The sequence below is a fragment of the Liquorilactobacillus mali KCTC 3596 = DSM 20444 genome (assembly GCF_000260415.1).
GTDB lineage: Bacteria > Bacillota > Bacilli > Lactobacillales > Lactobacillaceae > Liquorilactobacillus > Liquorilactobacillus mali.
In genome coordinates this window covers 1-51,062 of the sequence record NZ_BACP01000064.1, presented here as the reverse complement: position 1 = coordinate 51,062, position 51,062 = coordinate 1, and the positions used below count along the sequence as shown (strand labels likewise).

50 protein-coding genes, 1 other RNA gene, 1 pseudogene and 1 other annotated feature are annotated in these 51,062 nt (G+C 35.9%); of the genes and pseudogenes, 6 read left to right on the top strand and 46 right to left on the bottom strand.

What is annotated here, in order from left to right; genetic code table 11:
• Positions 1–27: 27 nt before the first annotated feature.
• Together GSM_RS12215 and GSM_RS12210 are read right to left on the bottom strand one after the other, a co-directional pair.
• Positions 28–489: a hypothetical protein gene (locus GSM_RS12215; RefSeq protein WP_003687602.1), complete on the bottom strand. Its 462-nt coding sequence runs from the start codon at positions 487–489 to the stop codon at positions 28–30.
• Positions 490–508: 19 nt separating this feature from the next.
• Positions 509–910, bottom strand: coding sequence for a DUF948 domain-containing protein (locus GSM_RS12210; protein WP_003687603.1), 402 nt, complete (start codon positions 908–910; stop codon positions 509–511).
• Between the two features lie 129 nt (positions 911–1,039).
• Here GSM_RS12210 and GSM_RS12205 point away from each other — a divergent pair, with 129 nt between their 5' ends.
• Positions 1,040–1,954 (top strand): mechanosensitive ion channel family protein, encoded by a 915-nt coding sequence (locus GSM_RS12205; RefSeq protein ID WP_003687605.1) that lies wholly within the window; start codon positions 1,040–1,042, stop codon positions 1,952–1,954.
• A 184-nt stretch (positions 1,955–2,138) separates the two neighbouring features.
• Here GSM_RS12205 and GSM_RS12200 read toward each other — a convergent pair whose 3' ends face one another.
• The 3 genes from GSM_RS12200 to cbpB form a co-directional block, all read right to left on the bottom strand.
• Positions 2,139–3,305, bottom strand: coding sequence for an N-acetyldiaminopimelate deacetylase (locus GSM_RS12200; protein WP_003687608.1), 1,167 nt, complete (start codon positions 3,303–3,305; stop codon positions 2,139–2,141).
• 173 nt (positions 3,306–3,478) lie between these two features.
• Complete coding sequence (dapD, locus tag GSM_RS12195) at positions 3,479–4,189, bottom strand: 2,3,4,5-tetrahydropyridine-2,6-dicarboxylate N-acetyltransferase (protein WP_003687610.1); 711 nt, start codon at positions 4,187–4,189, stop codon at positions 3,479–3,481.
• Positions 4,190–4,216: 27 nt separating this feature from the next.
• The gene (gene cbpB, locus GSM_RS12190; protein ID WP_003687612.1) at positions 4,217–4,702 is read right to left on the bottom strand and encodes a cyclic-di-AMP-binding protein CbpB; all 486 of its coding nucleotides are present in this window, start codon (positions 4,700–4,702) and stop codon (positions 4,217–4,219) included.
• 148 nt (positions 4,703–4,850) lie between these two features.
• Between cbpB and GSM_RS12185 the strand changes: the two genes are divergently transcribed.
• Positions 4,851–5,585: an MIP/aquaporin family protein gene (locus GSM_RS12185; protein WP_003687615.1), complete on the top strand. Its 735-nt coding sequence runs from the start codon at positions 4,851–4,853 to the stop codon at positions 5,583–5,585.
• Between the two features lie 195 nt (positions 5,586–5,780).
• On the opposite strand, the gene GSM_RS12180 is transcribed toward GSM_RS12185, so the two are convergent.
• From GSM_RS12180 to GSM_RS12105, 16 genes and pseudogenes are all read right to left on the bottom strand, one after another.
• Positions 5,781–6,755 carry a Gfo/Idh/MocA family protein gene (locus GSM_RS12180; protein WP_003687617.1) on the bottom strand — a complete coding sequence of 325 codons (975 nt, stop codon included), beginning with the start codon at positions 6,753–6,755 and terminating at the stop codon, positions 5,781–5,783.
• Positions 6,756–6,834: 79 nt separating this feature from the next.
• Positions 6,835–7,911, bottom strand: coding sequence for a histidinol-phosphate transaminase (gene hisC / locus GSM_RS12175; RefSeq protein WP_003687620.1), 1,077 nt, complete (start codon positions 7,909–7,911; stop codon positions 6,835–6,837).
• A 10-nt stretch (positions 7,912–7,921) separates the two neighbouring features.
• On the bottom strand, positions 7,922–8,242 hold the full coding sequence (hisE, locus tag GSM_RS12170) for a phosphoribosyl-ATP diphosphatase (protein ID WP_003687621.1): 321 nt from the start codon (positions 8,240–8,242) through the stop codon (positions 7,922–7,924).
• Between the two features lies 1 nt (position 8,243).
• A complete protein-coding gene (gene hisI / locus GSM_RS12165) occupies positions 8,244–8,567 on the bottom strand; it encodes a phosphoribosyl-AMP cyclohydrolase (protein WP_003687623.1) in 324 nt (107 codons plus the stop codon).
• A complete protein-coding gene (gene hisF, locus GSM_RS12160; RefSeq protein ID WP_003687625.1) occupies positions 8,564–9,322 on the bottom strand; it encodes an imidazole glycerol phosphate synthase subunit HisF in 759 nt (252 codons plus the stop codon). Before hisF ends, hisI begins: the two co-directional genes overlap by 4 nt.
• A pseudogene (hisA, locus tag GSM_RS14350) lies at positions 9,312–10,035 on the bottom strand (1-(5-phosphoribosyl)-5-[(5-phosphoribosylamino)methylideneamino]imidazole-4-carboxamide isomerase). Before hisA ends, hisF begins: the two are co-directional and overlap by 11 nt.
• Entirely contained in the window at positions 10,035–10,646 is a 612-nt protein-coding gene (hisH, locus tag GSM_RS12150; protein WP_003687629.1) for an imidazole glycerol phosphate synthase subunit HisH, read from the bottom strand. The pseudogene hisA and the gene hisH overlap by 1 nt, the downstream one beginning before the upstream one ends.
• On the bottom strand, positions 10,647–11,231 hold the full coding sequence (hisB, locus tag GSM_RS12145) for an imidazoleglycerol-phosphate dehydratase HisB (RefSeq protein ID WP_003687631.1): 585 nt from the start codon (positions 11,229–11,231) through the stop codon (positions 10,647–10,649).
• A 1-nt stretch (position 11,232) separates the two neighbouring features.
• Positions 11,233–12,519, bottom strand: coding sequence for a histidinol dehydrogenase (hisD, locus tag GSM_RS12140; RefSeq protein ID WP_003687632.1), 1,287 nt, complete (start codon positions 12,517–12,519; stop codon positions 11,233–11,235).
• An 11-nt stretch (positions 12,520–12,530) separates the two neighbouring features.
• The gene (hisG, locus tag GSM_RS12135) at positions 12,531–13,181 is read right to left on the bottom strand and encodes an ATP phosphoribosyltransferase (protein WP_029327448.1); all 651 of its coding nucleotides are present in this window, start codon (positions 13,179–13,181) and stop codon (positions 12,531–12,533) included.
• A complete protein-coding gene (locus GSM_RS12130; protein ID WP_003687636.1) occupies positions 13,147–14,316 on the bottom strand; it encodes an ATP phosphoribosyltransferase regulatory subunit in 1,170 nt (389 codons plus the stop codon). Before GSM_RS12130 ends, hisG begins: the two co-directional genes overlap by 35 nt.
• Before the next feature lie 51 nt (positions 14,317–14,367).
• Positions 14,368–14,604 (bottom strand) — a binding site (T-box leader).
• Positions 14,605–14,655: 51 nt separating this feature from the next.
• Positions 14,656–15,501: a histidinol-phosphatase HisJ gene (gene hisJ, locus GSM_RS12125; protein ID WP_003687638.1), complete on the bottom strand. Its 846-nt coding sequence runs from the start codon at positions 15,499–15,501 to the stop codon at positions 14,656–14,658.
• Positions 15,502–15,516: 15 nt separating this feature from the next.
• Positions 15,517–16,449, bottom strand: a complete 933-nt coding sequence (locus GSM_RS12120) for an alpha/beta hydrolase (RefSeq protein ID WP_003687640.1) — start codon at positions 16,447–16,449, stop codon at positions 15,517–15,519.
• 155 nt (positions 16,450–16,604) lie between these two features.
• Positions 16,605–17,954, bottom strand: a complete 1,350-nt coding sequence (locus GSM_RS12115) for a glucose-6-phosphate isomerase (protein WP_003687643.1) — start codon at positions 17,952–17,954, stop codon at positions 16,605–16,607.
• Between the two features lie 250 nt (positions 17,955–18,204).
• Positions 18,205–19,062 carry a GRP family sugar transporter gene (locus GSM_RS12110; RefSeq protein WP_003687644.1) on the bottom strand — a complete coding sequence of 286 codons (858 nt, stop codon included), beginning with the start codon at positions 19,060–19,062 and terminating at the stop codon, positions 18,205–18,207.
• 87 nt (positions 19,063–19,149) lie between these two features.
• Positions 19,150–20,337, bottom strand: coding sequence for a class I SAM-dependent methyltransferase (locus tag GSM_RS12105; protein WP_003687646.1), 1,188 nt, complete (start codon positions 20,335–20,337; stop codon positions 19,150–19,152).
• Positions 20,338–20,551: 214 nt separating this feature from the next.
• Here GSM_RS12105 and GSM_RS12100 point away from each other — a divergent pair, with 214 nt between their 5' ends.
• The gene (locus GSM_RS12100) at positions 20,552–22,720 is read left to right on the top strand and encodes an LTA synthase family protein (protein WP_003687648.1); all 2,169 of its coding nucleotides are present in this window, start codon (positions 20,552–20,554) and stop codon (positions 22,718–22,720) included.
• Between the two features lie 266 nt (positions 22,721–22,986).
• Here the strand turns inward: GSM_RS12100 and GSM_RS12095 are convergent, their stop codons facing one another.
• From GSM_RS12095 to trhA, 9 genes are all read right to left on the bottom strand, one after another.
• Entirely contained in the window at positions 22,987–24,438 is a 1,452-nt protein-coding gene (locus tag GSM_RS12095; RefSeq protein ID WP_003687650.1) for an ATP-binding protein, read from the bottom strand.
• Positions 24,438–25,163, bottom strand: a complete 726-nt coding sequence (locus GSM_RS12090; protein ID WP_003687652.1) for a response regulator transcription factor — start codon at positions 25,161–25,163, stop codon at positions 24,438–24,440. The genes GSM_RS12095 and GSM_RS12090 overlap by 1 nt, the downstream gene beginning before the upstream one ends.
• A 182-nt stretch (positions 25,164–25,345) precedes the next feature.
• Positions 25,346–25,713: a transfer-messenger RNA gene (gene ssrA, locus GSM_RS14785) on the bottom strand.
• A 42-nt stretch (positions 25,714–25,755) separates the two neighbouring features.
• Positions 25,756–27,096: a L,D-transpeptidase gene (locus GSM_RS12085; protein WP_235720383.1), complete on the bottom strand. Its 1,341-nt coding sequence runs from the start codon at positions 27,094–27,096 to the stop codon at positions 25,756–25,758.
• Between the two features lie 129 nt (positions 27,097–27,225).
• Entirely contained in the window at positions 27,226–27,711 is a 486-nt protein-coding gene (locus GSM_RS12080; RefSeq protein ID WP_003687658.1) for a universal stress protein, read from the bottom strand.
• Positions 27,712–27,730: 19 nt separating this feature from the next.
• Entirely contained in the window at positions 27,731–27,913 is a 183-nt protein-coding gene (locus GSM_RS12075) for a hypothetical protein (protein ID WP_003687660.1), read from the bottom strand.
• Entirely contained in the window at positions 27,897–28,583 is a 687-nt protein-coding gene (locus tag GSM_RS12070; protein ID WP_390173852.1) for an NAD(P)H-dependent oxidoreductase, read from the bottom strand. Before GSM_RS12070 ends, GSM_RS12075 begins: the two co-directional genes overlap by 17 nt.
• Before the next feature lie 5 nt (positions 28,584–28,588).
• On the bottom strand, positions 28,589–29,287 hold the full coding sequence (locus GSM_RS12065; RefSeq protein WP_003687664.1) for a ribonuclease H family protein: 699 nt from the start codon (positions 29,285–29,287) through the stop codon (positions 28,589–28,591).
• A gap of 64 nt (positions 29,288–29,351) precedes the next feature.
• Positions 29,352–29,984, bottom strand: a complete 633-nt coding sequence (gene trhA / locus GSM_RS12060; RefSeq protein ID WP_003687666.1) for a PAQR family membrane homeostasis protein TrhA — start codon at positions 29,982–29,984, stop codon at positions 29,352–29,354.
• Between the two features lie 148 nt (positions 29,985–30,132).
• Here trhA and GSM_RS12055 point away from each other — a divergent pair, with 148 nt between their 5' ends.
• Positions 30,133–30,654 carry a DUF1836 domain-containing protein gene (locus tag GSM_RS12055; RefSeq protein ID WP_003687667.1) on the top strand — a complete coding sequence of 174 codons (522 nt, stop codon included), beginning with the start codon at positions 30,133–30,135 and terminating at the stop codon, positions 30,652–30,654.
• A gap of 142 nt (positions 30,655–30,796) precedes the next feature.
• Here GSM_RS12055 and GSM_RS12050 read toward each other — a convergent pair whose 3' ends face one another.
• The 13 genes from GSM_RS12050 to cdaA form a co-directional block, all read right to left on the bottom strand.
• Positions 30,797–31,660 carry a class II fructose-bisphosphate aldolase gene (locus GSM_RS12050; protein ID WP_003687669.1) on the bottom strand — a complete coding sequence of 288 codons (864 nt, stop codon included), beginning with the start codon at positions 31,658–31,660 and terminating at the stop codon, positions 30,797–30,799.
• Positions 31,661–31,951: 291 nt separating this feature from the next.
• Positions 31,952–34,075 carry a ferrous iron transport protein B gene (feoB, locus tag GSM_RS12040; RefSeq protein WP_010078362.1) on the bottom strand — a complete coding sequence of 708 codons (2,124 nt, stop codon included), beginning with the start codon at positions 34,073–34,075 and terminating at the stop codon, positions 31,952–31,954.
• Positions 34,072–34,548, bottom strand: coding sequence for a FeoA family protein (locus GSM_RS12035; protein ID WP_010078361.1), 477 nt, complete (start codon positions 34,546–34,548; stop codon positions 34,072–34,074). The genes feoB and GSM_RS12035 overlap by 4 nt, the downstream gene beginning before the upstream one ends.
• A 199-nt stretch (positions 34,549–34,747) precedes the next feature.
• A complete protein-coding gene (phoU, locus tag GSM_RS12030; protein ID WP_010078360.1) occupies positions 34,748–35,422 on the bottom strand; it encodes a phosphate signaling complex protein PhoU in 675 nt (224 codons plus the stop codon).
• A 16-nt stretch (positions 35,423–35,438) separates the two neighbouring features.
• Positions 35,439–36,194: a phosphate ABC transporter ATP-binding protein PstB gene (gene pstB, locus GSM_RS12025; protein ID WP_010078359.1), complete on the bottom strand. Its 756-nt coding sequence runs from the start codon at positions 36,192–36,194 to the stop codon at positions 35,439–35,441.
• Between the two features lie 11 nt (positions 36,195–36,205).
• Entirely contained in the window at positions 36,206–37,015 is an 810-nt protein-coding gene (gene pstB / locus GSM_RS12020) for a phosphate ABC transporter ATP-binding protein PstB (protein WP_010078358.1), read from the bottom strand.
• A 12-nt stretch (positions 37,016–37,027) separates the two neighbouring features.
• On the bottom strand, positions 37,028–37,915 hold the full coding sequence (gene pstA / locus GSM_RS12015) for a phosphate ABC transporter permease PstA (RefSeq protein ID WP_010078357.1): 888 nt from the start codon (positions 37,913–37,915) through the stop codon (positions 37,028–37,030).
• A 1-nt stretch (position 37,916) separates the two neighbouring features.
• Positions 37,917–38,834, bottom strand: coding sequence for a phosphate ABC transporter permease subunit PstC (pstC, locus tag GSM_RS12010; RefSeq protein WP_010078356.1), 918 nt, complete (start codon positions 38,832–38,834; stop codon positions 37,917–37,919).
• Positions 38,835–38,967: 133 nt separating this feature from the next.
• The gene (locus GSM_RS12005; protein ID WP_010078355.1) at positions 38,968–39,864 is read right to left on the bottom strand and encodes a phosphate ABC transporter substrate-binding protein; all 897 of its coding nucleotides are present in this window, start codon (positions 39,862–39,864) and stop codon (positions 38,968–38,970) included.
• 126 nt (positions 39,865–39,990) lie between these two features.
• The gene (locus GSM_RS12000; protein WP_010078354.1) at positions 39,991–40,299 is read right to left on the bottom strand and encodes a hypothetical protein; all 309 of its coding nucleotides are present in this window, start codon (positions 40,297–40,299) and stop codon (positions 39,991–39,993) included.
• Positions 40,300–41,219: 920 nt separating this feature from the next.
• Positions 41,220–42,569 (bottom strand): phosphoglucosamine mutase, encoded by a 1,350-nt coding sequence (gene glmM / locus GSM_RS11990; RefSeq protein WP_010078352.1) that lies wholly within the window; start codon positions 42,567–42,569, stop codon positions 41,220–41,222.
• Between the two features lie 38 nt (positions 42,570–42,607).
• Entirely contained in the window at positions 42,608–43,711 is a 1,104-nt protein-coding gene (locus tag GSM_RS11985; RefSeq protein ID WP_010078351.1) for a CdaR family protein, read from the bottom strand.
• Positions 43,708–44,550, bottom strand: a complete 843-nt coding sequence (cdaA, locus tag GSM_RS11980; RefSeq protein WP_010078350.1) for a diadenylate cyclase CdaA — start codon at positions 44,548–44,550, stop codon at positions 43,708–43,710. The genes GSM_RS11985 and cdaA overlap by 4 nt, the downstream gene beginning before the upstream one ends.
• Before the next feature lie 162 nt (positions 44,551–44,712).
• Between cdaA and GSM_RS11975 the strand changes: the two genes are divergently transcribed.
• Positions 44,713–45,405 carry a DUF1361 domain-containing protein gene (locus GSM_RS11975; RefSeq protein WP_010078349.1) on the top strand — a complete coding sequence of 231 codons (693 nt, stop codon included), beginning with the start codon at positions 44,713–44,715 and terminating at the stop codon, positions 45,403–45,405.
• Between the two features lie 286 nt (positions 45,406–45,691).
• On the opposite strand, the gene GSM_RS11970 is transcribed toward GSM_RS11975, so the two are convergent.
• Together GSM_RS11970 and murB are read right to left on the bottom strand one after the other, a co-directional pair.
• The gene (locus GSM_RS11970) at positions 45,692–47,809 is read right to left on the bottom strand and encodes a cation:proton antiporter (RefSeq protein WP_010078348.1); all 2,118 of its coding nucleotides are present in this window, start codon (positions 47,807–47,809) and stop codon (positions 45,692–45,694) included.
• Between the two features lie 88 nt (positions 47,810–47,897).
• Positions 47,898–48,803, bottom strand: a complete 906-nt coding sequence (gene murB / locus GSM_RS11965) for a UDP-N-acetylmuramate dehydrogenase (RefSeq protein ID WP_010078347.1) — start codon at positions 48,801–48,803, stop codon at positions 47,898–47,900.
• 255 nt (positions 48,804–49,058) lie between these two features.
• On the opposite strand from murB, the gene GSM_RS11960 reads away from it, so the two are divergent.
• Entirely contained in the window at positions 49,059–49,589 is a 531-nt protein-coding gene (locus GSM_RS11960; protein WP_010078346.1) for a 3'-5' exonuclease, read from the top strand.
• 113 nt (positions 49,590–49,702) lie between these two features.
• On the opposite strand, the gene GSM_RS11955 is transcribed toward GSM_RS11960, so the two are convergent.
• Positions 49,703–51,010 carry an ammonium transporter gene (locus tag GSM_RS11955; RefSeq protein ID WP_010078345.1) on the bottom strand — a complete coding sequence of 436 codons (1,308 nt, stop codon included), beginning with the start codon at positions 51,008–51,010 and terminating at the stop codon, positions 49,703–49,705.
• Positions 51,011–51,062: the final 52 nt, after the last annotated feature.

The window sequence follows — 51,062 nt, the reverse complement described above, 5'->3', positions numbered from 1 at the left end:
TTTTGAGATGGCTTTTTTGTTTATTTTTTAGTCTTCTTTAGGGTAAAAGACCTCAGTCGGATGATCTTTTTCAAACTCTGCAGCATCTTTTGCCTCACCAAACGCTGATCTACCATCAATCACGATGTCATCTTCAACAACATCATCATTCTCATTATTCTTTTCCTTATTAAACTGACTCTTTAATTCCGAAGTTGCCTCTTTTAAGGAGGAAAGAGCCTGCTCCACATTGTCATTGTTTTTAAGACTTTCGGCTGTATCAACAACCTTTTGTTTCAATTCATTCAATGTGTCTTGAAGATCATACCCTTCATTTACATAATCACGCGCATGATTATAGTAACGTACTGCATTTTCACGTCCCTCATCAGTCAACTGTGCAACTTTTTCCTTTATTTGTTCCTGATGATCAGATAATACTTTTTTAGTTATAAAATATGCTGCCGTCCCAACTGCTAAAGTTGTAAAAACTGATAATTTTCTTCCCATTACTCTATCCTCCAGACAACTATTTATTCTTTTTTCTTAGATTGTACAATTTTCTTGCTACACCAAGTACAACTGAAGTTTTTCCAACACTCTTTGTCGATGATGATACTTTCGTAGCCAGTCCTCGACTTGCATTGTTCAAATCAGAGACACTTTCACTCAAATCTGCAACTGCTTGAAAAAGTGGATCAATCGTTTTTGACTTGTCTTCAATATCTGTAAGCAGTGTATTCGATTTCGCCAAAATTGCCTCTGCTTCTCTTGAAAGACCATTTATATCTGTACGCATCGATTTTACACTTTCGTTTACTTCATTCATGATTTTCCCGACTTTTGCCAGAACAATGCATAAAAAAACGACAAGCAATAAGAATGCAACTGCTGCAATCAATCCCGCAAGCTGCCCCAATGTTAATTCCATAGTTGTGCCTCCTCATTTCCTACTTGTTTATAGGATAGCATTGCAGCCAAAAAACTGCAATTAAAAGAAAATTTAACGCTATTTTTGCTAATTTTTGTTATTATAGAAATATTAAAGGAGAACGATTATATGCAATTATTTTATTTGAAGGGTTCTGATTCGCTTACTAGTAGTGTCTCAACCCAGGTTTCTAAACAAACCAATATTTTTACGCGTTTCCTTGTCAAAATTGATTGGGACAAAATTTTTAGTAATATGGTTGCCATTACACTTTCACTTATTCTTTTATCCATTTTTTTCCTTATCGTACACTGGTTTGGTAAAAAAATTATTATCCATAGTTTTAAAAGGGCTAAAATAAATGATCATCTTTCAACAAACCGGATAAGCACAATCTATACTTTATCTTTGAATATCTTTCACTACTGTATTCTTTTCTTTTACTTTTATGCTATTTTGTCCGTGATTGGCATCCCCGTTGGAACGCTAATTGCTGGAGCCGGAATCTTCAGTGTAGCCTTAGGACTTGGTGCACAGGGATTTGTTAAAGATATTGTGACTGGCTTTTTCATTCTTCTAGAACAACAATTTGATGTTGGTGATGAGGTAAAAATTGATACAGTTAGTGGTACAATTCACGCAGTTGGGCTTAGAACAACTCAAATCATTGATTATGACGGCACTTTACACTTCATTCCAAATAGAAATATCACAATTGTCAGCAATTTATCGCGCAATGATATGCGGGCTCTGATCGATATTTACTTTGATCCATCATCTGATATCCAAAAAATGACCACCATAATAAAAGATATAAACCAAAAACTTACACCAAAATATAAAGAAATCACACAAGGACCAACAATTCTTGGTACCGTTGATAATGGTAATGGTATTCTATCTTTTCGTGTGGTAATTTATACGAAAAATGGTGCGCAATATACAGTGCAAAGAGCCTTTTTAACTGAATATCTCGAAACTTTAACTCAAAAGGGATTTAAAATAAACAATTCTCCCGTTAATCTGGCTGCTGTATCTAAATAACAAGTGATCAGCTGACTAATTAGAGTAGTAAACTGAGTCATAAAGATGAGCAACTTGAGATTAGACGAAGGGTTTTGACTCATGTAATATGTTTATACAGCATAAAAAAAGGGTTGGTTCAAAATTCTTGAACCAGCCTTTTTTATCCTTTGCATTATACAAATAAATACAACTCAATAGCTAATCACAGAGAGTCGTTCTCTCTATTTTTGCTGATATCTTTCATTCTGGTTTTCAAATAACCCGTCATCGCATTCACACCTTTTATAATTGCTCCTTCTTTTGGTGCAAGGTATTCTGAATGTAATGAATATGGGCTATCTACTCCTAACCAAAACATTGTCCCAGGTATTTTCGACAACAAGAAACCAAAGTCCTCCCCAGTCATTGCAGGTTTTGTTTCTTCAAACACAACATCTTTAGTATTGGACATATAATTAATAAACTCTTTCGTTGTTTCATAGTTGTTTTCAACTGGGTAATATCCGCCTTGATGCAAGTCAAGGTCAACTTCACATTCAAATGCTTCCGCAACAGACTCAGCAATTTTCCTAACTCTTTTTTGAATTAATAGATTCATTTCTTGCGTTAATGCCCTGATTGTCCCATCTATTTGGGCCTTCCCAGCAATCACATTACCGGTTGTTCCTGCACTAAAATGTCCCAGTGTTACAACACCCGATTGAATTGGATCAACATTTCGGCTCACAATTGACTGAATCTGAGTTACAAAATAAGATCCGGCCACCACCATATCGTTTGCATTGTGAGGAAAAGCAGCGTGACCGCTTTTTCCAGTAAAAGTTGCATGAATCTCACATGTTCCAGCAAATAAAGTTCCTTGCCGACAACCGATTACTCCTGTCTTTAAACCAGGATTATCATGGAATGCATAAATCTCATCTGGCATCCAATGATCAAGTGCCCCACTCTCATACAGTTGCTTACCACCACTAGCATTCTCTTCAGCAGGTTGAAAGATAAATGTCATATTTACACCAGGCTGTTTTTCTGCAAAAAAACTCAATATTCCAAGGGCAACAGTCATATGTATATCATGTCCGCAAGCATGCATTCGCCCCTCATTTTTTGAAGAAAACGGTAAGCCTGTTTCCTCAGTTACGGGCAAACCGTCAATATCAGTCCGATAACCAATTGTATAAGTTTCATCAATTCCCTTTAAATGCACTATAGTTGCTGTTTTCCAGGTTTTAAAATCTAGCCATTTACTATTCATGCTTTTAATAATTGAAATTAATTTTTTTTGCGTTTCGAATTCTTCCATTCCAATTTCAGGAATTTGGTGTAATTCGCGTCTTATCCCTATTAATTCTCTCTCAGTTAAAATCATTAAACTCATTCCTTTTAGTCAATAATTATATGCCATAATTCATCATAAACAAATAAAAAAATACGTAATATATACCAAAATTATGAGACCAATATTCCACAAAACCATCCATATAACCAAACGAAGAGGCTTGAGTCAATGCCCCAGCCTCTTCTTCAACTACTTGGTTTATTCTAAATATTACGTAAGTCTTCTACTAAATCAGTTTTACCCTCTTTAATTTCTGAGACATTTTTAACCTTTTTGGCTGGCATTCCAACTACAACAGTCCCCGGTTCTACATCATGTGTTACCACGGCACCAGCACCAACTACAGCACCTTTACCGACACGTACACCTTCCAAAACAACTGCATTAGCACCAATGAGCACATCATCCTCAATAGTAACTGGTTGAGCCGAAGCAGGTTCAACTACCCCAGCCAATACTGTGCCTGCACCAATATGACAATTTTTGCCAACCCATGCACGTCCACCAAGAACTGCACCCATATCAATCATTGAGCCTGCACCAATCTCAGCACCAATATTTATAACAGCACCCATCATGATAACAGCATTATCACCAATTTCTACTTGATCGCGAATAATCGCACCTGGTTCGATTCGTGCATTAAAGACCTTTTTATCAATCATTGGTACCCCAGTATTTCTTCCATCGTTTTCCACATGGTACTGGCTAATTTTTGCCTTATTATTATCTAAAAATATTGAAGCATCTTTCCAATCACCAAAAAGAACACCCGTCTTATCTTCAAAATACGTCTCAAGTGTTGCAGGAACTTCAATTTTGTCTAATGTTCCCTTTAAATATACTTTTACAGGTGTTTTTTTCTTTGAATTTGCAATTGTTTTAATAATTTCTTCAGTGTTAAGTTTTGGCACATTGATTCCTCCCTTATTGTAAAAAAACTAATCTTGTATCGTGCTTGATTCTTTCTCTCTGATAGCATAATACTTATCAAAATCATGCGTCATATAGTTGACGGCCTTTAAAACCTCACGTCTCGTCACAATCCCAGTAAAGACACCATCATCATTTATAACAATTAGAAACGGATGGTTTATTAACAAATGCAAAATTTCTTCCACATCATATGGCAACTTGATAGTTGGAAAGTCTTTTTGCATTACTTCAGACACTTTCTTCTTACTCAAACGAGTTGGATCAATCCCGTTTAATCCAAGCATTGTCTCTGTTAGCATGGGTAACGTCAGTATTCCCTTAAAATGCTGCTCTTTATCAAGAACAGGAATCGATGAATATTTGACTTTAGTCAAGACAAGAAATGCGTGATCCAAATGGTTATCTTCTTGTACATTTGCAACTATTTCTGCTGGAATCAAAAAACCATCTTGTTTAGAGATTAGCATCTGTTCCATTTGCTTAGTAATCACGACAAATAACCTCCTCTATCCAATACCTCCATTCTAAATTATTTTGGGCAAAAAACCAACAAGAATTCTTTAAAATAAAGTAAAAAGTAATATTTACTTATATTTTTTTTATGCTACTATTAGAAAGTATTATTTGAAGGAGGTAGTCATGGAATATTCTTTAGCAATTCGGCTTTGTGCCGAATTTTTTGGAACTGCTATCATGGTAATTCTTGGTAACGGTTCAGTAGCTACTGTTGATCTTGAAAAGACCAAAGGTAGCCATGGGGGTTGGATTGTGATTGCTGTCGGATACGGCTTTGCAGTTATGATCCCCGCTTTAATGTTTGGTACTATTTCAGGTAACCATATCAATCCAGCTTTTACAATTGGACTCGCACTTTCTGGACTTTTTCCCTGGAGTGATGTTTTACCATATATTTCAGTTCAACTTTTAGGAGCAATTATTGGACAATTTGTCGTTTATTTATGTTTCAAGCCCCATTATGATTTGACCAAGAACACCACTCTTGTGCTTGGTACTTTCTCTACTTCGGATGCAACATCAAGCAGGCTCAATGGTTTTATAAATGAGTTTTTTGGTACCTTTATTCTTGTTTTTGGAGCACTTGGTATCACTAATTCACCAAGTTTTAGTCATGGTAACCAAATGTCTGGCTTTATTGGAATAGGACTTTTAGTTATGGTTATCGTTGCTTCATTCGGTGGTCCTACGGGTCCTGCATTAAATCCTGCTCGTGATCTTGGACCAAGAATTTTACATCAACTTCTCCCACTCAAGTACAAGGGTACATCTAATTGGAAATACAGTTGGGTTCCAGTTGTTGCTCCAATTCTTGCAGGAATTTTTGCTGTCGCTTTATATAAAATAATTTTTTTATAAACTTTTCATAATTCAAATTAAATTAATCAAATAATACATATAAAAAGGACTGGATCTTAAATTTATCTTTGACCCAGTCCTTTTTTACTTCACATAAACATATTCACATATTCCATAATTCAGAATTCTCCGCCTAATTTCAAATCACTCACAGCGAAGAAATTTGTACTGTTCTGATTTTATATAAACCTGCTGTTAATTTAATGGATCACCATACCATTTTTGATACATTGATTCGATTATGGTCATAGTATGCATAGTCAGTTCAGGTGTTACAATAGAGCTTTTCAATTCATTATTTAACAGAGACTCGTTTATATGATTAATTTCATATACAATCTCACTTTGTTGGCCATCGGTTGTAAACTTCTTTGCTTCACTGCCATCCGTTTTCAAGTACGCTGACTTGGACTCCCAATAATTTGGAATTTCCAACTTTCCCTTTGTTCCATATACCACTATCTTAGTTTCCAGACCAAAATCAGTTGCGATAATAATATTGGCTAAAATATCGCCAGCTTTTAAAGTCAAATTACATCTGGTATCTGCTTCGCCAACTTGATTGAACTCAAATCCGTTCCATTCCGTAACATCTTTCCCAGTCAAATACTGAATAAGCCCTATTGGAGTCGTTCCACCATTTATGAAAGCACCACCTCCAGCAGATAACTTTGTAAACCATTCTTTTTTATCAGTAGTATCATAATTTTCTTGAATATCTATGAAGTTTACGTCACCTATTGCACCTTCATCAATTAACTGCTTCGCCTTCTCGATAATTGGCAAGAAAACTGCACTTTGGGACTCCATGATAAACAAATTCTTCTGCTGGGCCAGTAAAAAGAGCTCACGAGCACCGACTTTGTGTCTCGTAAATGGTTTTTCCAATAAAACATTTTTTCCTGCTCCTAATGCAGCTTTAGCACTCTCATAGTGATCTTCATTTTTTATAGCTAGGTAAACAATATCAATTGAATCATCATTGAACAATGATTCCAATTTGTTATAAGTATTTTGTATCCCCAGCTTTTGGGCTAACTGCTGTGCTTTTTCATAATCATGCCCAAAATTTGCAACTGCTTCACCTTTTGAACTTTCTTTCAATGCCTCAACAAATTTGACTGCTAATCGATTAGTACCGACGATTCCATAACGGATTTTTTCTGCCATTATACTCACCTCATCATTGATAATAACTGCTTTTTATCCATTGTATCAGAGTTGATGGCAGTTTCGTAATTATATTGGACTATATTTCTTTATTTTTCAAAATTATGCTGCGTAGATTGTCTCCATCTTTTTCTGAACCAATTGTCACGCGCAACCAATTCTTTAATAGACCACGCCTAATTTGATATCCATTCTTCAATAATTCATCCGCTAATTTATTAGCATCAGGATAATTGAAAAAGATAAAATTTGCCTGACTAACATAATACTTAATCTTATTTTCTTTAAAGAAATTCTCCCAGTTATCCCTCTCGATTTGCGTCTTTTCAACAGAATTATTGACGAAATCCTGATCTGACAATGCTGCTATTGCTGCAACCTGTGCAAGTGAATTCAGATTATATGGTAACCTCACTGCTTGCATATAGTTTGCTAATTTCTCATCCATTACTGCGTAACCAACACGATAATTTGCCAATCCGTATGCTTTGGAAAAGGTTCTTAACAACATCACATTTTTGTAATTCTCCAATTCTGACAAAAAACTGGCATTCTTGGTTTTCGTAACATAATGAATATATGCCTCGTCTAACAAAATCAAAATGTTATCTGGAACACTATCAAAGAAAGTCTTCAATGTATCAACATCCTCATACGTTCCAGTCGGATTATTAGGATTACATATCCAGATAACCTTTGTTTTATCTGTAATCTGCTTCAAAAAGCCTTCAAAATCATAGTGCCCATTTTCAGGTAAACATGGGACCTCAATAACTTTTGCACCTTCGATTTGAGCATGCAGTGCATATTCTGAAAATGTCGGCTTACTAAGTATTACCTCATCCCCAGCCTCAAGGAAGATACGTGAAATCATCGTAATAATTTCGTCAAGACCGACCCCAAAAACCAGTTTTTCTGGAACTACACCTATGAAATCTGCGATTTTGTTCCTTAAGTCATTTGCATACCCATCTGGATAACGGTTTTCTTCTCCAAAATTCCAGTTTAGAATTGCTTCTTTTACTTTCGGAGAAGTTCCAAATGGGTTCTCGTTTGCAGATAGTCTAACTAACTTATCTAATCCCAATCGTTTTTTTACACTCTCGATAGGCTCTTCAGGTATATAATTCTCAATCTTCTTTATTTGCGATTTCATTAGTATCTCCTTATAGGTCTTGAATTTTACGACGATCCTTAGTCTTACTCATCAAACCTTCTCTTTTAGCAAGCTCCACCTTTATCTCATCAAATCCCACTCCTTGTTCTACAAGAAGGACCATCAAATGATAAAGCAAATCTGCAGTTTCGTATACTAGTTCACTCTTATCAGGGTTTTTCGAAGCAACGATTACCTCTGTTGATTCTTCACCAACCTTTTTTAGAATTTTATCCAGCCCTTTGGTGAATAAATAATCTGTGTAAGATCCTTCCTTAGGATTTTCTTTTCTTTTCAATACTAATTGGTATAATTCTTCTAGATTTTGCATTTTACTTTTCTCCTTTGAAATTAATTTTTTCGAAAAAGCAGGTTCGTTTTCCAGTATGACAGGCTGGTCCAGCTGGCTGTACACGTATTAAAAGCGTATCTTGATCACAGTCTAGCAAAATACTTTTCACAACTTGTGTATTGCCACTTGTCTCCCCTTTGTGCCACAATTCTTGCCTCGAACGTGACCAAAACCAGGTTTCACCAGTCGCAATCATTTTTTCATAACTTTCTTCATTCATCCATGCGACCATTAAAACATCGCTTGTTTTATCATCAACAATTACACTTGTTATTAAGCCCTTTGCAAAATTAGGTCTGCTCATCTAACATTCACCCCTTGATTTTTCAGTATCTTCTTGAGATTGGGGATTGTAATCTCACCATAATGAAAAACTGACGCTGCCAGCGCCCCATCCACTGTACTCTCCCGAAAAACATTGGTAAAATCTGTACTTGTCCCGGCTCCACCAGATGCGATAATCGGTACATCGACCAGTGCAGACAGTTTTTGGTACAATTCAATGTCAAAACCCGATTTGGTTCCATCTTTATCCATACTTGTAACAAGCAACTCGCCTGCACCAAGCTTGACAACTTTCTGAGCCCACCCCAGCGCATCAATTCCAGTGGCTGTTTTACCGCCATGAGTGTAAACTTCGTAATAATCCTTTTCCACATTTCGTTTAACGTCAATTGCCACCACGATACATTGATTGCCGAATTTTTTTGCTCCATCCGTTATTAGTTTAGGTGTTGCTACTGCAGCAGAATTCAACGAAATCTTATCTGCCCCCGCTCGCAACAATGCTTGCATGTCTTCAACAGACTTAATGCCGCCGCCAACCGTTAATGGCATAAACACTTGACTGGAAACACGCTCAACTACTTCTTTCATTGTCCTTCTTTCTTGATTTGTAGCTGTAATATCAAGAAAGACTAATTCATCTGCACCTTGTTTTTCATACTCTGCCGCAATTGTCGCAGGATCACCAACATCAACAAGATTTACAAAGTTAATTCCCTTTTTTACTCTCCCATTATCAACATCTAGGCACGGAATAATTCTCTTAGCCAGCATTATCGTTCACCTCAGCAATCTCCTGTAATGTCAATCTGCCTTCAAACAATGACTTGCCGACCACCATATCTTTCAAACCAGCTGCTACTAGTATTTTTACATCTTCAATATCACGAATTCCGCCAGATGCAATAATGTTGCAGCCATTAAACCTTTTTTAAGTTTTTTAATAGCTCAACATTAGGTCCGTTCATCGTACCATCCCTTTGAACATCGGTTACTATAAAGTTTCTGGCTCCTACCTGTTCCATCTTAGCAATTAAAGTCTCCATCTTTGTATCTGATGTGTCCAACCATCCGTTTACCGCTACTAGCTCGTTAGTTCCATCCACACCTATTACAATTTTATCTGCACCGAATTCTTTTAAGGATTCAACTACGAATTCAGGATTGAATAACGCGGCAGACCCAATAATTACACGGTTAATTCCAAGGTCAAGATAGTGTTTTACACGGTTCAAATCCCTAATACCGCCACCAATTTCGATTAGTCCAGTGAAGAGCTTCCTAATATCCTTGATAACCGTTTCGTTTTGTGGTGTTCCCTTCAAAGCGCCATCTAAATCAACTAGATGCAAGCACTTAATCCCAGCTTCTTGATATTTCTGAGCTTGTAGTGCAGGTGTCTCTTCTATTAATGTTTCTTCTGCGAAGTTACCTTTGTATAAACGGACACTCTTACCTGATTTCAAATCAATTGCTGGAAAAATCATTATTTAACCACCTTCTCTGAAAATGTTTTTAGAATATTTAATCCTACCTTACCGCTTTTTTCAGGATGAAATTGTGTTCCAAAAACATTCTTGCTTTGAACCATCGCGGGTATTTCCACCCCATAATCAACTGTTGAAATTAAATATTTCTTGTCGCAGACTGCGTAATATGAATGTACAAAATATGTATATTCATTAGCAATAAATTCAAAATCAGTTTCATCTTTCTTAAGATGGTTCTCATTCCAGCCCATTTGAGGAACCTTCAATCCACTCTTTTCCGGAATAGCACTAATTTCGCCTGGGATTAGGCCTAACCCCTTATGGTTCCCATATTCGCTTGATTTTTCAAAAAGCATCTGCATTCCGAGACAAATTCCTAACAAGGGTATTTTATTGATCAAAACTGCTTCTTTAATAACGCCAATTAAATTTTTTTTCTCTAAAGTTTCCATTGCGGGTCCGAATGCACCCACCCCAGGTAGTATTAATCCAGAGCTTCTCATAATTTTCTCCGGATTATCTGTTAACTGAACCTCAATTCCAAGATATTTAAATGCCTTAATTACATTGAATGTGTTTCCTGCATCATAGTCGATTATTGAGAGCACTTAAATCACTCCTTTCGTTGAGTTCACACCTTCAATCTCTGGATTAATTGTTACTGCTTTTCTCATTGCCCGGCCAAATGCTTTGAATAAACTTTCAATCTTATGGTGCGTATTTCTCCCGTACAGAATTTCAGCGTGTAAGTTCATCTCAGTACTAAATGCAACCGCCTGAAAGAAATCTTCCACAATTTCAGTTTCGAAGTCACCTAAGCGTGGATTCTCTAATTCTGCCTTAAAAACAAGATATGAACGTCCACTCAAATCAACGCAAACCCGACCAAGTGTTTCATCCATTGGCACGAAAGCTGTTCCATATCTTTCAATTTGCTTTTTTTCTCCCAAAGCTTCCTTAAAACACATTCCTAAAACAATCCCAGTATCCTCAACTGTATGATGTGGATCAACATTTAAATCGCCATCCGCTATCACTTCTAGACCAAAACGTCCATGCTTTGCAAAGAGCGTCAGCATATGATCAAAGAAACCTACTCCCGTATTGATTTTGATTCCTGTTTGCTTATCTAAGTTCAACTTGATTTTTATTTTTGTTTCAGCAGTATTCCTTGTAACTTCGGCTTCTCTCATATTAATTCTCCTTTTGATTGAATCTTTCTTCAATAGCGCGGGCATGTGCCTCGAGTCCTTCAACACGGGCAAGCGTTGTAATAGCTTTTAAATCGTCTACCAGTGACTCTTTTGAAAAATTGATAAATGATGTTTTCTTAACAAAGTCATAAACACCTAATGGAGATGAAAACTTAGCTGTACCACCAGTTGGTAATACATGGTTTGGTCCAGCAACATAATCTCCGAGTGGTTCACTTGCATACCTGCCCAAAAAGACCGAGCCTGCATTCCTGATTAAACTCAAATATTTCATTGCATCTTCAAGCTGTACTTCCAAGTGCTCTGGAGCAACAACATTCATCAATTCAAACATTTCCGGAATAGATTTCATTACGGCGATAAATCCGCGTTCGTTAATTGACCTTGTTGCTATATCCCTACGAGGAAGCGTTGCTAATTGTTTTGTTACTTGATCGCTAACTACTTGTGCTAACTGTTCATCATCCGTTATTAAAATTGCGCGGGCGCGTACATCGTGTTCTGCTTGAGAAAGTAGGTCAGCAGCCAATTCGTTAGGCTTGGCATCCTTATCAGCCAATATACCAATCTCTGAAGGGCCTGCAACCATGTCAATTGCAACCTTACCGAAAACCTGTTTTTTTGCAGTTGCAACATAAATATTTCCTGGTCCAACAATCTTGTTGACAGCGGGTACTGTTTCTGTTCCATATGCCAAAGCTGCAATTGCCTGTGCTCCACCAATTTGGTAAACAGCGTCAACACCAGCAACTTTTGCGGCTGCCAAAACAGTTTGACTGATTCCATCTTTTTGTGGTGGTGTCACCATGATAACTTCACCTACACCGGCAATTTTTGCAGGCAATGTCGTCATCAAAATTGTTGAAGGATATGCGGCTGTACCGCCTGGTACATAGATACCAACTCGTTCTAGCGGTGTAACTTTCTGCCCCCTAATAATCCCGGGAGTATTAGTATCAATAAACCCTTGTTCTTTTTCAAGTTCGTGGTAACTGATAATGTTCTTCTTTGCCAACAATAGTGATTCCTTAATCTCACTGGGCAGGTTATCATAAGCCTCATCAATTTTTGCTGTAGATACCTTGAAGTTGTCTAGTGAAATACCATCGAACTTTTGCTCATAATCTTTGAGTGCTTCATCACCATTTTTTCTGACATTTTCAACAATTGCAGTAACACGTCGTTCAATTTCTAAATCGGTCGTCTGCTCAGTTAATCTTGCAACTATCTTCTTCATTTCAATTAAAGATTCACGATATATTTTCATTTTTTCCGCCCCTATTTTATTAATTCTTTATTTTTAATAACTTTTTCCAACTTATCTACTAATGAATATATTTCACGCGCTTTTTGTTTTAACGACATTCGATTAGCAACAAATCTTGTTGACACTTTGTCCAAATAATCGTAAACAAAAAGATTATTCTCTCTTAATGTCGTCCCCGTTTCTGTGATATCAACAATTGCGTCAGCTAATCCTATCAATGGTGCCAATTCTACTGAACCTTCAATCTTGATCACCTCAACATCTTGTCCTAACGATTCAAAATACTTTTGCGTAATCAGTGGATATTTTGTTCCGATTACTCTGCGTCCCTCCTTGTTAATCTCAAAGTCTGTAGTTGAGGCAAGTACAAATTGGCACTTTCCAATTCCTAAATCCAGTAATTCGTACTGTTCATTACGATGTTCTGTCAAGATGTCGCTCCCAACGATCCCAATATCTACAACTCCGGAATTTAAATACGTTGTAACATCTGGACCCTTGGCTAAAATGAACTGATACTCTCCATCGGAAGTATTAATTATTAATTTTCTTTTCTTGTTTTTGAGCGGCTCGCAATCAACTCCGGCAGCCGTAAGCAATTCGATCACTGGTTCCTCAATTCTTCCCTTAGTCAAAGCAATCTTCAGTGACATTTCGTAAATTACCCCCTTTATCAATCATATATAATTTAGTATTTTGGTTTCGTGCAGCAATAAATGCTTTTTTTAAGTCGTCTTCCATTGATAATTCAAATTTGTGTTCATTAAGAATCTTATTTACTAGACCAAGTTGATTAGGTTGATAGTATAATAAATCTTTTCTTTCTTTTTGTACTGAAATAGTAGAAAAATCCGCAAGTATTTCCAAATCGATTCCCATTCCTACAGCAGGTTCAGCCTGTTCTTGAAAATTCTCCAATAACTGATCATATCTGCCGCCACTAAAGACATATTCAGAAATACTTTCCATAAAACCTTTGAAAGTAATCCCAGTATAATAATTTTGTGGAGGGGCAACACTCAAATCTAGCAAGACCTTCTGATTCGGCAGCTGTTCCAACCAAGAAGTAACCTGAGTCAATTCATTGATGATCTGCTGTGCTTTTTCTGGTAATACATATTCTTTTATTTTACGTAAAACCCAAGAAATATTTCCGAATAAGCGCGGCCACTTTTCTAAGAATTCATACTCTTCTCTGTCTTTAAAAACGGATATATAAGCAAGATATTTAGGCATATTCTTTCTGAATAACTCCGTCTTAATCTGCTTTTTTAAGAGTTCATCTTGTGTTAGTTCATCTAGAATACTGTTAGCAAATTGTGCATGTCCTAATTCTATTTGGACCTTTCCTTGGAGAAATTCTGTACTGATTTGATTGATCAAGAGCATACATTCAAGTTCTGCTCGAATTGAAGGATACCCTACAATTTCAATTCCTGCCTGTGTCATCTGATTATATTTGCCAGATAAAGCCTTCGATATCTTAAAACGTTCACCAACATAATAAAATCTTTGTGGGAGTTTCACATTATTAGTAGCCAAAAAACGTGCCAATGGTAATGTTAAATCGGGGCGCAATATTAAGCTGTCATCATTACTATCAAGTAATTGATATGTACCCATCTGTTTAAGGTCAAAATCTGCAAAAACTTCTTTGTGTTCCAGCAAGGGCGTACTTACTTTCATGAAATTATTCTCAAGAAGCTTCTTCTCAATCTCAGTTTTAATGTGATACTTCTTTGATTCACGTTTCCCAAATCCATCTCTTGTACCTAGTGGTAAATTGACTTTATGCATCCGTTAATGCCTCCTTAAAAATAAAAAAGTCCTCTTAGTCTAAAATTAGACTAAGAGGACGATTACCGCGGTTCCACCTCAATTTGTCAGCACCTCACAGCACCAACCTCATGTTGAATACAAATTCAACAGCTTTAACGAGCTTATCCGAGTAAATTTACTAGCCAAAAGTGGCGTTCGATCCATTGATTCATAGGTGTGTTTCACCAATCACTTCGGTCTCCTTTCCAGCACCGGAGACTCTCTTCACGAGTGGTAATTGACTACTCTCCTAATCAAAATCATTCTTTATTAGAAATATATTAGTTTCATTAATTTTAGATAAGCATACACTCGAACCTACTTTCTGTCAAGTATTTCTATAAAATCTGTCAGATGATATCCATGCCCGACCTCAGCGATTGAATGAGCATCAGACCCAAATATAAGAGGAATCTTCTTTTCGCAAGCCATCTGCATAATCTGACTCCCTGGATATACCTCATTGCAATATGGTTTATACAATCCAGCTGTATTAAAGTCCAGCTCTCGCATTTGGATTTTAATATTATTTAAAATGCTGGTAATCAGTTCAAGATTATTAGCATCAAATTTTGCTGGTAATTCAAAATAATCTTGATACTTTTTAATCAGGTTCATATGGCCTATTCTTTGTGGCGCATATTTTCCTAAGTTTGCTGAAACTGCCTGCTGAATAAGCTCAAGATATCTATGATACAGATTTTGCGGATCTGCTAAAAAATTTGAAAACCCATCAGCAAACTCTACCGTATCGTAATCGACACACCAAAAACCATTATCTGCGCCTTTCATAAAATGAACCGATAAAATATTTTCTTGTGTTTGTGCTCCATACTCATCCAAAAATTGCTTGATTTCTTTCTCGAATCCGGGCAGATAATCAACTTCAAATCCAACCTTAATATTGATAACATCACCATATTTTTTTTGTAAGTTCGCACATAATTTAAAATAATCATCTAGTTGAGACCACTTAAGCGATGCTGTTTCTAATCCCTCGATGTTTCCTCTAAATTCTGACGCAAATCTTTTTGGCAGTGGTGCATGTTCAGTAATACAGTATTCTGAAAAGCCAAGTTCAATCGCCTTTTCAATCATTTCAGCAGTAGAATCACCCGAGCCATGCGGACAAAGCTCTGTATGTGTGTGCCCATCTTTTTTCATAGAATTTCACCTCATCTAAATAAAATATTTGTCCAAAAAATCTTCAATATGCTTTTTATACTCAGCAGGATTAATCCAATAACTTTCAGCGTGACTTGCACCCCTTACGATCCACAATTCTTTTGCGGCATTTGTTGCCCGATAATTTTCCAGTGCCATATAACTTGGAACATAGTCATCTTTTTCACCGTGGATAAAAAAGATTGGCAAGTGATTTTTCTTTAATTGTTCAATCGATGAAATATCATCTAGATAATACCCTAAACGTCTGTGGTTAATTGTACTGACTAGTGGATAAAATGGATATTTTGGTAAATGAAATTGCTGCTTCAATAAATAAGTTAGCTCTTCATGAATGCTGGAGTATCCACAATCTGCTATGATACATTCAACCTGGGGAGGTAGATCTTCTCCACTCAGCATCTCAACCGTCGCAGCACCCATACTGACCCCAAACAAAACGATTTTTGCCTTTGCTCCAATTCGGTCAATTACCTTATTGATCCATCTCAGATAATCCAATCTATCAAGCCATCCAAAACTAATATACTTACCCGCACTTTCACCATGGCCTCGGTCATCGGGCAACAAGATATTGTATCCCATATCATAAAACATCTTTGCGTAACTTGCCATTGTCTCGCCATTGCCCTTGTATCCATGCGAAATGATTACGACGTTTGGTGAACTGCTCTTAGCTTTTATAAAGTATGCAGACATACTTTCTTTTTCATTATCAATTGAGAAAGTCCAATGTTCCTTAGTAGTTTTCTTAAACCATTCCACATATTTCCAGTAACTGTCAGCATACTTTTGTTTATCAGCAGCCGCCTCTGGAACATAGTCAACTCTTTTAAACGCAAATTTAAACAAATATTCGCTTACCAAAACTGCTCCCGCAATACCTGTCCCTAAAACTGCACTCACAAATAAATTTTTCTTTCTCATCTCTTTACCTCCAACACTTCACTACTTACAAAAACAATTATTATCTTTATTAAAAAAAAGTACAAGTTAAACTTTTGTGTTGTTACAACAACACAAAGTCAACTTGTACTAGATTAATTCAAACTCTATCCTTAGCATATCTCTTTAAAACCTATTTACTTCAAACGATCATTCAATTCTTTGCTTAAATCTTCATATCCTGGTCTATTCAATAATGCGAACATATTCTTCTTGTATGCTTCAACACCTGGTTGGTTGAATGGGTTAATCCCATTTAAGTAACCGGAAATTGCAACAGCTATTTCAAAGAAGTAGATTGTGTATCCAAGCGTATATGCACTGCGATCTGGAATATTCACAATCATATTAGGTACATCCCCATCTGTATGTGCCAAAACAACACCTTGGAATGCCTTTGTGTTGACATAATCCATTGATTTTCCTTCAAGATATCTCAAACCATCTAGGTTTTCTTTTTCCTTTGGTATCTCTACATCATGGTTTGGCTTGGCAACTTTTATGACTGTCTCCATTAAATTACGACGACCTTCTTGAATGTATTGTCCTAATGAATGCAGGTCTGTCGAGAAGTTAGCTGATGAAGGATAAATTCCCTTTTGATCCTTTCCCTCAGACTCACCCATCAATTGTTTCCACCATTCTGAAAAATACTGGAGTGATGGCTCATAGTTTTCCAAAATTTCTGTAGTATAGCCCTTACGATAAAGAATATTGCGCAATGTAGCGTACTGATATGCTTCATTTTTTGTCAAATCAGCATCTTGATAAGCAACACGAGCATCTGCTGCTCCTTGCATGATTGCATCTACATCTGCACCCGATGCAGCAATTGGTAATAATCCAACTGGTGTCAACACGGAGAAACGGCCGCCAACATCATCAGGGATGACAAAAGTCTCGTATCCCTCGGCATCTGCTTCAGTCTTCAAAGCCCCGCGTGCACGGTCAGTTGTCGCATAGATACGTTCCTTAGCAGCTTCTTTACCATATTTTTTAATCAATTTTTCCTTGAAAACACGAAAGGCGATAGAAGGTTCAGTTGTCGTTCCAGATTTAGAAATAACATTAACTGAAAAGTCACGGTCACCAACTAATTCAAGTAAATCATGTACATATGTTGAACTAATTGAATTACCTGCAAAAAAGATTTGTGGTGCATTTCTCTTTTCTGCAGGAAGCAGATTAAAGAAACCATGATGAATAAACTCAATTGCTGCACGAGCTCCTAAATAAGAACCACCAATTCCAATTACAATTAAAACTTCAGAATCTGATTGGATTTTTTTTGCTGCCTTCTTAATTCTCGCAAATTCTTCTTTATCAAAATCAGCAGGTAAATTCAAAAAACCTCTAAAGTCATTTCCCGCACCGGTACCTTCACGTAATTCCTTGTCTACAGCCGAAACAAGCGCTTGCATTTCTCCTAATTCATTATCGTGAATAAATTTTGTTAAGTTAGAGCTATCAAATGAAATATGTGCCATTATGGGTATCTCCTTTTTATTCTTTTTTATTCCAATGTCATTATACAATATAATTCTCAGTTTGTGGGTCTTTTTTACGAAAAATCAAGCAAATATACTTAAAGTTACTTATGAACAACTTACAACAACTTATAATATACTTATATTATAATTTATTTTATTTTAAACATCCAGTTAAATATCTATAAAATGAAAAGGCTGCCTAAAGTTTAAACTTTAGTGCAACCTCGATAATTCATAAAATAATATATTAGATATTGGACAACAGAATTCCGCCAATAATTATTAGGATCGAACCAAAAGTAATGAATCTCAATTCCTTTGTGGTCTTTTTCTCACCCAATAGTAAAATACTTCCAAATGTCGAAATTATTATCCCCATCTGCGAGAATGAGTAGCTGATTGCAAGTCCAACTAGTGGAATTGCCAAAAACATAAAGAAGTTCCCTGTTCCCCATACAAGACCCGTAATCACATTCTTATATGTTTCTTTACGTAAAGCATCTTTACCGAATGCAAAGAAACTTGCACCCAGAACCATTCCTAAGGCTTGTGGTAATACCATTGATTTAGTATCTACCCCTGTCCACTTAACAACTACAGCATATCCAACATATCCTAAAGTTGATAGTGCCAGTGCCTTTATCCCAAGAGACCAATTATCTGCTTTATTCTCTTTTGCCGCTTTATTATCTTTCAATGATGTCAGCGTAGCACCAACAATAAGAATGAAAAGTGCTAATGTTCCAAGTGAAATCTGATGTGAAGTTGTCCACTCTCTGAATAAAACAACTCCAGCAAGTGCATTAAAAACCAATTGTAAGCCCGTAGAAAGCGGAACTGTATTAGAAATACCTATTGCCTTCATCGAATGAAACTGCTGATTCTGACCTAAACTCCAAAAAAGACCGGATACTATACCAACAATCCAAACTTCTACAGTTGTATTTAAGACTATATGATGCCAAAAAACAATCGTAGTTAATATGCTGAAAAGCAAGGCACCCCAAGTCATTCCCAGGGTTTGTTGATTGGCACTTCCACCTAACTTTCCACTTACTAACCCGATACTTCCCCACGCAATTGCGGGTATTAGGGCAATTAACATAATATAAAAACCTCATTTCTCTTTTTCTCTCTGCGGCATTACATTATATCAGTTTTTACCTGCTTTTTACAAGTTCATAAAATTAATTTATACACGACCCTTAGAGACACTCAATACAATTGCCTTAAATGTATCTCCCTTTGCAAAAGACTTATTGACTGCAAAGTCTTCGCCTGCCCGGAAAGTCTCTTCGACCTCATAATGAAAATCAGCATTAGTAAATACATCCGCAACTAATTGTTTAAATTTCTTCATTGAAATGCTTGCTGAGTTGGCAGTTAGAATCATTGTGCCACCATCTTGAACACTTTGTAGTGCCAGCTGAATTAAGTCAAAATAATCTTTATTCAAAGAAAAAGAATTTTTCTTTCCACGAACAAAAACTGGCGGATCTAATACCACCACGTCAAACATAATATGATGCTTATGTGCATAATTCAGATAGCTTGTAATATCCATTGCACGTATTTCCTGTTTCTCAGCATCTATATTGTTCAACTCAAAATTTTCTTTTGCCTTCGAAATGTTTTTCGAACTCAAATCAATGCTGACCGTCTTGAATGCACCACCAACCTTAGCGGCAACGGCAACAGCACCATTCTTGCTAAAACAACTCAAAACAATTTTTTGAGAAGCATATTTTTCCTTTAGACCTAGTAGCAAATTGCGTTCTTCAAAATTAAAGTCAAAGTCACCACTATTTAGATGTACAGCAAAACTTATTCCATTTTGTTTGACCTCCAACGCATCAGCAGCTTTGTCACCTTGTACATGTCTTCTCTTCAAGCCATCGTTTTGAACGTTAAACTGCAGCTTTTCGTATACACCTTTTGCGTCATTAATAGCTATGCCAAAGGCCTCATAAAGCGTTTCACGGTGATAATAAATTCCCCGATTCTCAAAAGTGAAGACATAGAATCCATCAAAATAATCAATATTCAGACCACCGATGCCATCCCCACTCCCGTTAAAGAAGCGAAAAGCATTAGTTTCCTCATCATAATAAAATTTCGTACGTTTGACCTGTGCCATTGTAAATAGTTTTCTATAAAAATCAACATTAATGTACTGCTGTTCATTTAAAGAAAGAATCCAACCATCTGAGTTTCTTTGCTTTGCAGCGTAGGCATATGCAACAAATTTCTTATCCATAACCAGCTTAATTAAGGAACCATCTTCCTCATAGCCGTTCTTTACGAAATCTCTCACACTTAATTTTGGAAAACCATCTTTGTATTTTCTTGCAGCTTCTTTTGTAATTTCAATTGTTTTCAAATAAAAATCTCCTATAATATATATTCACTGTTAATCATAACAGACTTTCTAATAAAAAACTCTGATTAATTTACTTTTATCAGCCAATTAATTCAAATTCTTATTTAGTTACTAAATCTTTTATAATTATTGCCATCGTAAATTGACTTAATTTAATTTTTTGTTTTAGAATAAGTCATTCAGTGAACTTTTCGGAAAGGACGGTTCTACCCTCGTGTATTTATCAAAACTAAAAAAGAGTTTAAGCTCGCGTTTCGGCTTTTTTCTCTTATTAGTCTTTCTTTTTTGGCTAAAAACGATTGCTGTATATTTAATTGACTTTCAGCTTGGAGTTACTGGAATTTATCAATATGCAGTTCTTTTAATTAATCCTATAGCAACAACTGTCTTATTTTTTGGCTGCGCTTTATATATAAAGCGCACAACTCCAGCCTATTTGACACTTTTTCTAATATACATTGCAAACTCAGCATTACTGTTATTTAATGTCATTTATTATCGTGAATTTACTGATTTTATGACTATTAACGTTATTTTTGGTTACTCTTCTGTCTCAGAAGGATTAACAACTAGCTCTTTTGCATTATTAAAACCACAAGACATCATTATATTTATCGATATTATTTTGATTATTCTTGGTTTTGCTACTCGGTTTATTAAATTTGACCGTCACCCTATTCCAACAAAGCATGCGGCTGCTATAACGTCATTTGCCCTTTTCTTTCTTGTTTTTAATATTACGCTTGGCGAAATAGGTCGCCCTCAGCTACTGACTAGAGCTTTTGACCGTAATTACTTGGTCAAATATTTAGGAATTGATACCTTTACGCTGTATGACGGTTTAAAAACTGCCAAGAATAATCAGGTTCGCAATGAGGCAACAAGTTCAGATTTAAATAGCATTCTGAAATTTACAAAAAAGCATTATGCGAAAGCAAATTCTAGTATGTTTGGCATTGCTAAGGGACGCAATGTTATCGTTATCCATTTAGAGAGCTTTGAACAATTCCTAATTAACTTTCGTTTGAATGGAAAAGAAGTTACACCTTTTTTAAATAGTATTTACAATAGTAAATCTACTTACAGCTTCTCCAATTTCTTTAACCAAGTGGGACAAGGAAAGACTTCAGATGCCGAAAATATGCTTGAGACTAGCACATATGGATTGTCTCAAGGGTCACTTTTTTCATCACTTGGAACCGACAATACTTTTGAAGGAGCCCCAGCAATCTTGAATCAAAGAGCAGGTTATTCAAGTGCTGTTTTCCATGGGAATAAGGGTTCTTTCTGGAATCGCAGTAATGTGTACAAAAACTTAGGATATCAAAATTTCTTCGATGCAAGCTATTTTAATACAAATGCTAATAACCTCACGGAATATGGTTTAAAGGACAAATTACTTTTCCACGATTCTGTTAAGTATTTAGAAAGACTTCAACAGCCCTTCTATGCCAAATTTATTACTGTTTCTAATCATTTTCCATATGAATTAGATAGTCAAAATACAAGTTTCAAAGCAGCCGATACAGGTGATACTTCCGTTGACAACTATTTTGTAACTGCTCATTATCTAGACCAGGCTGTTAAGGAATTCTTTGATTATTTGAAGAAAAGTGGACTATATGATAACTCAATGATTATCATATATGGTGATCACTATGGTATATCTAACTCACGTAATCTGAAATTAGCATCGTTGCTGGGTAAATCATCATCCACTTGGACCGACAATGATAACCTTCAAATGCAACGCGTGCCGTTTATGATTCATTTGCCAGGAACTCAAAATGGTGGTGTACAAACACAATATGGCGGAGAAATTGATGTCTTGCCAACATTGCTTCATCTACTGGGGATCAGCTCTAAGAGATATATTCAATTCGGGACGGACCTTTTTTCTAGTGAACATGATCAGGTGGTTGCTTTCCGAAATGAAAACTTTACAACACCTAAGTATTCTGTAGTTAATGGTAATATATACGATAATAGCACCGGTCTTCAGATAACACATCCTTCAGCAAGTCTAGCTGCTAAGATCAAGAAAGAAAGCGCAAAGGTTAATACCGAATTGACGCTGTCAGATACATTGAATAACAAGAATCTACTACGTTTCTATGTTCCAAAAGGTTTTACACCCGTTAATCCCAAAAACTACAATTATAAGGACGATTTTGGTGAAATTTCAAAAATCCAAAAAATCCTTGGTAAGAAATCTACTAGCTTATGGAGTAAGAATGGAAATAAAACAACCATTTCTGATTATGTTTCTGATGCACCCGAACTTAAAACAACAGATGATAACGCAAAAAATGTTTCAAGTGCTGTAGCATCCACAAAAAACTCCTCCTCTATTAGTGAAAGTTCTAGTTCGTCTGGCGATTAACAATAAAAATGTTCTCCTTCTATGTTTTAGTTACACCAACATGATTCGATAAAATTTAAATACTAATATTAATGCCAAATTACAAACATAGCGAATACTTTGCGATGAATAATTTTGACTTATGAAACATATTTATAAAGAATAAATAAAAGAGTCAGCTCAAGTTTAATTTTGAGCTGGCTCCTTTATTTGTTTAGAAACTTATATAACAATTCATCTAATCACTCTTCGTATTGGACCTCATATCCTCCACTTCCAGTTAATCTCTATCTTTTATCGGGAAATATGAGAGTAAATGTAGTTCCAATCCCTATTTTACTGGTTACTTCTACCTTACCTTTATGCATCTCCATCAATTGCTGAACGATAGACAAGCCTAAACCTGATTCACCATATTTAGTATTCTTACGTGAAGGATCAGCCTTATAATATCTTTCCCAGATATTTTTTAATTGTTCTTTTGACATTCCAATTCCATCATCAGAAATTCTAAAGATACTGCATCTATGTCCACGCTCGGCAGAAATAGTAATTGTTCCATCTTCAGTAAATTGGATTGCATTTTGCGTAATATTGAAAACTATCTGTACGAATCTATCATAATCAGCATAAACTTCTAATTTTGCTGGTCCAGTAACTTCGATTGTATCTCCCGAATTACCAGCCTTTTTACGCAACTGTTCCTGTACATTCTTCAATACATCCATACCATTAAAGATTGACTGTCTCAAATCAATTTGTCCGCTTCTAATTTTCTCATAATCAAGGTTATCATTAACAAGCCTAATCAAGCGCTTCGTCTCATTTCGCATTAGCTTAATACTATTATCCTTATCTTCTTCAGGAATAGCATCATAGACAAGCCCTTCTAAGAGTCCATTAATGGTTGTTAGTGGTGTTCTCATCTCATGAGCAGCATCTGCCATAAACTGTCTTCTTCTTTGTTCCTGCAGCCTTATCTCCTCCTTAGATTTTTTCAAGGAGACTGTCATCTTATTGAAGTCCTTAGCCAAATCGTCGAGCTCATCACGTTTGTTGTCAATTACTCTAACATCAAAGTTTCCATTTGCAACAGCTCTTGTTGCTTTTCGTAATTTACCGATTCTTTTCGTTGTATAATGGGCCAAGAAATAACTAATGAGAATTCCTAAAAGCGCTGAGACAAGTAATACATACAAAAGATTCTTCTGAATTCTTGTAAATGATTCCTGGATACTAGAGACCTTAGCTCCTACAGAAATAACAGCTACTAGCTTACCAGAACTATCAAAACATGGTGCTAAAATATCGGTCATTCTTTGTTGATTCTGTACATTTTGTTTATTTGATCCGCGCCAACCTAAGTCACTTTTTCTTCTTAAAATTTCACCCTTTTTTAGCTTTTTCCAATCCTTAGCCGAAATCACTGACTTATATCCAGTTTTGGGATACAAAGTATTGTTTCGGCTAGTATATATAGTAAAATGTACTTGTTGATTGCTCAATAAAACTTCACTAGTTCTTAACTTATCAACATTTAAAGTCAAAACTTGTTTGCCATCCTGGTTTTGAATCATCATAGACTGATTCTTTAGACTATAAGCATATCCTTCCAATTGTTGCCACGTATTTTCATAAATCACTTCACGCGTTATGTGGAAAAAAGAAAAGCCTAAAATCAGCAAAAGGGTCATAATTAGTATGAAGAAGGCAAGCATTTGCTGATAAATTAACTTCATTATTCTTTCACCTCAAGGTCGTCAAATTTATATCCTACCCCCCAAACTGTCTGAATTACCTGTGGCCCAACTTTCTCAATTTTTTGTCTCAGTTTTTTGATATGTGCATCAACTGTTCTCTCATCTCCGTAAAATTCATAATGCCAAACCAACTGCAATAACTGATCTCTCGAAAAGACCTGTCTTGGCTTTTGTGATAATGTCTTTAAAAGATCAAATTCCTTGGGAGTAAGATCTTTAATCATATTACCGTAGAGATACGCTTCTCTGGTTTTTGTACTCAGCTTAAAATGATCCGTTATTACATCAAATGAATCAATGTCCTCTTGTTCAACAGAAGCAGTACTACTATTGGCTAGCCCAGCTCTTCTGTGCAACGCCTTTATTCTTGCAATCAAAGTTATTGGACTAAACGGTTTAACAACATAATCATCTGCCCCCATCTCAAGCCCTAGTACTTGATCACTTTCTGAATCACGAGCAGTCAAAATAATAATAGGAACCGTTGTGGAGATAGCTCTAATCTCATTGTTAACTTGAATTCCGTCCATCCCTGGGAGATTTAGATCGAGAGTAATCATATCCCAACTTGTCGGACTCTCCTTAAATTTAGATAATGCTTCAAGTCCATCATAGGCATATTCAACATGCCAATTTTCTTTTTTAAAAAACATTGCCATCATTTCTGAAACAGATTTGTTATCTTCAATCATTAATAATTTCAAGTTATCCACCCATCCTTTTTTACACACTTTATACCCCGAAAAGTTAAAAATACTACTATCAAATTATCCTATACTAAAAATGTTGCATTTGTTTGAAATTTCTGAAAAGAAATAAAAAAACTAGATTTTTTATAGCAAAAAAGGCTGTTGAATTTCTTTGATAATTCAACAACCCTCAATTCATATGGAGATGGCGGGGATCGAACCCGCGTCCAAGCATATCGTCACCTAAACATCTACGTTCATAGTCATATCATTTAAAATTCACCATTAATCGCGCCATACGACAAGGCTAACATTAATGACTAACCTGATTAATCTCTTCTGTCAGCTTCAGATGGGAGCGTTCAGCGTAAGTCCACTTAATTTAGGACCTGCGACCGATACATGGACGATATCGGGCAGATCTACACTAGAGCGCGCTTAGGCAGCTAAAGCGTAAGAATTGTTATTATTTTTTGCAGTTATATTTAACTGAGCGTCTTTACGTCACGCAACTACGAAACGCAGTCCAAGCTCGACCTATACCTGTCGAATCCAAAACATCCCCATAGCTAAATAATAACATAATATGCAAAATAACTAAAGTAGATTAATAAACAACCACTGCTTCTTTTTGTGAAAGACTGTCGTATACACTCTTCATATTGGCACTTGGTGTATTAGCACATCCACCGGAGCCATTATTCAGATACGCCGTACTTGACCAATCCGTTCTCCAGCTTGCATCATGGAAACCACACCCGCTGCTTGTAAATTGGGCCCAGTAATTAACTTTTACAGAATAATTTGCATTTCCGGCTTCACTACCTTCTAGCGTGGCTGGAGACTGTTTATACATTATATACCAAACGCCTGTCGGAGTATCTTCATTCGTACTATGTTTACCCGTTACAATATTGGTTGTATAGACTTCTTTGCCATTTATATAAAACCATGCTCTCTGATCTTGAATTGATACTTCTGCATAAGTTGTACCAATACCATCATTTGCCGAATTATCATAGCCAGTTCCATACGTCAGATAACCAACACCGTATATATCAGAAGCTGCATCTACCTCACCTGAATTGTTAATAAAAGCATTACTGATTGTTTCATACGAATCACTACCCTTTAGTGCCCACCCATAAGTTCCACCTGGGACATTCACAACATTTCCGGCATGAGTCTTGAATGATATTCCCTTTTGTAGCGTTGCTTGTTTGCTATTAATATTCTTGACTTCATTTAGTATTCCATCTTGTGCAATTTGATATTTTCCGCCGATATATGTCGCCTGACTAATTACATTCTTGCCTGACAAAGTATAACTTGTTTGTTGTACCTTATACACAACTGTTCGCTTGGCCAGCGTCTCTAGCTTTGCTTTTTGCTTTTGTACTTGGCTACTTAAACTTGTCACCGGTTGGATAATATACTTCTTTATATTCGTAGTAGGTTGATTTTTTTGCTTCTCATACGCTGCCAAAATCTTAGCAACATCATACTGGTTCCCCTTTTTGGAAACAGTATACGAAATCTTACCATATTGCAAAACTGCGTGTGAATCAACTGCGGCAGTCAATTTACTATTTTTACTGTTCAATAATTGCTTCAGCTTTGGCTTAATGACTTTGTTTCTATAATCACTCACATTTGATGGTGTTATTTGGTAGCTTATTTTCTTAGACCGCGGAAAAAAAGACCACTGCTTCTTAAGTAACTCTTTAACCTTACTCAAATCTTTTTGGGTAAATCCAGAATTTGTTTTCTTCCCCTTAAGAAACAGCTTCCCATTCAAATAAACATCGTTGTTTATCTTTTCTGACTTCAAATGTGCAAGTGCACTTTTCTCGCTCAAACCACCAACCGAAACACCATTTATTTGTACATTCTTATTGAAATGAGTTGAACGATAATACGTGTAACCGCCAACGATTGCTGCAATCAAAAAAATTGCAGCTCCTGCAACAGCTAACACTACTTTATGTTTAATTTTAATCACCTCATATTAATTAATTTAACTCATAGGATAACATAAAAGAACTTCAGATATAACTCTTTTGCAAATTAAAATATGTTATTTACGTATTACTAAAACTGAACATGGAGAATTCTGTGCCAAATAACTAGCTTGAGAACCGATAAAGATTTTCTTACGACTACTTACATGCTTTGTTTTTGAACCACAAATCAATACATCCGGTTCAAAAGTCGGTATAATATCGGAAATAATTGTAGGCGCTGGTTTCCCCTCTGCTACAAACCCCTCAACATCTTCAACGCCGTGTTTCTTTGCTATTTTGACATATACTTCAACATCAGCAAGTAAAGTATCGCTAATTTTATTGCGCTTTTCAGGACTAAGTGCTTCAAAAACATTTATATCCTCTAATTCAAGTATTGAGACTATCCCCAATTTTGCATGGTTTCTGAATGCAAGTGTGACCGCAAACTGAAACGCTCTAATTGAAGAACTAGAGTCATCTTGATCAACAGCCACCAGAACTCTTGCAAACGGCTTATCCTCTATTTCAAATTGTAAAGCTTTTTCATCTACTGCCATATTGCCGCTTCCCTTCATTTTACCATTTTTGTGGATTCCACAATCGTCCATCTAATTCGCTTTCCGCTTGTTCAATTCTCTTTCCTTGTTCTCCACACAATTCAGCTAAATATTCAAAAAAAGCTCGCTTTTTATAATCCTTTTCTTTTTTAGCCAATCCAGCCGCTTCGGCCACTAACCATTCGCTAGTATTCATTGTCATCAACTTTCCTCATCAAGTTAATTTCATCTTTTAGTTCGGACAATCTCTCTTTCTGTTCAATAAAAGTATTAAGTATTAATTTTATTTTAGGATTATCTTCCTTAGCTCTTATTTCTTTTAAAAATTTAATTGCCCAGTCTTGCCTTTCCTCAAAATTAGTAGGTTGATTTAACTCAAGATACTGTAAATAATCAACCAACAATCTTTTCCTAGCCGCTTCGGTCTGGTACACAAACTTTTCGATTACAAAATATGGAATTAATCTCAATCCCAAGTTGTTTGCCAATGAGCCGATTGGGCTAAGTAAGCTTGAAAGAGAATATCCCACACTTCCACCTAATCGGTATGCTTCTTCAGATTGACCAATATTTACGACGATTCCAAGTTCTTTACCACTTAGCCATACCTTGTCATCTTGTTGTAAAGTCAATCTCAGCCACTCAAATAATATTCCTGGTGCGCTATACCAAAGCAATGGAAACTGCAGGATAATTCGCTGATTTGACCGTAACAATTCTCTATTTTTAGTGACTTCATTCAGAGTCTCATTATTCAGCTCTAACCATGTAGCATTTTGCTGTAACTCTGCGGCTTCCTTTAAAAATTGTTGTGTACTGGAATCCTTAATCTCCGGATGTGCAACAACCACTAATGTTTTCAAGCCAGCCACCTCCATTACATCTTGTCCATCGTCTTGTTCAACAACTCATCGACAAATATATTTCCCTTGTTATTCAAATGTCCCTTAGTCCAACTAAAACTAATATTGGGAAACTTATTAAGCTGAATTGCTAGCTCTTGCCAAAGTTCTTGATTAGCTACCTGTTTTCCAGCTGATGTTTTCCAACCACGTCTTTTCCAATTAGACAACCAATTCTTATTAACCGCATCAAGGACATATCTAGAATCAAGAATCGCCAGTATTCGATTGTTGTTTAGGCTTTGCCTTTCTAGTTCTTTTAATGCCATAAGAAGTGCCATGATCTCCATTCGATTATTTGTAGCACCATACTCACCTGCAGACTGTGAGAAATTCTCATTATTATTGATGAATAAGAACGCCCATGCTGCTTTATCGTCTTTTTTTACATGTTGCCCTTTTTTATTACCATTATTGCGTGAACCCCCATCGGTCCATAGGATTATCTCGGCCTGTTTCTCTAGACTCGAACTATTATTCATCTGATTTGATGTTTTTTGGATAAACTTATTTGGATTACCTAACCATGCTTTCGCTTCTCCAAAATCATTGAAGCCCTTGAACCTTGCTTGCTGATAGCCTTGAACTTGTACTTGACATTCAGACCAGGACTTATATATTCCAGGTTTTCTACCCTGAGACACAACATAATACTTAAATGCGATTTTAATCATCCTCACTTTGTAACTGATTATAATACATTAATCCAGTTTAAACTATCCCATTAGCTTTTTATACTTATAAGAAAAGATAAATAGAAAAAAACATGGAAATTGAACCAAGCATTACAAAAATGTGCCAGTAAACATGTACATACTTTACACCCTTAATACTGTAAATACCCGCTCCAAAAGTAAACATCAGCCCACCTATCAATAAAAGAGCAAACCCGACTTTTCCAAGTGAAAGAAACAAACTCTTTGCCCCCAGCAAACATAGCCATCCCATCAAGACATACGTTACTGTTTCAATCCATTGAAGCCTATCATTGTGTATAAACAAATGAAATAAGATTCCAAGCACTGTTAACACCCAGATAATGGCTAGCATCCAGATACCTTGAGTACCCTTAATTGCTAATAGGCAATAGGGTGTGTATGTCCCTGCAATCAATATAAAGATACTACAATGATCCATCACCTGAAAAAAAGTTTTTGCCCCTGTAAAATACAGCGAATGGAATAGTGTTGATGATGTATATAAAGTTATTAACGAGATACCATATATTAAAAATGAAGTCATAACTACCCCACTATGTTCTGTAACACCTTTAATTATTAGCAAGACAAAAGCAGCTATACTAAGCGTAACTCCTATCCCATGAGTAATACTACTCCAGATTTCATTTAATAATCTTTCCTTTGTGTTCATCCTTATCTCTCCTTACATCAAGTAGTTGTATAGTTAATATAACATAGATTTCAAGTCTAGGTAACATAAAAATGAAAATTTAATTTTAGATTTAGATAAGCGCATATGCTATACTTGAAATATCTAATTGGTGAAAGAGGTTTTTTTAATGCATAATGAATTTGAGAAATGGTTAACTGATTTTAGTAAGGAAAGACTTCCTCTCTGGAATGAATTTCCCGACTTTGACTTGTACATGGACCAACTTGTAAATTTAGGGAATCGTTATCTGGAAAATCTCATTGATACAAAAATAACTGCCTCAATGATTAACAGTTATGTTAAAAAAGGATTGATGGAGCGACCGAGTAAAAAAAAATATACAACTACAAATGTTGCTGAATTGGTTGTAATCAGTCTGTTAAAATCAATTTTCCCCCTTGAAACTATTCGAAGTGGCATAAAACAATCTATCAAGGATGTCTCGGTCACAGACTCATACGACTATTTTGCTAACCTTTTTAATCGCGCTCTGTCCAGAGTTAGTCTAACAAATTCTCCTCAAGTTAACTCACTACCATTAAATGAAAATATGATTCAATTAACTGAACAATTTGCAGTCCATGCAATTATATATAAGATGATTGGTGAGAAACTTGTAAACTTACAAAGAATCTCGAAAAATAAGTAACACTTATCCAAGAATTATTTTTTTTAAGTGTATCCTAATTCTACTAATTATTACTATGTATTTATGTTATTGTTCACAAATCTTTATATTTCATTAATTTTAGTAAAAAAAAACAACCGTTGAAGGTTGTTTTTTTACTAAATTATTTAACTTCTGGTGTACCGAACCAATCGATACGTTCCTTAACAATATCTGTAATAGCTTGTGTCCCAGGAGCAAGTAACTTACGAGGATCATAGCCCTTGCCTTCAAGATCTTTCCCAGCTTCGATGTATTTACGAGTTGCATCAGCAAATGCTAATTGACATTCTGTATTAACATTAACCTTTGAAACTCCCAATGAAATAGCTTTTTGGATTTGTTCCTTAGGAATACCTGAACCACCATGCAATACAAGTGGTGTTGCGATTTCAGCTGCAAGTTCCTTCAAACGATCGAAGTGAAGTCCCTTCCAGTTTGCTGGATATTTACCATGAATGTTACCAATACCACATGCAAGATAATCAACACCTGTTGCAGCAATCTTCTTAGCTTCTTCAACATCAGCTAATTCACCTTCACCGATGATACCGTCTTCTTCACCACCAATTGAACCAACCTCTGCTTCAACTGTGATATTCTTAGCATGTGCTAAAGCAACAATTTCTTTAGTCTTTTCTAAGTTTTCTTCAAATGGAAGATCATGACCATCGAACATTACGGAAGTATAACCTACTTCGATACATTCCTTAGCAGCTTCGTAGTTACCATGATCCAGATGCATTATAACAGGAACAGTAATTCCCATTGACTTAACAGTTTGTTGTACCAAGTTAAGACATAATTCATAACCACCCATGTATTTTGCAGCACCCATTGATGTTTGAATAAGAATTGGTGTGTTTGTTTCTTGCGCAGCAGCAAGAATTGCGCGAGTCCATTCCAAGTTATTTGTGTTGAATGCTCCGACTGCATAGTGACCTGAGCGAGCAGCGTCAAAGATTCCCTTACCGTTTACGATTGACATAAAACAGCCTCCTAAATTATATTACTCTTTTGAGTACGTCTATATTCTAACACATTTTCATGACAATTCTAATTAATATTTGAAAGTTTTCACAAAAGGTTTCCCCTTACATATCATTCTTTCATTAATTAAGACTTCCTCAATGATTCTTCCTTATTTTGTGAGTATCCACAAGCGGACAACCTACGTCTTCACAATCATGACAGCCACTGCTTCCCTTTTTCAAAAAACGTGAATATACAACATAAGCGAATGCTGAAAAAATTACTAATGCTAAAACAATTGTAGCAATCATACTATCGTACTTCCTTTCATCTCTTCTTGAACTTCAAACATCTGCTCCTCTTTATCCTTTTTAATCACTAGGCAATACGCAAAAATTGCGGTCACCATTAAAACTACAGCAATTGCCTGCCAGCTATCATTATTGATTGAGCGATAAGACTGGAATATCAATAAAGCTACTAAGTATGCAACTGACGTCTGGTATCCCACAGCTTTCAACGTCCACTTTGCATCACCATATTCTTTATACATCGTACCAATAGCTGCAAAACATGGAGCACAAAGTAAATTAAATGCTAAAAAAGAGTATCCAGCCATTGCCGAATAAGTGCCTCTCAATGATTCTGTAAATGCGGTTGCTGTTCCGCCGCCAAATGCTATTCTTAGTGTTCCAACACAATTTTCTTTTGCAATTAATCCAGCCAAAACAGCAACGGTCGCCCTCCAATCCCCAAAACCTAATGGAGCAAATAATGGGGATAAAATTGTACCAAAAAATTTTAGCATACTTTTTGACTGAGAAACAACTTGCAATTTAAAATTAAAATTCGAAAGAAACCAAATCATGACACATGAAGCAAAAATAATTGTACCTGCTTTTTTGATAAATCCATTTGCTCTATTAATCACCTGATTTAAGACATTTGCAGCTCTAGGAAAATGGTAAGCAGGTAATTCCATCACAAATGGCAGTGGCGGTCCAGAAAATAGCTTGGTCTTTTTCAAAAAAATACCCGATCCAACGACCGCAAGCATCCCCATAAAATATGCGGAAGGTGCAACCCAACTTTCATTTGGGAAAAAAGTTCCTGAAATAAGTGCAATAACGGTCAATTTTGCCGAACAAGGCATAAAAGTCGTAAGCATAATTGTCATTTTGCGATCTTTCTCGTTTTCAATCGTCCGCGTTGCCATTATCCCTGGCACACCACATCCCGTAGAAATCAACATTGGAATAAATGACTTCCCCGACAAATTAAATTTATGAAAAATACGATCCATCACAAATGCGATTCTTGCCATGTATCCGCAATCTTCCAAAATACCAAGGCACAAAAATAACATCATTATCTGTGGAACAAATCCCAAAATCGAACCCATACCATTAATTATTCCATCAACTATGAGCCCCTGCATCCAACCGGCTACTTGTAAACTCTTTAAAACAGACGTTGCATAATTAGGAATCCACTCCCCAAAAAGTACATCATTGACCCAATCCGATCCCATGGTACCAATCGTTTGGATAGACAAATAATAAATCAACCACATTACCATAACAAAAATGGGTAATGCAAAAAAACGGTTAGTTAAGATTATGTCCAGCTTATCACTTAAACTTGCCTTAAAATCATCAGTAGAGATCACTGCCATTTCAATTATTTTCGAAATAAAATCATAGCGGGCATTAACAATTATACTATCACTACTTTCACCGAATATTTCTTCAGCCGTTGCTATTATTTCCGTAATTTCATTTTTCTTTTTTTCACTAAGTTGGAGTTCATTATTGATTTGTTCATCACACTCAAAAAGTTTAATCGCATACCAACGCAAACTATCTGCTGGAACAACATCTCTAATTGTATCTTGAATCATATTCAAGGCACTCTCGAGCCTTTCATCATACTCTGGGTATGTGTATTCCGGTTGATTACTTTCGATTTCTTTTTCTAATTTATGAATATTTCTCTTTTTTAACGCACTTATCCATACAACTTTTATCGACAAAAGATAAGAAAGCTTGCTGATGTTTATCTTCTTGCCTGATTTCTCAGCAATATCCATCATATTCATTGCCAGTACCAAAGGAGTACCAGTCTCCATCAATTGCAATGTTAAATAAAGATTTCTTTCAAGATTCGTTGAGTCAACTACATCCACAACCAAATCCGGCTGTTGACTTATTATAAAGTTGCGAGTAACCCTTTCTTCGATACTGTATGGTGACAAAGAATATGTACCTGGTAAGTCCTGAATAGTAATGTTAGCATTCGTTTTCAATTTACCAGATTTTTTTTCAACTGTAACGCCTGGCCAATTACCAATTGTTTGGTTTGAACCCGTAAGTAAATTAAAAAGAGTAGTTTTTCCACTGTTCGGATTTCCCACTAAAGCAACACTTTTCATTCATCAACACTCCTAACAACCACATAATCAGCTTCCTCTTTACGTAGACTCAGCTTATACCCACGTAACTCAATCTCTATAGGATCACCCAATGGAGCAACTTGACATACCTTAATTAAGGTATGACCCGTTAATCCCATATCTAACAATCTTTTCCTTAAAGGACGAGAACCATTAATCTTAATGGCAATTCCCTTATCGCCCACATTCAAGTGAGACAGTCTTTTCAGGTCATCATCTCTTTGCTCATCAGCACTGATTACTAGAAGATTACCAGCAAGTAAAGAGTTTATTGCCAGTCTCTGTCCCTTTAAAACAATTACTTTACCAGTTTCACTAGTTCCACTTAGCAAAGTAATTGTTTCGTTGTTCACAATTCCAATTTCATTAAGCCGTCTCACTAATTTCTTGTTTCCTAAGATTTCTGTGATAATATAACTACCCTTTTTATTAATTTCAGCTAACGATTTCAACGATTACTCCACCTCTAAATGAGAACTATTTTCATTTATGTAAAAAGTATCACAAATTTTTTTCTAGTACAATCTTTTTCTGCAAAAAAAAGACTGCCAAAACTATCATGTCTTGTTCAGCCTCTGTGATATCTTTAATAAAGCCCAAAGAAACAGGTTTCAAAAGATAAAAAAATTTTCATTTTGTTCAATCAATTAATTACTCTCTTTTAGAATCAGTTGGTCCAAGTTCAACAATTCTTCCAGTATTTGTATATACAATCCATTCTGAAACATTGGTTACATAATCACCCATTCTTTCAAAATGTGTGGCAATAACCATATATTCTGGACCAGCACTAACAAATTTAGGATCGCTTTGCATTGCATCAAGCGCTTTTCTCCTAACTTGCCTTAAATAATCGTCGTTCACTTCATCATCAGCAGCAAGACTGCGAGCCTTCTCCTCATCATTGTGAACATAAGCATCAATTACATCCAGCAACATTTTATGAACGTGCTTGCTCATCTTTACTAGTATATCCTCAATTTCCTGGTTACGATTATTTACATCAATCCTCTTAGTTGAATGAACAATACTTACTGCATGATCGCCCATTCTTTCTAAATCTGAACTTGCCTTCAATATCGTAATCAGTACTCTCAAATCACTAGCAACTGGCTGCTGTAATGCAATAACTTGGGCTGTCTTTCTCTCAAGATAGATTTCACTTTCATTTATTGCAGAATCATTTTCCAAAACCTTTTTTGCAAGTGCTTCATCATGATTTTCAAAAACATTTGTTGCATTTTCAATAGATTTTGCGACATCAAAACCCATCTTAGCAAAATCTTGATGGAGATTTTCAATCTGTTCCTCTAAAATTTTTCTCATCTTAATTCCCCCTTACTTATCCAAACCGTCCGCTAATATAATCATCCGTTTCTTGTCTCTTCGGATTGAGAAACACACTCTTCGTTTTTCCTTCTTCGATTAATTCTCCGTTCAAGAAGAAAGCCGTTCTATCAGAGATCCTTGAAGCTTGCTGTAGATTATGTGTCACTATAATAATAGTGTAATTGTCTCTAATCGTTAAAAGCATATCCTCAATTAAACCACTTGATACTGGATCAAGTGCCGAAGTTGGTTCATCTAGTAAAATAACATCTGGTTGAACAGCTAGAACTCTAGCAATGCAAACACGCTGTTGTTGTCCACCTGAAAGTGAAAGTGCACTTTTATGCAAGTCATCTTTAACTTCATCCCAAACAGCTGCTTGTTTTAAGCTTTGCTCAACACGTTCATCCAATAATTGCTTATCCTTTATACCAGCTATGCGTAAACCATAAGTAACATTTTCATAAATTGAGAAGGGAAATGGGTTAGGTTGTTGGAAAACCATCCCAACCTTTTTTCTAAGATCAACTGTATCCATCTTTGGACTATAAATATCCTGTCCGTTAATCATGATGCTCCCAGTCATAGTAACGGATGGTATTAGATCATTCATGCGATTAAGTGTCCGCAAATAAGTTGATTTACCACAACCAGATGGTCCAATCAATGCATTGATTCCTTTGGCTGGAAAAGATAGATTAATCCCCTTTAATGCTTCTTTCTTCCCATAGTACAGGTGTATATCCTTCGTAGTAATAAATTCTTCCATATTAGTGCCTCCTAGCCAAAGTTCCCAGAAATATAGTCGTTTGTTGCAGTGACTTTTGGTGTTGTAAAAATATGCTTTGTTTTATCATATTCAAGAATATGGCCTAAATGGAAAAAGGCAGTATAATCACTAATCCGCGAAGCCTGTTGCATATTGTGAGTCACAATAATAATTGTATAACGTTTCTTTAATTCAACTAATGTCTCTTCAATTTTACTGGTTGAAATCGGGTCAAGAGCACTAGCGGGTTCATCAAGTAATAAGATATCAGGTTTCATCGCGATTGTGCGAGCAATACAAAGACGCTGTTGCTGTCCACCTGACAACGACCATGCACTCTTATCTAAATCATCTTTAACTTCATCCCAGAGTGCAGCATCCTTTAAGCTAGTTTCAACAATTTCCTCTAATTTCTTCTTATTCTTCAATCCTTGTTCTTTCAATGCAAAAGTAATGTTTTCACGAATAGATTTTGAAAATGGATTAGGTCTTTGAAAAACCATTCCGATATGCTTTCTCATCTCGTACACATTGATCTTCTTTGAATTCACATTCAATCCACGATATTGAATCTCGCCTTCTACTCGAGCAACATTATCGTTCATTCGATTTAATGAGCGTAAATAAGTTGATTTGCCAGAACCAGAAGCTCCTATTAAAGAAGTAATTTTGTATCTTTCAAATTCTAAATCACCATCAAAAAGAGCATGATTGTCACCATAAAAGACCTGTAAATTCTTAGTAACAATTGCAAGCTCATGTTCATTAGAATCAAATTTTAAAATATTTTTTTCATTAAAATCATATTTATTAATACCCATCAACAAATCCTCCTACTTGGTTGCTGTCAATTTACGATATAATTGATTGCCAATTACTCGGGCAGAAAAATTGAAAATCAAAACCGCAATTATTAAAACAGCAGATGAACCGGCTGAAACTGCAGCTGCATCGGGCATAACACCTTCAGAATTAATTTTCCAAATGTGCACTGCTAAAGTTTCAGCTGGCCTCATTAGATTGAGCGGACTAGTCGAATTAAATGGATTCCAATTACCAAAATTAATATTTGTTGCACTTTGACCTGCAGTATAAATCAAAGCAGCCGCTTCACCAAACACACGACCTGCACCTAACACAACACCTGTAACAATTCCAGGAAGTGCCTCTGGTAAAATAACTTTAGTAACTGTCTTCCACTTGGATAAGCCTAAGGATAATCCAGCCTCTCTTTGAAGGTCTGGTACCGCCCTGAGTGATTCCTCAATATTTCTTGTTAATAAGGGCAAGTTAAAAAATGTAAGCGCAATCGCTCCGGATAGAATCGAAAATCCCATGTCCATTTGAACAACAAATAATAAAAATCCAAATAATCCAACTACAACAGATGGCAATGAGCTCAAAACTTCAATTGCCATACGCACAGTAGCAGTAAAAATATTTTTTGGAGCATATTCAGACAGAAATATCCCTGCCCCCAGTGAGATTGGGAAAGAAATTATCAAAGTCAACAGTAACAAATAAATGGAATTGAATAACTGCACTCCAATTCCTCCGCCACTTGTAAATGATTGCGAAGCTGCAGTCAAAAAATGCCAAGAAATGTGGGGAATACCTGAGATTAGAATATCACCTAATAAAAAAGCTAGGATTAAGACAACTAAAGCAGCAATAACACGAATAACTGTGATAGCTATATTATTTTGTAATTTTGTTTTCATGTTACATTCTCCCCTTGCGTCCAATGAATCTTACAATGATATTGAAAACCAATGACATTAATAATAGCATTAAAGCTAGTGACCAAAGAGCATTGTTACCCACAGTGCCCATGACAGTGTTACCAATTCCCATTGTAAGTACACTAGTTAAAGTTGAAGCTGGAGCCAACAAGCTCTTTGGCATTATTGTAGCATTACCAATAACCATTTGAACAGCAAGTGCCTCACCAAATGCACGTGCCATCCCAAAGATAATTGCTGTCAAAATACCAGAAGTTGCTGAACGTAAAAGAACTTTATAAATTGTTTGCCATTTTGTAGCTCCCAATGCCAATGAAGCTTCTTTGTAATATCTAGGAACTGCTCTTAAACTATCAACAGTCATTGATGTAACTGTTGGGAGAACCATTACAAAAAGAACAAAAGCACCAGATAATATTCCATATCCGGATCCACCAAAATGTGTTCTAACAAATGGCACAACCACAGATAATCCGATAAACCCATAAACAACTGAAGGAATCCCTACCAACAACTCAATAACACTTTGCAACAGTTTCTCGCCGTGCTTAGATGCTACTTCTGTCATATACAATGCTGTTCCAATTGCAAATGGAGCTGCAAAAATAACAGCAATAATTGTTACTCCGAAAGAACCAGTAATCATTGGCAAAGCTCCTAAGAGCGGATTACCTGCTTTATCCGTTGCAGAAGGGTTCCAATTTGTTCCGAAAAGGAAATCCCCTAAGCTTGCTTTATTGACTACAAAGGTTGCCAAACCTTTTGTTGCAACAAAAGCAAAAATTGACAACACAACAATCACTATTAGTGATATACAAGAATATGACAGAACTTTGCCAATTATATCTTGTCTTGTTTCCCTTGATGTGCTTTGAATCTTATCCTTGATAGGATCCATTAAAATCACCTCTCCACCAAAATTTGGGAGTGAACCAAATGAATTTTCACTTAGTTCGCCCCCATTAATCACCCATTGTTTAACAATCATGATTCAATCATTATACAGTTGGAGATCACAACGCTACGATTTATTATTTAACATCAGTTACTTTATTATTTGCATCCTTTTGAACTTTCATCTTGCTGATTGAAATGTAACCAAGTTCTTTAACTAGGCTCTTTTGAACTTTATCAGATTTCATGTAGTCAAGGAATGCCTTTGTTGCAGCATTTGGTGTACCCTTTGTGTACATGTGTTCGTATGACCAAATTTTCCATTTGTTTGTTGTTACATTTGCATCAGTTGGTTTTACACCATCGAGTGATAATGCTTGAACGCTGGATGTAACATATGAAAAGGCTAAGTAACTAATAGCACCTGGTGTCTCAGCAACCATCTTTTGAACAGTACCATTTGAATCTTGTTCTTGAGACTTAGCAGCTGTTTCACCGTTCATAACATTTGTTTCAAATGTAGCACGAGTACCACTACCCTCTGCACGGTTAATCAAAACAATACTCTGATCTTTGCCGCCAACGTCTTTCCAGTTAGTAATCTTACCAGTAAAGATTTCACGTAATTGTTTCATTGTTAAGTTCGTAACACCTACATCTTTATTAACAACAGGAGCCATTCCCACAACAGCAACCTGATTGTCTTTAAGCTTGCTTGCTGTTATACCATCACTTTGTTGTGCAAAGATATCCGAATTACCAATCGTTACCGCACCAGACTGAACTTGGCTCAAACCAGTTCCTGAACCTCCACCTTGGACAGTAATACTTACTTTAGAATTATCTGTTTGAAAATTCTCTGCAGCTTTTTCTACCAATGGTTGTAAGGCTGTTGACCCAACGATTGTAATCTTACCTGATACTGCCTTACTTGAAGCAGATGAAGATGATGAACTTGAATTAGATTTCCCGCATCCAACAAGAATAGCCGAAGCAGCAATAATAACTGTAGCAATTTTAGTGAGCTTTTTCATTTTTTTCTTCTTCCTTTCGTTGTTACAAGCATTATTCTATTACACGAATGTAAAGATAGAAGTCACTTTATTGTAACGTTTATGTAAAGGAATACTTTTACATCTAAACATAGCCCACTCTAAAAGCTACGAAATATGGTTCTCAGCCAGTATTTGTTTAACAATCTTATTTATCTTCTCTGTTTTTGTCCACTCCTCAAAATGGTCAAACTTTTCTCCAGGCATCTCAAAATTCTCATTTATGTACTTTTCATATTCAATCACACTAGTCGAACGAGGTATATTGAGCTGTAAAATTCTGACCTTCTTAATTAATCCTCTCTGTGCCGCTAATTCAGCCCTACCATTTTGAACCATATTTGATATTTCAAAATACTTTGTTCCATCATTTCGTGTTATTTCCTCAATCAGTGTTAAAACTTCATGACTCTTCATTTAATCCTCATCCTTTCACAAATAAGTATAGGTAGTTAGCTAATATTAAGTCAACAAATCTTTTCGCTAACCATTTAACGCATTTATTATCTCTAGAAAAATAATTCGTGAACTTGACTGATAATAAACAAGATGAAATAAGTCAGTAACCCTTGAGATATTAACAGTCAAAAAGAAAAATTTTGACTAAGTAACATTTTCATGTAACCAAAGAAAGGGCTAGACCAAAATATACACTTTGGCCCAGCCCCCTCTGGCATAAGAGAGAAAGAGAATTGATTAGAAGGTAAAATAGTAATTACCTTACGCCTATTATGATACCGTTTTCAGTAAACGTTGTCAATACTTTTCCATTTTTATTATTTTTATTTTTATCTTATACTGTAGATGTAGTGTGGATGTAGTGTTATTTTAGTACTTGGGAGGAACAAAATTTTGATAAATTCAAAACAATTCAAACTTAGTTTTTTCTTAGGAGCTGTCCTGTGTATCCTTAAAATTATTATTTCATTATTGGTCCATTATAGTGAAACTCTCCAAATCTTTAACATTGGGGTTATGCTCATTCAAACTAAATACTGGTTTGTACCACTTCTTCTAATGATTTTTTTCTATGTCTTTGTGTCCCTCCTATTCTATTTGATCTTTAGGCTAATTAATCTTGGAGTTCGTTTTTTTTTCAATTAGCATACTTTTTCCATTACAAACAAAAAGAGGAATTGGGTCAAAAATTAAATTTTGATCTAATCCCTCTTGATTCTGTACACACATTTCAATAAGTCAAAACCTTTTACTAATTTCAAATCACTCAAAATGATGAATATCTTTATTCACACAAGTAATCAAGAGTGTTTACTTAAGCTACACACCACACTCTTTACGCGTAGATCTTTTACTTAAGAGCTACCTTCCTGAGCTTCTCACACGCCCATCTCACTCTTAACCACATCTACTATTTGCATAACATACTCATGTACCTCTTCCTTTGTCTTGGCTTCTGCCATAACTCTAAGAAGATCCTCGGTCCCACTAGGTCTAACTAAAACACGGCCCTCAGAACCCATCTTAAGTTGAACTTGTTTAATAATTTCTTGGATCGCCTCATTTTCTAAGGCTGCCTTTTTATCAGTCACTTTTACGTTGACTAATTCTTGCGGATAACTAGTAACTTCACTAGCGAGTTCTGACAATTTCTTACCTGTCTTTTGAACTACATTGAGCAACTGCAAAGCCGTAAGCATTCCATCACCAGTTGTATTGAAGTCAAGGAAAACCACATGTCCAGATTGTTCTCCACCCAAATTGTAGCCATCTTTTCTCATTTCTTCAACAACATAGCGATCACCTACTTGGGTCTTTACTGAATGTATTTCATGCTTTTCCATTGCCTTGTACAAACCAATATTGCTCATTACAGTAGTAACAATCGTATCTTTTTTTAATCTGCCGCGTTCACTCAAATATTTACCACAGATGTACATAATCTTATCACCATCAACAATATTACCAAGTTCATCGACCGCTATACATCTATCACCATCACCATCAAAAGCAACACCCAGTTCTGCTTCTTTTTCAACAACAAATTTTGCCAATGCTTCTGGATGAGTAGAACCAACACCTTTGTTAATATTTAAACCATCAGGTTCGGTCGCCATTGTTTCAAATTCAACACCCAAATCTGCAAATAAACGCGATACTAGTCCACTGGTTGCCCCATCTGCTCCATCAACTGCTATGTGGAGATCTTCTAAATTGTCTGGAATTGTCTGTTCCAAGAATTGTGTGTATTTTAACACACCTTCATGATAATCACTCAAAGTACCAAGTCCAACTGCAGATGGCCTTGGTAAATTGTCAACACCAGATTCAAGCAATTCTTCAATCTCTTCTTCCTTTTCATCAGACAGCTTGTATCCGTCCCCACCAAAGAATTTAATGCCATTGTCCTCAACTGGATTGTGCGATGCAGAAATCATAATACCTGCATCAGCATCTTGTACCCGAACTAGATATGCAACTCCTGGTGTTGTGATGACACCAAGGGAAAAGACTTCAATACCAACTGAAAGTAAACCAGCAATTAATGCTTGTTCTAACATTTGACCTGAAATTCTTGTGTCACGTGCAACTAAAACCTTGGGTGGTTTAGTGTCACTTGCATGCTTTGTCAGCACATATCCACCACAGCGACCCAGCTTGAATGCAAGCTCAGGGCTAAGTTCTTGATTTGCAATACCTCTAACTCCATCTGTTCCAAAATATTTCATTTCTAGTTAATCCTCATTTCACTACTAAATTTTAATTATTAATCTTCACTACTTGAAGAACTTTGTGAAGAAGTTTGACTTTCACTTTCTGATTCATCTTGGCTTGACTTTGTAGAAGAACTTGTTGTTTCACTCTCAGAACTACTTGTTTGTGAAGATAAAGTAGACTCACCACTAGAAGAATCACCAACAGTTATTTTCACTTTAACACTCTTAGGCTGAACAATAGTTACTCCATTTTTAGGAGAGGTAAGATTAATATCTTTAGTCGTCGTACTCGACACACCGTCAATTGGAACCGAAACCTTATAAGACGATATGCTGGCTAAATTACTCTTCGTCCCCGACAACGTCACTGTCTCAGTTGAACTACTCAATGTATAATTTTTATCAGAATCACCATCTCCGGTTGTTACAAGTTGAACTGGTACCTTCTTCGTTGTAGTCTCACTATAAACTGGTATCTTCACATCAACAGTCTGTGGTGAAATAACCACGTTGAGAATTTTACCCTTATCATCTACAGCTTGCAACAATACTGAACGGCTGAATGTTTCTTTTGTTTCTTTGGGAATCTCCACCGCTGCAATGATCTCTGATATTTTGTTAACCTCAGAAGAAGCCCCTGTTGCACTAACTACATCTGGATCAGCAGTTGGGCTTCCAGCCCTATAGTTGCTGGCAATCCTTTGTTTATCATAATTAAATTGTACTGGGAAAGATTTAGTTTTTCTGTTACTGATTGTGACTTTTATTTTTTTAGGACTGATCGTATAATCCAAGTCACTATTCAACCCTGATTGTTTCAGCGTTACCTCGTGGGTTCCTGGTTTTAAGTTTGTCAGATCAGCATAGATTTTAAAATTCCGCGTGTTTGAAATTGTAGTTACCATTGCTTTAGAACCAGAAACTCTTACCTTTACTTTTTCTGGATAACCAGTAACAAAATATTTATTACTATTTACTTCCAGTTGTAAGGCTACATTCATCGTTGTTGATGCATTTGCTAGCATGGTTGAATCTGTGCTGTTTCTGGTGCTGCTCAACTTATCTTCATTCGTATACGCAAAAAGTAATATTGCAAATACAAGTGCAATCACCCTGTAAAAAAGAGGAGAATCAATAAATTTATTAAAATTCATTTTTTCTTCCTCCCTTCAAAAAAACTCACGAAAGATAACAAAAGTCTATTTTCTTTTTTATCCTTTTCCTCAATAATTAGCTCTTTTTTCAATAGCTTCAAGTAGTCATCTCTGGTAAGATCTCTTAATAGCTCATTATTTTTTGTAATGGTTACTCCACCGGTCTCTTCTGAAACAACAATGGTAAGTGCATCTGTAACTTCACTAATACCAACTGCAGCTCTATGTCTTGTTCCAAGAGCTTTTGGAATTAGGTTACTTTCCGATAACGGTAGATAAGCTGCCGCCACAGCAATCTTATTATCCTTAATTATAACCGCTCCATCATGCAGTGGTGTATTTGGTATAAAAATATTAATTAATAATGCACCCGTAATATCTGCATCCAGTCTAATACCGGTTTCTACATAATCTTCCAAACCTGTATTTTTCTGAATTGTCACTAAAGCACCTATCCGACGTTTCGACATGTATTGAATTGCTGAATCAAGTGCCTTAATCATGTTGCGTTCATTTTCATTTTGTTTTCTATTATGAAAAAAAACAGAACCTCGGCCAAGGTGTTCAAGTCCACGTCTGATCTCTGGTTGAAAAATAATTATAATAGCGATAAAGCCCCAATTAATTATCTGGTCAGTTACCCAAGAAACCATCTGCAAACCAAAAAACCAACTTATGAGTTTAATCAATACTATTATGACTACACCTTTGAACAACTGAACGGCTTTAGTTCCTCTAAGTAGCATCATTAATTTGTATATTACGTACCATACCACTAGAATATCTATTATATTTGCTACATTTTGCCATGAGAAAAGACTGTCCCAAGCAATGTTCATTATTTTACCTCCTAGGAAATTTAAATTAATTATAGCACAGATATATCTATTTCTGTGGAACAACCAAATAGTTAAAAAATACAAAAGTTATTTTATTATTCTTCAATTTCCATTACTAGTTATGTAAAATGGTTATAATGGAAAATGGGTGATTTTATGTCAATGTTAAACAAATGGATAGTTCGACTCTCCTTTTATCTTTTTATGCTATATATATATATTACCGTTTCATCTCACAATGGAATATACAGCTTTCTTTTATTAAACACTTTTTTAGGCTATATCCCAGTCGAAATTGCAATGCATATTGATGTTCAAAAGAAAACACCAATACTCGTAATTTTGATAATCCTGTGGCTCCTATTTTATCCAAATGCCCCATATGTTATTACTGATCTCTTCCATTTGGCAATGCTTGATCCTTATAATAGCTCAACAGGATTAATGGAATTCAATCTCCACCTCTGGTTAAAATTCACCAATTTGGTTACAAGTGCTCTCGGGTGTTCATTAATGGGATTTTGGAGTTTGGAACACGTTGCGGATACAATCTTAATTAAATTCAAATTATGGTCTAAGACTAACAAAATTCTTTTGGTTTCAGCTTTAATAGTCTTTTCCTCTGTGGGAATCTATATTGGCAGGTTTTTGAGGCTTCATACGGCATATCTCTTTATTGCTCCTAAAGAAGTAGTTGCAGAGCTCATCCAAATGTGGAATCCAAGAATGCTGGTTTTCATTGGCTTTATGACAATTATTCAGTTGATTTTTTGTTTTTCCTTTGATATTACACGAAGTTCATTGGCGAACAATCAGGAGTTACTTGAACAAAATAACAAGCAGAAAGAGCAATAATTTCTAAAAATAATGGTTGTACTATTCCAATTTTAATTCTTATAAAAAGAAACACGCCATAAGTTGGTAAATTTCGGGTACTAGCACAAAATTTCAAACATAGTGGATACCTGCTATGAGTAATCGAAAATTGGAGACTAGCCTGAAAATTTTGAATTACAAGATACGTTACGGAATAAATAAAGAAGCTGGTCCAAAATATAACTTTTGAATCAGCTTCTTTATTTATATGAGTAAATCTTTTTGCTTGCCTTGTTTCCCTCAAAAAAAGATAACTCTACACAAATTAACTTGGTAAGATTGATGCTCGTAAATTCAGACTTTCTTCGTGGTTAATGTATTGTCGCAAGCTAATTGCCGCCTGATGATTAACATAGCCCTGCTCAACTAAATACTGAAGTGCAGCTCTTTGTGCAGCAATTGATTTGAACCTGAGTCTTCTAACTTGTTCTTGATAATCTTTACCTGAAAGTCCTTCCTCACTTTTTTGTCTCTCAATGATACTTCTATAGGTAATTATCATATGATAAATAACTTCTCGATTTATTTTTTTCTCATTAACTTCAGGATTCTTAAGGTATTCCGAAAGTGCCTTAATTGCAGCTTTTGCAATTGATCGCTCGACAAGTCTAACTCCAACTCCATACTTTTCGTCTTGTCTAATACCGATCCATAGTGAAATTGAGCGCCAAAACTTCCTTACAGATTCTATTATGGTTGGGAATGGCCATTCTTGCCGAATTTTAGCCTTATGATCAGCTCGTTTCAACTGATTCCTTAAAGACTTTTTGAACTTGTGATACACTTTTTCTTGGATTTGATTTGTTTGATGAAGCCTCTCCAGTTCATTAAGTTGTCCCCTCAATGCCACCTTATGTAACTTAATTTCATCTGAAGTCGCTGCCTTGTTCAAATCATCGGCATACTCATTGACCTCAAGTCGTTTTATCATGAACTGATACTCCAGAATCAGGTGATATACCGCCAGTTCGTTGCCCATACGTCTTTCTCCTTCAAGACTTCGAACAGCTGTTTTAAGAATATATAGTTTTGCTTTATTACTGTTAATTTCAAGTTGCTCTTCATCATCGTCATCATCGTCATCTGTTGTTTCTAAAACTTTATTGGCATCCAAATCTCCCAAGCCACCACGAGTTTGCAAGGCAACATCTCCGGAAATAAATGGCAATACAACTATTGCACCCACCATACTCAAAATAATTACACCAGCAGCAATGAACAATACTAAAGATCTTTCAGGAAAAGGCTCACCTGATGCTATCTGCGTCGGAATAGTAAGTGCACCGGCCATTGTAATAGCACCCCGAACACCAGATATTCCAGATAATAACGCAACCTTTAGTCTTTCTTTCATCGACTTAGACTCTGCATCAGCAAAAAGCTGGTAGCAGTAAGTCCAAACTATTCTAATTAGTAATAATATTCCCCACATTACAAAAACAAAAAAGATTGCCGAAAAAGTATTTATATCCTCATTTTCAATAGTTCCATGCATTGCAACAGGTAGCTCCACTCCTAAAATCGTAAACATTATCCCATTTAGAAGATAAACAATTAAGTCCCACATTCTTTCACTGACGATGTTGATCTCGGGCTGAATCCTAATAAAAGAATTACGCTTAGATGCAAAAACAACTCCAGCAACAACAACAGCTATTACACCAGATGCATGAAATGATTCTTCAGTTAACAAATATATGATAAATGGCACACATAGTTGAAGTACCGTATTAAAAACAACATCATTGAACCCTTTGACAATCAACCATTCAATGATTAATACGACAACTGTTATCAATACGAAACCAGCCACAAATCCCACAAGCCCAAAATAAAAAAGGTCTACCAATGCCGTTTTAAGCGAAAAATAACCGGTAACTGCTACCATTACCGCATACTTAAATCCAATCAACCCACTTGCATCGTTTATCAAACTTTCACCACTAACTAAATGAAGTATATTATCAGGCAGCTTGACTTGTTTTGATATTGAATGTACAGCAACAGGATCTGTCGGCGCTAGAATTGCTGCTAATGCAATTCCTACTGGAAGAGGCAGCGCTGGTATGATTAAGTGAATTAAGTAACCACCGAGCATCATGGTAATAAACACTAGAATAATTGCATTATTAAAAATTGCACCTTTCAGCTTCCAAAGCTCTTCCTTAGGAAATTTTCGTCCATCATTGTACAGCAACGGCGCGATAAAAAGTAATAAAAACCAACTTGATTCCAAGTCAATTTTCAAATTAAAAATAAGTGCCATAATGGTTCCCAACATAATTTGAATCAAACTCACGGGAATAGATTTAAAGTAATGATTAATTAAATTTGATAATAAAACTAATAAAACAAGTCCAATGACTGTTTCGACAATCGACATTCAGCTAACACCTCCATATATTATTATTACAAAAAATAGACTAAAAAAAAGGAGTCTGCCTCTGTTTTTGCAAAACTCCAAAAATAAACTATTTTTCCCCGATAATTCTAACTTCCGTTTGTAATTCCACTGAAAATTCTTGTTTAATAACTTTCTTTATGTGATCTATGACAGCAATATAGTCAGAAGCTGTGGCATCTCCCCTATTAACAATAAAACCAGCATGTTTGAGAGAGACCTGTGCCCCACCAATCATAAATCCCTGTAACCCTGCATCGTGAATTAATTTGCCAGTAAAATGTCCCTTCGGTCTTTTAAATACACTACCACAGGATGGATATTCTAATGGCTGCTTAGCACCTCTTAAGAAATTAAAGTTGTCCATTTTTTCCCTAATTTCCTTTTTTTCTCCATTTTGTAATTTAAAAATAGCTCTCAAAACAATGTCTTGCTCATCTTGAATTCTACTGTGTCTATATGAAAAATTTAGTTCTTCGTTTGTGTATGTCCTTGTCTTCCCCTGAGGAGTTAAAACCTCGACTTCACTAACTACTTGTCCTATATCTCCATCATACGCACCAGCGTTCATAAACACAGCTCCTCCGACACTACCTGGAATTCCTGCAGCAAACTCCATTCCTGTTAAACTGGCACTATAGGCCCTCTCTGTGACTCCTATTAAGGGTGCACCAGATTCTGCAATTACCTTATTTTCTTCAACTCTCACACCATTCATTCTAGTCAGGATTATTACTAGTCCTCTTATGCCCTTTTCTCTTACAATAAGGTTACTTGCATTTCCAATAACGGTTACCTGCAGTTGATGCTCATTTGCTATATTAATCATCTCACAAATATCTTCAGACTCCGTTGGAAATGCAAGTATTTCAGCTGGACCGCCTGTTTTCGTATTAGTATACTCTGACAGTGATCTTTCAATTTTTATTTTTTCTTCACCAAATTTTTCTACAAATAACTCTTGTATCTGTCTCATTTCAAATATCCCCACATTCATTAACATCTCATTCAAGTGTAGCACTTTTTTCTTAAGCACCACATACTCAAATACACACTATTACATTTTATAAAATTTTGTGTTCATTTGTATAAATAAATCACTTATTTCATTAAATATTAATAACTTCAAAAAATTCCATGAGTCTTTATTATTTTTCCTCTTTCTGCTAAAATTAAGATTAAATTGTGGTATTTTGCTCACAAATATTATAGAGGTTAGGAGGATGTGTCTATGAATTTTGTTGCATTTGATTTTGAGACTGCTAATGCAAAGAGAAATAGCGCTTGTTCAGTTGCACTTACTGTCGTTGAAAATAATCAAGTAATTGATGAGCTGTACTCTTTAATTAATCCTCAAGCATCATTTTACTGGCGCAATACTCAAGTACATGGAATAAGGGAAAAAGACGTGCTGGACGCCCCCACTTTTGCAGAATTATGGCCGCATATATCCAATTTTTTTACCAAGGATAGATTGATTGTTGCCCATAACGCAAATTTTGACTGCAGTGTTTTGAGTCATACTCTCCAGCTCTATAATTTATCTGTTCCAAATTATCTAGTTCTCGACACACTCACAACAAGCCGCAACCTCCTCAATTTAGATAACTACAAACTTAATACAATTTGTTCAAATCTTGATATTACGCTAAAACATCATCATAATGCATTAGATGATAGTCGTGCCTGCGCCGATATTTTGCTATACCAGATTAGAAATTATGGCGTCGATAGGGTATCAAACTACATCAAATTAAAATAATTATCAATTTTTTTTAAATAAAAAAGAGCTAGTATCTGCTTGCCTTATCTCTGAGGATAGATAACTGGAGATAAAACTTTGCAAAATACTAACTCTTTTTTTATGTTATAAAATTAATCTTGGGGATTATTTAAATGTGCTAGTTGTCCTTGGAACTCCTGACCATATTTGCTAACATCTGAACTAGCTGTCGAAACAGTATAATCAGCAATTTCACCGTGTTCAGATTGATCAAGACCAGTAATCTCATCACTTTCCTCAACACGTATCTTCATGAAGAGTTTCAAGACAAATACCAAGATACTTGCAACAATTGTGACAAATACGATTGTAAATAATGTACCCACAATTTGAATAAGTAGCTGACTGAATCCACCACCATAAAATAATCCATTATTGATAGAACTGTTAGCAACTTTGCTTGCAAATGCACCGGTTAAAATTGAACCCACAATACCTGAGACTCCATGACAACCAAACGCATCCAGCGGATCATCGTACTTCAACTTTGGTTTGACATACGTTATAAACAAATAACTCACAATTGCACTTAATGCACCAACCCAAAATGCACCAGCACCTGTTACAAAACCTGTTGCAGGAGTAATTCCAACAAGTCCACAAATCGTACCTGTACATGCACCTTCCAATGTTGGTTTTCCGACAATAATCATGTCCAAGACCATCCAGGTAACCAATGCAGCCGCAGTAGCAACAGTAGTTGTCAGAAATGCCTGTACGGCAACTTCTGTCATACCAAGTGCTGAACCTGCATTAAAACCATACCATCCAATCCAAAGAATTGTGGTACCTAACAATACCCATGGTAGATTGTAATGACTTTGTTTTTCTTTTCCAAAATCAAGTCTCTTACCAAGAAATACTGAAAGTACCAAAGCTGTAACACCGGCATTAATATGAACGACTGTCCCGCCAGCAAAGTCCAAGACACCATATGAAGCGAGAAGACCGTTAGCACTCCAAACCATATGTACCATTGGATAATAAATAAAGATTGACCACAAAATAATAAAAACAAGTAAGAAATTGAATCTCATTCTACCAACTATTGCTCCAACGAATAGTGCGGGTGTAATAATAGCAAACATCATTTGAAACAGTAAAAATGTTCCCACATTAATTCCGAGTTCTTTTGATTGTAATTGAGCTAAGTTCAATCCATCCAAGAAGAAATGTTTAACAGTTCCGATTACGCCACCAACATTTCCATTGAATGAAAGTTCGTAACCCACTGCTGCATAAAGTAAAACAGCAACTCCACAAATCACAAAGACGGAAAACATTGTATTAACAACATTCTTTTTTGAAACCAATCCACCATAGAAAAAAGCTAATCCAGGTGTCATAAAAAAGACTAGGACACATGAAACAATCAAAAATGTAGTATTAGCTGAATTCATAAATTATCCCCCCTATTTGATGTCACAAATTATAACATCACATACAATTGCC

Excerpts from the sequence above, each read along its gene's own strand:
- GSM_RS12075 (WP_003687660.1), bottom strand. The coding sequence starts at position 27,913 with ATGACAATGAATACTAGCGAATGGTTAGTGGCCGAAGCGGCTGGATTG.
- GSM_RS11970 (WP_010078348.1), bottom strand. The coding sequence starts at position 47,809 with ATGTCGATTGTCGAAACAGTCATTGGACTTGTTTTATTAGTTTTATTA.
- GSM_RS12080 (WP_003687658.1), bottom strand. The coding sequence starts at position 27,711 with ATGGCAGTAGATGAAAAAGCTTTACAATTTGAAATAGAGGATAAGCCG.
- GSM_RS12180 (WP_003687617.1), bottom strand. The coding sequence starts at position 6,755 with ATGGCAGAAAAAATCCGTTATGGAATCGTCGGTACTAATCGATTAGCA.
- GSM_RS12050 (WP_003687669.1), bottom strand. The coding sequence starts at position 31,660 with ATGTCAATCGTAAACGGTAAGGGAATCTTTGACGCTGCTCGCTCAGGT.
- pstB (WP_010078358.1), bottom strand. The coding sequence starts at position 37,015 with ATGGGTATTAATAAATATGATTTTAATGAAAAAAATATTTTAAAATTT.
- glmM (WP_010078352.1), bottom strand. The coding sequence starts at position 42,569 with ATGAAATATTTTGGAACAGATGGAGTTAGAGGTATTGCAAATCAAGAA.
- GSM_RS12185 (WP_003687615.1), top strand. The coding sequence starts at position 4,851 with ATGGAATATTCTTTAGCAATTCGGCTTTGTGCCGAATTTTTTGGAACT.
- hisE (WP_003687621.1), bottom strand. The coding sequence starts at position 8,242 with ATGCAAAATCTAGAAGAATTATACCAATTAGTATTGAAAAGAAAAGAA.
- GSM_RS12110 (WP_003687644.1), bottom strand. The coding sequence starts at position 19,062 with ATGTTAATTGCCCTAATACCCGCAATTGCGTGGGGAAGTATCGGGTTA.
- hisD (WP_003687632.1), bottom strand. The coding sequence starts at position 12,519 with ATGAAAATATATCGTGAATCTTTAATTGAAATGAAGAAGATAGTTGCA.
- GSM_RS12095 (WP_003687650.1), bottom strand. The coding sequence starts at position 24,438 with ATGAAGTTAATTTATCAGCAAATGCTTGCCTTCTTCATACTAATTATG.
- GSM_RS12130 (WP_003687636.1), bottom strand. The coding sequence starts at position 14,316 with ATGCATAAAGTCAATTTACCACTAGGTACAAGAGATGGATTTGGGAAA.
- pstC (WP_010078356.1), bottom strand. The coding sequence starts at position 38,834 with ATGGATCCTATCAAGGATAAGATTCAAAGCACATCAAGGGAAACAAGA.
- GSM_RS11975 (WP_010078349.1), top strand. The coding sequence starts at position 44,713 with ATGTTAAACAAATGGATAGTTCGACTCTCCTTTTATCTTTTTATGCTA.
- GSM_RS12115 (WP_003687643.1), bottom strand. The coding sequence starts at position 17,954 with ATGGCACATATTTCATTTGATAGCTCTAACTTAACAAAATTTATTCAC.
- hisC (WP_003687620.1), bottom strand. The coding sequence starts at position 7,911 with ATGAAATCGCAAATAAAGAAGATTGAGAATTATATACCTGAAGAGCCT.
- murB (WP_010078347.1), bottom strand. The coding sequence starts at position 48,803 with ATGAGACAGATACAAGAGTTATTTGTAGAAAAATTTGGTGAAGAAAAA.
- GSM_RS12065 (WP_003687664.1), bottom strand. The coding sequence starts at position 29,287 with ATGATTAAAATCGCATTTAAGTATTATGTTGTGTCTCAGGGTAGAAAA.
- GSM_RS11985 (WP_010078351.1), bottom strand. The coding sequence starts at position 43,711 with ATGAATTTTAATAAATTTATTGATTCTCCTCTTTTTTACAGGGTGATT.
- GSM_RS12120 (WP_003687640.1), bottom strand. The coding sequence starts at position 16,449 with ATGAGAAAGAAAAATTTATTTGTGAGTGCAGTTTTAGGGACAGGTATT.
- hisB (WP_003687631.1), bottom strand. The coding sequence starts at position 11,231 with ATGAGAGAAGCCGAAGTTACAAGGAATACTGCTGAAACAAAAATAAAA.
- hisI (WP_003687623.1), bottom strand. The coding sequence starts at position 8,567 with ATGAGCAGACCTAATTTTGCAAAGGGCTTAATAACAAGTGTAATTGTT.
- hisJ (WP_003687638.1), bottom strand. The coding sequence starts at position 15,501 with ATGAAAAAAGATGGGCACACACATACAGAGCTTTGTCCGCATGGCTCG.
- GSM_RS12210 (WP_003687603.1), bottom strand. The coding sequence starts at position 910 with ATGGAATTAACATTGGGGCAGCTTGCGGGATTGATTGCAGCAGTTGCA.
- trhA (WP_003687666.1), bottom strand. The coding sequence starts at position 29,984 with ATGAACACAAAGGAAAGATTATTAAATGAAATCTGGAGTAGTATTACT.
- GSM_RS11960 (WP_010078346.1), top strand. The coding sequence starts at position 49,059 with ATGAATTTTGTTGCATTTGATTTTGAGACTGCTAATGCAAAGAGAAAT.
- GSM_RS12000 (WP_010078354.1), bottom strand. The coding sequence starts at position 40,299 with ATGAAGAGTCATGAAGTTTTAACACTGATTGAGGAAATAACACGAAAT.
- cdaA (WP_010078350.1), bottom strand. The coding sequence starts at position 44,550 with ATGAACATTGCTTGGGACAGTCTTTTCTCATGGCAAAATGTAGCAAAT.
- pstA (WP_010078357.1), bottom strand. The coding sequence starts at position 37,915 with ATGAAAACAAAATTACAAAATAATATAGCTATCACAGTTATTCGTGTT.
- GSM_RS12005 (WP_010078355.1), bottom strand. The coding sequence starts at position 39,864 with ATGAAAAAGCTCACTAAAATTGCTACAGTTATTATTGCTGCTTCGGCT.
- GSM_RS11955 (WP_010078345.1), bottom strand. The coding sequence starts at position 51,010 with ATGAATTCAGCTAATACTACATTTTTGATTGTTTCATGTGTCCTAGTC.
- GSM_RS12205 (WP_003687605.1), top strand. The coding sequence starts at position 1,040 with ATGCAATTATTTTATTTGAAGGGTTCTGATTCGCTTACTAGTAGTGTC.
- pstB (WP_010078359.1), bottom strand. The coding sequence starts at position 36,194 with ATGGAAGAATTTATTACTACGAAGGATATACACCTGTACTATGGGAAG.
- feoB (WP_010078362.1), bottom strand. The coding sequence starts at position 34,075 with ATGAAAAGTGTTGCTTTAGTGGGAAATCCGAACAGTGGAAAAACTACT.
- GSM_RS12200 (WP_003687608.1), bottom strand. The coding sequence starts at position 3,305 with ATGATTTTAACTGAGAGAGAATTAATAGGGATAAGACGCGAATTACAC.
- hisF (WP_003687625.1), bottom strand. The coding sequence starts at position 9,322 with ATGCTGGCTAAGAGAATTATTCCGTGCCTAGATGTTGATAATGGGAGA.
- GSM_RS12055 (WP_003687667.1), top strand. The coding sequence starts at position 30,133 with ATGCATAATGAATTTGAGAAATGGTTAACTGATTTTAGTAAGGAAAGA.
- GSM_RS12215 (WP_003687602.1), bottom strand. The coding sequence starts at position 489 with ATGGGAAGAAAATTATCAGTTTTTACAACTTTAGCAGTTGGGACGGCA.
- phoU (WP_010078360.1), bottom strand. The coding sequence starts at position 35,422 with ATGAGAAAAATTTTAGAGGAACAGATTGAAAATCTCCATCAAGATTTT.